The sequence below is a fragment of the Occultella aeris genome (genome assembly GCF_902703175.1).
GTDB classification, from domain to species: Bacteria; Actinomycetota; Actinomycetes; order Actinomycetales; family Beutenbergiaceae; genus Occultella; species Occultella aeris.
The window spans coordinates 1-53,994 of the sequence record NZ_CACRYJ010000070.1 but is presented as its reverse complement, the minus strand read 5'-3'; the positions used below and the strand labels follow the sequence as shown (position 1 = coordinate 53,994).

General features: G+C 70.8%; 45 protein-coding genes. 23 read left to right on the top strand and 22 right to left on the bottom strand.

Annotated features, from left to right (window positions below):
* Positions 1-233: 233 nt before the first annotated feature.
* On the top strand, positions 234-968 hold the full coding sequence (locus tag HALOF300_RS25665) for a chloramphenicol phosphotransferase CPT family protein (RefSeq protein WP_156743726.1): 735 nt from the start codon (positions 234-236) through the stop codon (positions 966-968).
* Positions 969-1,051: 83 nt separating this feature from the next.
* Here the strand turns inward: HALOF300_RS25665 and HALOF300_RS25660 are convergent, their stop codons facing one another.
* From HALOF300_RS25660 to HALOF300_RS25635, 6 genes are all read right to left on the bottom strand, one after another.
* Positions 1,052-2,077 (bottom strand): iron-siderophore ABC transporter substrate-binding protein, encoded by a 1,026-nt coding sequence (locus HALOF300_RS25660; RefSeq protein ID WP_197522847.1) that lies wholly within the window; start codon positions 2,075-2,077, stop codon positions 1,052-1,054.
* 96 nt (positions 2,078-2,173) lie between these two features.
* A complete protein-coding gene (locus tag HALOF300_RS25655; RefSeq protein WP_156743724.1) occupies positions 2,174-3,085 on the bottom strand; it encodes an ABC transporter ATP-binding protein in 912 nt (303 codons plus the stop codon).
* 11 nt (positions 3,086-3,096) lie between these two features.
* A complete protein-coding gene (locus HALOF300_RS25650) occupies positions 3,097-4,158 on the bottom strand; it encodes a FecCD family ABC transporter permease (protein WP_231955777.1) in 1,062 nt (353 codons plus the stop codon).
* Positions 4,155-5,171 (bottom strand): FecCD family ABC transporter permease, encoded by a 1,017-nt coding sequence (locus HALOF300_RS25645; protein ID WP_197522846.1) that lies wholly within the window; start codon positions 5,169-5,171, stop codon positions 4,155-4,157. The genes HALOF300_RS25650 and HALOF300_RS25645 overlap by 4 nt, the downstream gene beginning before the upstream one ends.
* Positions 5,172-5,248: 77 nt before the next feature.
* Complete coding sequence (locus HALOF300_RS25640) at positions 5,249-6,256, bottom strand: siderophore-interacting protein (RefSeq protein ID WP_156743723.1); 1,008 nt, start codon at positions 6,254-6,256, stop codon at positions 5,249-5,251.
* 106 nt (positions 6,257-6,362) lie between these two features.
* Positions 6,363-7,457, bottom strand: a complete 1,095-nt coding sequence (locus tag HALOF300_RS25635) for a DUF6585 family protein (RefSeq protein WP_156743722.1) — start codon at positions 7,455-7,457, stop codon at positions 6,363-6,365.
* Positions 7,458-7,527: 70 nt separating this feature from the next.
* On the opposite strand from HALOF300_RS25635, the gene HALOF300_RS25630 reads away from it, so the two are divergent.
* The 8 genes from HALOF300_RS25630 (at position 7,528) to HALOF300_RS25595 (ending at position 17,643) form a co-directional block, all read left to right on the top strand.
* On the top strand, positions 7,528-7,806 hold the full coding sequence (locus HALOF300_RS25630; RefSeq protein ID WP_156743721.1) for an SHOCT domain-containing protein: 279 nt from the start codon (positions 7,528-7,530) through the stop codon (positions 7,804-7,806).
* Between the two features lie 28 nt (positions 7,807-7,834).
* Entirely contained in the window at positions 7,835-8,740 is a 906-nt protein-coding gene (locus HALOF300_RS25625) for a serine hydrolase domain-containing protein (RefSeq protein WP_197522845.1), read from the top strand.
* Between the two features lie 460 nt (positions 8,741-9,200).
* Entirely contained in the window at positions 9,201-10,301 is a 1,101-nt protein-coding gene (locus HALOF300_RS25620; protein WP_156743719.1) for a LacI family DNA-binding transcriptional regulator, read from the top strand.
* Positions 10,298-11,926 (top strand): FAD-dependent oxidoreductase, encoded by a 1,629-nt coding sequence (locus tag HALOF300_RS25615; RefSeq protein ID WP_156743718.1) that lies wholly within the window; start codon positions 10,298-10,300, stop codon positions 11,924-11,926. Before HALOF300_RS25620 ends, HALOF300_RS25615 begins: the two co-directional genes overlap by 4 nt.
* A 62-nt stretch (positions 11,927-11,988) precedes the next feature.
* On the top strand, positions 11,989-13,287 hold the full coding sequence (locus HALOF300_RS25610; protein WP_156743717.1) for an ABC transporter substrate-binding protein: 1,299 nt from the start codon (positions 11,989-11,991) through the stop codon (positions 13,285-13,287).
* Between the two features lie 25 nt (positions 13,288-13,312).
* Positions 13,313-14,239, top strand: a complete 927-nt coding sequence (locus HALOF300_RS25605) for a carbohydrate ABC transporter permease (protein ID WP_156743716.1) — start codon at positions 13,313-13,315, stop codon at positions 14,237-14,239.
* Positions 14,229-15,173, top strand: a complete 945-nt coding sequence (locus HALOF300_RS25600; protein WP_156743715.1) for a carbohydrate ABC transporter permease — start codon at positions 14,229-14,231, stop codon at positions 15,171-15,173. Before HALOF300_RS25605 ends, HALOF300_RS25600 begins: the two co-directional genes overlap by 11 nt.
* Before the next feature lie 49 nt (positions 15,174-15,222).
* Positions 15,223-17,643: a DUF4127 family protein gene (locus HALOF300_RS25595; RefSeq protein WP_156743714.1), complete on the top strand. Its 2,421-nt coding sequence runs from the start codon at positions 15,223-15,225 to the stop codon at positions 17,641-17,643.
* 33 nt (positions 17,644-17,676) lie between these two features.
* On the opposite strand, the gene HALOF300_RS25590 is transcribed toward HALOF300_RS25595, so the two are convergent.
* Genes HALOF300_RS25590 through HALOF300_RS25560 form a run of 7 tightly spaced genes read right to left on the bottom strand, consistent with a single transcriptional unit; the run spans position 17,677 to position 25,976 of the window.
* Positions 17,677-19,062, bottom strand: a complete 1,386-nt coding sequence (locus HALOF300_RS25590; RefSeq protein WP_156743713.1) for an MFS transporter — start codon at positions 19,060-19,062, stop codon at positions 17,677-17,679.
* Positions 19,062-20,096: an ABC transporter ATP-binding protein gene (locus HALOF300_RS25585; protein ID WP_156743712.1), complete on the bottom strand. Its 1,035-nt coding sequence runs from the start codon at positions 20,094-20,096 to the stop codon at positions 19,062-19,064. Before HALOF300_RS25585 ends, HALOF300_RS25590 begins: the two co-directional genes overlap by 1 nt.
* Positions 20,093-21,124, bottom strand: a complete 1,032-nt coding sequence (locus HALOF300_RS25580; protein ID WP_156743711.1) for an ABC transporter ATP-binding protein — start codon at positions 21,122-21,124, stop codon at positions 20,093-20,095. Before HALOF300_RS25580 ends, HALOF300_RS25585 begins: the two co-directional genes overlap by 4 nt.
* A 7-nt stretch (positions 21,125-21,131) precedes the next feature.
* Positions 21,132-22,004, bottom strand: coding sequence for an ABC transporter permease (locus HALOF300_RS25575; protein WP_156743710.1), 873 nt, complete (start codon positions 22,002-22,004; stop codon positions 21,132-21,134).
* Positions 22,004-23,314, bottom strand: a complete 1,311-nt coding sequence (locus tag HALOF300_RS25570; RefSeq protein ID WP_156743709.1) for a metal-dependent hydrolase family protein — start codon at positions 23,312-23,314, stop codon at positions 22,004-22,006. Before HALOF300_RS25570 ends, HALOF300_RS25575 begins: the two co-directional genes overlap by 1 nt.
* A 12-nt stretch (positions 23,315-23,326) precedes the next feature.
* Entirely contained in the window at positions 23,327-24,262 is a 936-nt protein-coding gene (locus HALOF300_RS25565; protein WP_156743708.1) for an ABC transporter permease, read from the bottom strand.
* Between the two features lie 34 nt (positions 24,263-24,296).
* A complete protein-coding gene (locus HALOF300_RS25560) occupies positions 24,297-25,976 on the bottom strand; it encodes an ABC transporter substrate-binding protein (protein WP_156743707.1) in 1,680 nt (559 codons plus the stop codon).
* Between the two features lie 219 nt (positions 25,977-26,195).
* Here HALOF300_RS25560 and HALOF300_RS25555 point away from each other — a divergent pair, with 219 nt between their 5' ends.
* Both HALOF300_RS25555 and HALOF300_RS25550 read left to right on the top strand, forming a co-directional pair.
* Positions 26,196-27,062: a helix-turn-helix transcriptional regulator gene (locus HALOF300_RS25555; protein WP_156743706.1), complete on the top strand. Its 867-nt coding sequence runs from the start codon at positions 26,196-26,198 to the stop codon at positions 27,060-27,062.
* Between the two features lies 1 nt (position 27,063).
* Positions 27,064-28,230 (top strand): MalY/PatB family protein, encoded by a 1,167-nt coding sequence (locus tag HALOF300_RS25550; RefSeq protein WP_156743705.1) that lies wholly within the window; start codon positions 27,064-27,066, stop codon positions 28,228-28,230.
* A 34-nt stretch (positions 28,231-28,264) separates the two neighbouring features.
* Here HALOF300_RS25550 and HALOF300_RS25545 read toward each other — a convergent pair whose 3' ends face one another.
* Together HALOF300_RS25545 and HALOF300_RS25540 are read right to left on the bottom strand one after the other, a co-directional pair.
* A complete protein-coding gene (locus HALOF300_RS25545) occupies positions 28,265-28,585 on the bottom strand; it encodes an ASCH domain-containing protein (protein WP_156743704.1) in 321 nt (106 codons plus the stop codon).
* A gap of 8 nt (positions 28,586-28,593) precedes the next feature.
* Complete coding sequence (locus HALOF300_RS25540) at positions 28,594-29,706, bottom strand: helix-turn-helix domain-containing protein (RefSeq protein WP_197522844.1); 1,113 nt, start codon at positions 29,704-29,706, stop codon at positions 28,594-28,596.
* Positions 29,707-29,881: 175 nt separating this feature from the next.
* On the opposite strand from HALOF300_RS25540, the gene HALOF300_RS25535 reads away from it, so the two are divergent.
* From HALOF300_RS25535 to HALOF300_RS25515, 5 genes are all read left to right on the top strand, one after another.
* Positions 29,882-31,195: a cytosine permease gene (locus tag HALOF300_RS25535; RefSeq protein ID WP_156743702.1), complete on the top strand. Its 1,314-nt coding sequence runs from the start codon at positions 29,882-29,884 to the stop codon at positions 31,193-31,195.
* The gene (locus tag HALOF300_RS25530; RefSeq protein WP_231955776.1) at positions 31,192-32,742 is read left to right on the top strand and encodes an amidohydrolase family protein; all 1,551 of its coding nucleotides are present in this window, start codon (positions 31,192-31,194) and stop codon (positions 32,740-32,742) included. The genes HALOF300_RS25535 and HALOF300_RS25530 overlap by 4 nt, the downstream gene beginning before the upstream one ends.
* Positions 32,743-32,850: 108 nt before the next feature.
* On the top strand, positions 32,851-33,231 hold the full coding sequence (locus tag HALOF300_RS25525) for a hypothetical protein (protein WP_156743701.1): 381 nt from the start codon (positions 32,851-32,853) through the stop codon (positions 33,229-33,231).
* A complete protein-coding gene (locus HALOF300_RS27480; RefSeq protein WP_156743700.1) occupies positions 33,228-33,764 on the top strand; it encodes a helix-hairpin-helix domain-containing protein in 537 nt (178 codons plus the stop codon). Before HALOF300_RS25525 ends, HALOF300_RS27480 begins: the two co-directional genes overlap by 4 nt.
* A 9-nt stretch (positions 33,765-33,773) precedes the next feature.
* Entirely contained in the window at positions 33,774-34,727 is a 954-nt protein-coding gene (locus tag HALOF300_RS25515) for an aminoglycoside phosphotransferase/kinase family protein (protein ID WP_156743699.1), read from the top strand.
* A gap of 13 nt (positions 34,728-34,740) precedes the next feature.
* Here HALOF300_RS25515 and HALOF300_RS25510 read toward each other — a convergent pair whose 3' ends face one another.
* From HALOF300_RS25510 to HALOF300_RS25495, 4 genes are read right to left on the bottom strand one after another with little or no spacing between them, the layout of a single operon-like run.
* Positions 34,741-37,653, bottom strand: a complete 2,913-nt coding sequence (locus HALOF300_RS25510) for a hypothetical protein (RefSeq protein WP_156743698.1) — start codon at positions 37,651-37,653, stop codon at positions 34,741-34,743.
* Positions 37,653-40,946: a tubulin-like doman-containing protein gene (locus HALOF300_RS25505; RefSeq protein ID WP_156743697.1), complete on the bottom strand. Its 3,294-nt coding sequence runs from the start codon at positions 40,944-40,946 to the stop codon at positions 37,653-37,655. The genes HALOF300_RS25510 and HALOF300_RS25505 overlap by 1 nt, the downstream gene beginning before the upstream one ends.
* Positions 40,947-41,000: 54 nt before the next feature.
* Positions 41,001-43,769 (bottom strand): hypothetical protein, encoded by a 2,769-nt coding sequence (locus HALOF300_RS25500; protein WP_156743696.1) that lies wholly within the window; start codon positions 43,767-43,769, stop codon positions 41,001-41,003.
* Complete coding sequence (locus HALOF300_RS25495; protein ID WP_156743695.1) at positions 43,763-44,083, bottom strand: hypothetical protein; 321 nt, start codon at positions 44,081-44,083, stop codon at positions 43,763-43,765. Before HALOF300_RS25495 ends, HALOF300_RS25500 begins: the two co-directional genes overlap by 7 nt.
* A 308-nt stretch (positions 44,084-44,391) precedes the next feature.
* Here HALOF300_RS25495 and HALOF300_RS25490 point away from each other — a divergent pair, with 308 nt between their 5' ends.
* Positions 44,392-45,174 (top strand): GmrSD restriction endonuclease domain-containing protein, encoded by a 783-nt coding sequence (locus HALOF300_RS25490; protein WP_231955775.1) that lies wholly within the window; start codon positions 44,392-44,394, stop codon positions 45,172-45,174.
* Between the two features lie 25 nt (positions 45,175-45,199).
* Here the strand turns inward: HALOF300_RS25490 and HALOF300_RS25485 are convergent, their stop codons facing one another.
* The 3 genes from HALOF300_RS25485 to melA all read right to left on the bottom strand — a co-directional run bounded on the left by HALOF300_RS25485 (position 45,200) and on the right by melA (position 48,090).
* Entirely contained in the window at positions 45,200-45,922 is a 723-nt protein-coding gene (locus HALOF300_RS25485) for a hypothetical protein (protein WP_156743694.1), read from the bottom strand.
* A 178-nt stretch (positions 45,923-46,100) separates the two neighbouring features.
* Positions 46,101-46,574: a GNAT family N-acetyltransferase gene (locus tag HALOF300_RS25480; protein WP_197522842.1), complete on the bottom strand. Its 474-nt coding sequence runs from the start codon at positions 46,572-46,574 to the stop codon at positions 46,101-46,103.
* A gap of 127 nt (positions 46,575-46,701) precedes the next feature.
* Positions 46,702-48,090 carry an alpha-galactosidase gene (gene melA / locus HALOF300_RS25475; RefSeq protein ID WP_156743692.1) on the bottom strand — a complete coding sequence of 463 codons (1,389 nt, stop codon included), beginning with the start codon at positions 48,088-48,090 and terminating at the stop codon, positions 46,702-46,704.
* Between the two features lie 84 nt (positions 48,091-48,174).
* Between melA and HALOF300_RS25470 the strand changes: the two genes are divergently transcribed.
* The 6 genes from HALOF300_RS25470 to HALOF300_RS25445 all read left to right on the top strand — a co-directional run.
* Positions 48,175-49,008 (top strand): helix-turn-helix domain-containing protein, encoded by an 834-nt coding sequence (locus HALOF300_RS25470; protein WP_156743691.1) that lies wholly within the window; start codon positions 48,175-48,177, stop codon positions 49,006-49,008.
* Positions 49,009-49,133: 125 nt separating this feature from the next.
* Positions 49,134-49,925, top strand: coding sequence for a PIG-L deacetylase family protein (locus HALOF300_RS25465; protein WP_156743690.1), 792 nt, complete (start codon positions 49,134-49,136; stop codon positions 49,923-49,925).
* A gap of 50 nt (positions 49,926-49,975) precedes the next feature.
* Entirely contained in the window at positions 49,976-50,749 is a 774-nt protein-coding gene (locus HALOF300_RS25460; protein WP_156743689.1) for a hypothetical protein, read from the top strand.
* Positions 50,750-50,837: 88 nt separating this feature from the next.
* Positions 50,838-51,824 (top strand): Lrp/AsnC family transcriptional regulator, encoded by a 987-nt coding sequence (locus HALOF300_RS25455; protein ID WP_197522841.1) that lies wholly within the window; start codon positions 50,838-50,840, stop codon positions 51,822-51,824.
* A gap of 164 nt (positions 51,825-51,988) precedes the next feature.
* Positions 51,989-53,620, top strand: coding sequence for an N-acyl-D-amino-acid deacylase family protein (locus HALOF300_RS25450; protein ID WP_269455333.1), 1,632 nt, complete (start codon positions 51,989-51,991; stop codon positions 53,618-53,620).
* Between the two features lie 2 nt (positions 53,621-53,622).
* On the top strand, positions 53,623-53,994 hold a 372-nt coding region (locus tag HALOF300_RS25445; RefSeq protein WP_156743687.1), incomplete at its 3' end, for a RidA family protein.

Here is a 53,994-nt window from a genome sequence, read left to right as displayed (position 1 = left end):
CGAAATGCTGACCGTTTCATACGTGCGTTTGACTGCTTGAGCTCCACTCTAGGACGTCCCACCGACAGCGCAAGAACCCCGATTTCCGTTGTGGATACAGGGACATCAGCCCATCCGACCAACCCAAAACCAAGCCCCGAGACACCCCGATGACACCCCATCCACCGCGTCGCTAGGGAGCCTGCGCGCATGTCGTAGGTTGGGGCTATGGCCTTCAGCGCGGCGAGATTCCGATGAGCACGGTCGTCATCCTCAATGGTGTTCCCAGATCCGGAAAGTCATCGATCGCCCGGGCGATCCAGGAGAACTTCGACGACGTGTGGCTCAATCTCGGCGTCGACGTGTTTCAGACCGCCACGCCCGCGAGTCGCCAGCCCGGCATCGGGTTGCGGCCGGGCGGTGAGCGGCCGGACCTGGAGGACTACGTCGCGACGGCCTACCGCGCGATGTTCGCGTCGATCGCAGCGCATGCCCAACGGGGATTGAACGTCGTCACCGACGTCGGCCTGCACGATGACTACTCCGCGCCCCTCGCGATCCGGCGCGCGGCGGCCGAGATCCTGAACGGCCTCCCCGTGCTGTTCGTGGGTGTGCGCTGCCCTGTGGACGTCGTGCGCCAACGGCGCCGTGATACCTGGGGCGGCACCGGCGTCGCCGGGGTGACCGATGCCGGCGGTCAGGCTGGCGTGAGCGGCACGGGGAACCTGCCCGGAAGCACAGCCGGCACACGCACCGACGACCCGGTGATGCGCTGGGAGCGCGCTGTCCACTCCCCCAGACGCTACGACCTCGAGGTGGACACGTCCCGACTCACACCACAGGAGTGCGCCGAGCGGATCGCTGCGCACCTACGGACCGCGACTTCCCTGTCGTCGGCCGCACCACTCGGGTCGGCCAGACCAACGCCGTCGGCCACACCAACGCCGTCGGCCGCAGCACCGCCGTCGGCCTTCTTCGACCTGTCCTGACCCGCGACCAACTCGCTGGAACGTAGAAGCGGGCCCCGGCCGTTCCCCCGAACAGCCGAGACCCGCTACCACCGCTGCCCGTGCTACTGCACGTTCGCGGCGGCCTCACTGATGGTCGTGGCATAGTCCTCGAGGCCCCAGGTCAGGGACAGCGCGGTCGGCGGGGACATCGCCGCGATCAGGGCGTCCCCGGTGATGTTCGCGATCGCGCCGGCCTGCACGGCCGGGATGGCCTGGGCGTAGGACTGGGCCAGGAACGTCTCGACCTCCGCCTCGGTGGACGCGTAGTTCACGATGAGCTGGGCGTCGAGCTGGTCGGTCTGCTCGTACGACAGCGAGTAGACGAACGTGTCACCGCCGGAATCCAGTGCCTCGACCGACGGCGCACTGACCAGACCGAGGTCGAGCAGGAAATCCACCCGCGAGTCCGCGGGCTTGTACACGTAGAACGTGCCGCCGATGTCCCAGACGGCCGCGACCGTGATCCCCTCGAGCTCCGGGTGCGCCTGCGCCACCGCGGCGACCTCGGCGTCCAGGTCCGAGATGACCGTTGCGGCCTCCTCGTCGAGCCCGAGCGACTGGCCGACGATCGTGATCAGCTCACGCCAAGGGGTCGTCCACGGCGCGTCCGGGTAGGCCACCGTCGGCGCGATCTCGCTGAGCAGGTCGTACTGCTCCTGCGTGATCCCCGAGTACGGCGCGAGGATCAGATCCGGGTTCAGGTCGTCGATGTCCTCGTACGCCGGCTCCTCCACGGTCGCCGGGATGATGGTCGGCGCGGCGCCCTGCTCGTCCAGCGTCTCCGCGACCCAAGGCAGCAGGCCCTCGTCGTTGACGGCGTAGGTCTGCGCCTCGATACCCGCCGGGACCACTCCGAGTGCCAGGGCGGCCTCGGTGGAACCCCAGCCCAGCGTCACGACGTTCTCGGGCGCCTCGGCGATCTCCGTGGTGCCGAGCGCGTGCTCGATGGTGACGGTCTCCCAGTCCCCACCGGCCGAGCTACCGCCGTCGGTCGGGTCGTCGCCGCTCCCGTCGCCGCCGGAGCACGCGGCGAGCGCGAGGGTGGTCAGGGTGGCGGCGGCCACCAGGTAGATCGGGCGTCGAGACACGGGACTCCTCAGGAGGATCAGGGGTGTTTGGGGGGAATGACGATGGCGTCCGAGCAGGCGCCACATCGGACTGGGCAGATATAAGGAGTGCCTATCCTAAGGCGCGTCGCCGGGTGGTGGCAAAACCGGCTCCGGCTCGCTGCCATGGAAACGCCCGATCGGCACCACCATCGGCGAGCCGCACACGGGATCGGGAACGACCTGGGCCCGCAGGTTGAACGCCTCCGCGACGAGCTCGGGAGTCAGGACGTCGGCGGGCGAACCGATCGCCTGCACCTGCCCGCCGTGCATCACGACGAGATGATCGGCGTACCGGGCCGCGAGGTTGAGGTCATGCAGCACCATGACCACCGTGGCGCCACGGGTCCGGTTCAGCTCGTGCAGTAGGTCGAGCACCTCGAGCTGATGGGTCACGTCCAGGAACGTGGTGGGCTCGTCCAGGAGCAGGATGTCCGGGTCCTGGGCCAGCGCCATCGCGATCCAGACGCGCTGCGCCTGTCCACCGGAGAGCTCCTCGACGCGGCGCGCAGCAAGCTCCAGGGTGTCGGTCGCCACCAGCGCGGCGGTCACGACGGCGTCATCGGTCGACGTCCACTGCCGGAACCAGCCCTGATGCGGGTAGCGCCCACGGCCGACGAGATCCGCGACCGTGATGCCCTCAGGCGCGGTGGGGCTCTGCGGCAGGATCCCGATGATCCTGGCCACGTCCTTCGCCGACCGGCCGTGCACGGCCGTGCCGTCGAGCAGCACCTCACCGGCGCTCGGCCGCAGCAGTCGCGCGATCCCCCGCAGCAGGGTGGACTTGCCGCAGCCGTTGCCGCCGACGATCACTGTGATCCTCCCGGGCGGGATCTCCAGGTCGAGGTCGTGCACCACGGGCGCGCCGTCGTACGCCAACGACAGGCCCCGGGCGACCACGGTGTGCTCCGCCTTCGGCTCGCTCCCCTGCTCCCTGCCCGACGGCGGCCCGTGCGTGCCGTTGTCGGCGCCGCCCTGGTCTGTGGTCATGTTGAGAATGCTCACGCTCCGCGTCCTCCACGGTTCGAGGTGGCCAGCAGCCACAGCAGGTAGGGCGCGCCGATGATGCCGGTGACGATGCCGACGGGCACCTCGAGCGCCCCGAGCACGTTCTGCGCGGTGAACTCGGCCGCCAGGACGACCACCGTCCCGACCAGCGCCGACGGGACCAGGGCGAGCCCCGCCGTCGGCAGCAGTCGGCGGGCGATCGGCGCCGAGACGAAGGCGACGAACGCGACCGGGCCGGCGAACGCCGTCGCCACGGCGGCGAGGCCGACGGCCACGGCGAGCACCGCGAGCCGGGCCCGCTCCGGCCCGACTCCGAGCCCGCCGGCGGTCTCGTCGCCGAGCTGCAGGATCCGCAGCCGCCCGACGCTCACCCCCACCAGCGGGACGAGCACGAGCATCCCGACGGCCAGTACCGCGATGTCCCGCCAGGGCGGCGTCCCGATGCTGCCGACCATCCACACCAGCGCAGAGCGCACGTCGTTGACCTCGGACCGGGTGAGCAGGTAGCCGATCCCGGCGTTCACGGCGAACGCGATGCCGACCCCGATCAGGACGAACCGGTATCCGGACACTCCGTCCCGCCAGGCGAGCAGGTAGATCGCGGCCGCCACCACGATGGCACCGGCGAACGCGAAGGCCGAGAGCACGATGCCGCCGACCCCGAGCACGAGCAGCCCGAAGGCCGCGGCAAGGCTCGCTCCCCCGCTGATGCCGATGATGTCCGGGCTGGCCAGCGGGTTGCGCAGCACGGACTGGAACAGCGCACCCGAGAGACCGAATGCGACCCCGACCAGGACGGACAGGACCACCCGGGGCAGGCGCAGCTTGGTGATCGTGAACGCGCCCTCCCCGTTGCCGGCACCGAAGATCCCGAGGAACTGGTTCCACAGGTCCGAGGCGTGACCGTCCCAGACGAGGGTCGCCAGCGCGAGCCCTACCGCAAGGCCGAGCAGGACGAGCGTGACCGTGCGGACCCGGCCGGCGGTCTCCTTCCGGGCAGCGCGCAGCACGCCCGGCGGCGCGGGCATCGTGGCGACCTGCTCGGCGCGGCTCATAGCCCCGCCAGCTTCACGCGGCGAACGATCGCGATCATCACCGGGGCGCCGATCAGCGCGACGACCAGGCCCGCCTCGAGCTCACCCGGACGCGCGATGACGCGGCCCACCACGTCCGCGGCGAGCAGCAACACCGGCCCGACGAACAGGGAGTACACAAGGATCCAGCGATAGTCCCCGCCGATGAGCGGGCGGATGATGTGCGGCACCACGAGACCGACGAACACGATCGGCCCGGCCAACGCCGTCGCCGTCCCCGCGAGCAGCACGATCGAGACCGCCGCGACGCCGCGGGCGAGGCCGAGGTTCGCGCCGAGGCCGCGGGCGAGGTCATCACCCATCGCCAACAGGTTCAGGGCACGTCCGGACAGCAGCGCCAGGGCCAGGCCGAGGGCGAGCAGCACGAGCAGCACCCAGGAGAGGCCCCAGGTCCCGGTCCCCCGGGAGGCGAGCGAACCCACCTGCCAGAACCGGAACGCGTTGGTGGTCTCCGTGCTGGAGATCAGAATCAGGGTGATGATCGACGTGATCCCGGCGGTCAGCGCGGTTCCGGCGAGGGCGAGCTTGACCGGCGTGGCACCTTCTCGCCCGATCGCCCCGATCGCGTACACAACGGCGGCGGCCGCGGCCGCACCGGCGAACGCGAACCAGACGTACCCGGACGGGCTCGTGATGCCGAGGACGCCGATCGCCAGCGCGACGAACAGCGACGCGCCCGCGTTCACGCCGAGCAGGCCCGGGTCGGCGAGCGGGTTGCGGGTGATGCCCTGCATCAGAGTGCCGGCGACGCCGAGCGCGGCACCGACCAGCAGCCCGACGAAGGTCCGCGGCAGCCGCTGGTCCCAGACGATGTTGTGCAGCACGTCCCCGGGCGCCCGGTCGGTGAGCGCGGCGAACACCACGTCGAGCGGGATGTCGCGGTTGCCGAACGCGAGGCTGGCCGCGACGGTCAGTGCGAGGAGCCCGACGGCGGCCGCCAGGCCGAGCAGGCGGGTGCCGCGGGTGCGGCTCATCGCGCTCGGCGGAGCCGGCGTCACCTCGGCGACGTCTGAGGTGTCCGGTCGAGCAGTGGGCTTGGGGTGGGTTGTACTCACTGGCCCTCTGCGCGGCCCTGACGCCAGTACCCCATGAAGGCCACCCGCCGCCGGCAGACGCCGACGTCGGAGACCAGGATCCGGCGCAGGTTCTTGATCACGGAAGCCTCACCCGCGAACCAGGCGTAGAAATCCGAACCGCACCGCTCGCCCCGGCCGCACGCGTCGATGGCCTGGACCTGGAGCACCGGCGAGTCCCAGAGCAGCTCGGAGTCGACGTCCACGTCGTCCATCGCCTGCGGGACCACGGCAAGCGCGTCGTCGACGACCTCGGCGTTCGCCTGCACCCAGGCGCTCACGGCGGGCACGAGCAGGTGACCGTGGTCGTGCTGCTCCCGGGCGAGCCAGGTGATCTTGGCACCCTCGGGCAGATCGACGGCCAGCGCGTCGGCTTGCGTGGGCACCTCGATGAAGGCTCGTGCGTTCCGTCCGGCCGGGAGGGTCTCCAGGATGGAGCAGATCGCGGGTGCGGCGGTCTCGTCGCCGGCGAGCAGGAGTTCGGAGGCGGTGCCCGGCGCCCAGTCGGCGCCGACCGCGGAGTCCTTCGACCGGGAGTCCGGGCCGACGATCACGAGCCGGTCCCCGACCTGCACGCGGCCGAGCCAGCGTGAGGCCGGCCCGGCGTCGCCATGGGCGACCATGTCCACGTCGAACTCGCCCTGCTCGGGGCGGACGTCGCGGACCGTGTAGGTCCGGAACGGCGACCTGCCCTCCTCGGGCAGGGCACGCCAGGTCTCGTACCAGGTGCCGCCGAGGATGGCCTCGGGGTCCTGGGCGCCGACCTCGCTGACATGACCGTTCTCGTCCGGGATCAGAACCTTGATCCGCTGGTCCTGGCGGTCGGTGCCGAACCAGCGCGCGTCCGGCCCGGTGAAGGTCAACCGGAGGAAATGCGGGCTCAACTGGCGGATGCCGGCCACCTGCACCGCGAACGGACGGTAGGCCGGGCGGTCATCCTTGACGACGTCCGGGCGCGCGCCGACATCGGTAAGAGAGGTGAGCATTGCCTAAGTAAAGCACCGCGAGATACGTGCCGTCCATGTTGGCTAATTCACTCCGGGACGGCCGGGGTCCCGGGGTGGACCGTGCCCGCCGATCGCCGGTGCGCGCTCAGTTCTTCAGGAAGGTGATGTTGAGCCGCTTCGCGAGGAGATCGAAGAGCACGTCCGCATTGGCCACCGTCTGCACGCCCACGGACCCCGCCACCTTGACCTGCTGGTCGCGGAACTCGTAGTAGGTGCCGTTCTTGTCCCGAATCAGCGTGATACCGCGGATTGCCGACACCGGGAACTGCTTCTTCTTGAGAACGATGGTGGCGCTGCTGACCTTGACGTCGCCGAAGTCGATCATCTCGCCGGCCTCGAAACGCTGCGGCAGACCGGCGGCGACCGCGCCGTTGATGGTCCGCTGCATGACGGCGAAGAACTCCTTGTCGTCGATGCCGAGGCTGCCCTTGCGGCCCGCCCAGGACAGCCACTCGCTGCGTTCCTTGCCGAGCGTCGACAGGTACTGCATGTCCTGCCAGGGGACGTCATGGACCCGGCTCTCGGTCACCACGCGCACCGCGGACGGGTAGGCCCAGACGAGGGTGCAGCCCTTCGGCCGACCGGCCAACAGGACCCCGAGCGCGGCGACCAGCATGAGCCCACCGAGGACGAGGCCGACCGCGGGACTGCCCTTGCCGCCGGAGGCACTGACGGCCAGGAACGCTCCGAAGCCGCCGAGGAGTCCGGCCACCAGGGTGAGGAAGCCCGTCGCGAGACCGGTCGAGGTGGCGAAGGCGGTCAGCGGGGCCTGCTGGCTCGCGAGCTGGCTGGCGACCGCGACGTCCCGACGCCACCGGACGACCACCGCGGCGATCGCGATCACGGCGATCAGGACGACCACCAGGCCGGCGACGATCGCACCCAGGTTCTGGGCCTGCGCGAACTCCAGCCGCTCCTCGTAGGTCCAGGTGGTGGTGTTGAAACTCCGACGGGACCGGGTCTCGCAGATGTCACCGGCCACCATCACGCCGTCGCTGCCACAGGTCGCCACGACCTCCTTGGCGCTATTGGCGAGGAACAGCGCCACGCCGCCCGCGCCGATGAGGCCGAGGAAGACGACCAGGCCGGTCGGGAATCTGCGGAAGACCGCCAACGGGTCCTTCGGGCGTTCGGGCTGCCCTGCGTCCGCGGCGGTCGGGCTCTGCTCGTTCGTGGTCACGGCGGCATCGTACTGATCCATCGACGCGGCGAAACCCGCCGTCCACGCCCCGCTGGCCTACGGTGGGCAGATGCGCTTGCAGGTCTGGCACCTCTTCGTCCTGATGATGTTCATCGCGGTGGTGGCTGTGGTGGCCGTGATCATCATCGCGGCGGTCCGCTCGTCGCAGCGCGGCACCCCGCCGGCGGTCGGAACTGGTCGTCAGGCAACCGGCCTCTACCCGACCCCATCGCCGGGCCCGATCGATCCGGAGAAGCGCCTGGCAGCCCTGCGCGAACTGGCGCAGATGCGCAAGGACGGCCTGCTCACCGAGGACGAGTACCAGGCGGAGGTCCGCCGCTTGGGCTGAGCGGCATTCCTGCGCCAGGATGGTCGCCGTGACCGCTGACGCGAACCTCCTGACCGGCTTCCGCCTCCGCAACGCCGAGCAGCATCTCGGCGCGTACGGCATCCATGTCCACCGAGAGGGCCACGAGCCGGTCGAGCACCGGTTCCGTGCCGATGACCGGGTGAACGTCTACTCCGGATCCAAGACGTTCACGGCGGTCGCGGTGGGGATCGCCCAGGGTGAGGCGCTACTGGGACTCGACGACGCCGTCGCCGGCTTCTTCGACGGTGTCCCGACGGCAGCCGGCAACGGATCGATCACGGTGCGGGACCTGCTTCAGATGTCCTCCGGCAACCCGTTCAACTGGTTCGAGCCGGCATCTGAGTCGCCCACCGACATCGTCGCCAGGTGGCTCGCCACGGAGCCCGTGCGCATGCCCGGCGAGCGATTCGAGTACTCGAACGCGTCCACGTACCTGCTCGGCCGAATCATCCACGCCGTGAGCGGCCAGGACCTGCGCGAGTTCCTGATCCCCCGGCTCTTCGATCCGCTGCGCATCGCCACGCCGCAGTGGTTCCGCTGCCCGCTGGGTTTCCCCGAGGCGGCCAGAGGGCTGCACCTGACCACCGGCGAGCTCGCCCGACTCGGCCGGTTGCTGCTCCAGCGCGGCGAGTGGGAGGGCACCGCCCTGGTGCCCGCCGGATACGTCGATGCCATGCACACCGACGTCGTCGACACCTCCCATACCGGCGACGAACCGGAGGCGACGGCCGGGTACGGCTACCAGGTCTGGAACAGTACGGTTGACGGCGCCTGGCGCATCGACGGCAAGTACGGCCAGTTCTCGGTGGTGCTGCCTGAGCAACGCGCCGTGGTCACGATCACCGCACACAACGAGAGGGTTCCGTTCGACCTGCTCCGAGCCGTGTGGGACGAGGTGCTGCCGCGGCTGTAGGCACTCACCTGGAGGGCCGGCACGAACACGGGGATCTCGTCGACGGCCGACAGCGGGCGGATCCCCGACATCAGGAAGGTGCCACCGCGGTGCTCACCGCGGGCAGATCCGGGCCGCCTCGGCGAACCTGAAATCGGTTGACCAGCGCCACGGTGGCGTTCTCCAGCGCACCGGAGACCGCCACCGAACCAGAGATCCATACCATCCCGACCGACTGACCACGCTGCCGCCGCGACCGCCGCACCCCACCGTCGGACCGGATGCCACCCGGGCGTCACGCCATCGGCACGATGACCTGATCGAGCAATGCGCAAAATGCCACCACTCGCGAGCGTCTCAGATCGGTCACAATCCGGCGTCGATCCGCCTTCCTTCCGTGACAGGGTTGCAGTTTTGCGCAAAACCCGCTTGCGTCCTCGGCAGTGCCGCATCCGCGGCCGACGTCCGAGGAGGTGCAGGCATGGTGCGACGACGCTCCGGCGGTGGCCGCGTCACCCAGGCCGATGTCGCGCGCCTCGCGGGCGTGAGCCAGACCGTGGTCTCAATGGTCCTCAACGGCACCGGGATCACGCAGCACCGCGTCGGCGACGACACCCGCCGCCGGGTACTCGACGCGATCGAGCGCACCGGCTACGTTGCCAACCCCATCGCCCAGCGCCTGGCCGGTGGCAACAGCGCACTCGTCGGCGTGTACACGTACGAGCCGGTCTTCCCGAGCAGCGCCGGCGACTTCTACCAGCCGTTCCTCGAGGGCGTCGAGCGCGAGGCACAGCAACGGGGCGTCGACCTGGTGCTGTTCACGTCCATGTCCGCCCACCACGGCGGACCACTGGTCGACGGCGGGGCGCTCCACCGGCTCAGGGTCGCCGACGGGTGTGTCCTGCTGGGTCGCCACTCCCACGCGCAGGACCTCGTCGCGCTGGCCAGCCAGGACTTCCCGTACGCGTTCGTCGGCCGGCGCGCGGCACCCGGCGTCACCGTCCCGTTCGCGGGCGCCGACTACGACGAGGCGACCGCCGTGGTCACCCGCCAACTCCTGGAGCTGGGGCACCGGCGGATCGGCATGGTCTCCGTGACCCCGCCGCACGAGTCCATCGAGGACCGCGTCCGTGGCTACCGGCGCGCGATGCGCGCCGCCGGGCAACTGCCGGTGACGTTCGAGGACCCCGACCTGACCTCCGGCGAGTTCTTCGGGACCCTCGCCGAACACGGGATGACCGCGGTGCTCACGGTCTCCGACCTCGCCCACGACGTCTACAGCGCGGCCCTCGCCCGCGGCCTCCGGGTCCCCGAGGACCTGTCGATCGCCCGCCTCGGCGACCCGGAGCAGCGCGAACCGAGCGTCGTCGACTGGGCCGGTTTCACCATCCCCCGCATCGAGATGGGCGCCGAAGCACTGCGCATCGTGCTGCGACAGCTCTCCGCATCCGACCCGCACGGCGACGAGCCGGATCAGGACCTGCAGGCCTTCATCCCGTGCGAGACCTTCACCGGCTCGACCATCGCTGCCCCACCGACCGCGACCACAAGAAGCACCACCAAGGAGACCTCCCACACATGAGCGGCATCTTTCAGGACGAACACACCCAGGTCCTCGTCGTCGGTGGCGGGCTCGGCGGGGTCGCCGCCGCCCTCGCCGCGGCAAGGTCCGGTGCCACCGTCGTCCTCACCGAGGAGTTCGAGTGGATCGGCGGACAGTCCACCTCCCAGGGCGTGCCCCTGGACGAGCACCCCTGGATCGAGGACTTCGGCTGCACCCGGTCCTACCGCCGATACCGCGACGGGATCCGCGACTACTACCGGCGCGCCTACCCGCTCACCGACGAGGCCGCGGCCCGCAGCGATCTCAACCCCGGCGCGGGCTGGGTCAGCAAGCTGTGCCACGAGCCCCGCGTCGCCGTGGCGGTGCTGGAGGAGATGCTCGCCCCGTACCGCTCCAGCCGGCAGTTGCGCCTGTTCACCGGGTACCGCCCGGTCGCCGCGGACGCCGTCGACGGCGTCGTCGCCACGGTGACCCTGGCCCCGGTCGACGGCGGCACGCACCTTCGTATCAGTGCGGACTACGTCATCGACGCCACCGAGCTCGGCGACCTGCTGCCCCTGGCCGGCATCGACTACGTGACCGGGTTCGAGTCCCGGGCCGAGACCGGCGAGCCGAGCGCCCCTGAGCAGGCGCAGCCGGACAACATCCAGGCGCTGAGCATCTGCTTCGCCGTGGAGCACCAGGCCGGGGCCGACCACACGATCCCCAGGCCCGCGCAGTACGAGAAGTGGCGCGCCGTGCAGCCGGAGTTCTGGGGCGCACCGCTGGTCAGCTGGACCGCGCCGCACCCGCGCACCCTGGAGATCACGTCCCGGCACTTCGAGCCCAACACCGGTGACGACGTGCTGGCGGTCGTCGCCGATCAGAGCGCCAACCCCGGGGACACGAACCTGTGGACCTTCCGCCGGATCATCGCTGCCGACATGTTCGCCAAGGGCACGTTCGACAGCGACCTCACCCTGGTGAACTGGCCGTCCATCGACTACTTCGAGGCACCCGTCATCGACGTGCCCGAGGACGTCGCCGCCGCGCGGCTGGAGGACGCCCGCCAGCTCAGCCTCTCGATGCTGTACTGGATGCAGACCGAGGCACCGCGGCCCGACGGCGGCGCCGGCTGGCCCGGCCTGCGCCTGCGCCCGGACGTCATGGGCACCGAGGACGGTCTCGCGATGGCCCCGTACCACCGGGAGAGCCGCCGCATCCGCGCCCTGACCACGGTCACAGAGCAGGATGTCTCCCCCGCCGCCCGCGGAGAGGACACGGCCCGCACCTACCCCGACAGTGTCGGCGTCGGCATGTACCGGATCGACCTGCACCCCTCCACCGGCGGTGACAACTACATCGACGTGCCCGCGGCGCCGTTCCAGATCCCGCTCGGCGCGCTGATCCCGCGCGGCGGCGGGAACCTGCTCGCCGGCGCGAAGAACCTCGGCGTCACCCACATCACGAACGGCTGTTACCGGCTGCACCCCGTGGAGTGGAACGTGGGCGAGGCCGCCGGCATGCTCGCCGCGCACTGCCTGCGCCAGGGCCGCACACCCGCCGACATGCACACCGACCCTGAAGCCGTCGAGGCCTTCCAGCATCTCCTCGAGACCGATGGCTTCGAGCTGAGCTGGCCCGACGGCGTCTACGCCTACTGAGGCCACCGAGAGCGCCTGAGAGTCCTGACAACGAAGTCCCCCACCCCAAGGAGCAGCAATCCATGAATCCACAACTCCGCCGTCGTCACTTCCTGTCCATGGTGGGCATTGGCGCCCTGGGCACCACCGCGCTCGCCGCGTGCTCCGATGGCGATGCCGGCGACGAGCCCGCCGACGGTCCCGTCGACCTGCGCATGACGGTCTGGACCGCGTCCGAGGACCACCTCGCCCTGTTCCAGGAGATCGCCGACGCCTACATCGCCGACCACCCGGACGAGGTCTCCTCCGTCACGTTCGAGACCATCCCGTTCGAGGACTACACCACCAATCTGACCACCCAGCTCGCCGGTGGGAACGCGCCGGACCTCGCGTGGATCTTCGAGTCCAACGCCCCCGAGTTCGTCTCCTCCGGAGCGCTCGTCGACGTGCGCGAGACGCTCTCCGGCACCGAGGGCTACGACTTCGAGGACGTCGGCGAGAGCGCCCTCGAGCTCTGGGAGGACGGTGACGCCCTGTACGCCTACCCGTTCTCCAACTCACCGTTCGTGATGTTCGTGAACACGGACCGGATCGCGGCCGCGAGCCAACCGAACCCGGCCGACCTGGTCGCCTCCGACGGGTGGACCTACGACGCAGCCCGCGATGTCTCCGCTGCATCCGTGGCCGCGCTCGGCGGCGCCGGACTCGTGGTCCGCGACTTCGACTACATGAACTGGACCAACCTCGCCACCGTCTGGGGTGGCTGGGACGCGCAGCCTTGGAGCGCAGACGGCACCACCTGCGAGTTCGACTCCCCCGAGATGGTCGCGGCGCTCGAGTGGTACCAGGATGCGGTGTTCGCCAAGAACGCCATCCCGGGCCCGGGCACGAGCGCGGACTTCTTCGCCGGTGACACGACGATGACGATCACGCAGATCTCGCGAGCGTCCTCCCTCGACGGCTCCTTCAACTGGGACATCGTCCCGCTGCCGGCCGGACCCACCCAGCAGGAGAACATCGTCGGACAGGCGGGCGTGGGGGTGCTGGCCGCAGGCCCGAACACGCAGGCGGCGGCGAACTTCCTGGCGTTCTTCACGAACCCGGAGAACTCCGCGTCGCTGTCCCTGTACTTCCCGCCGCCACGCGAGTCGCTGTTGAACCCGCAGACCCTCGCGGCCGGCAACCCGCTGTTCAGCGAGGCCCAGCTCGACATCGTCGTGGACTCGATCAGCGGCGCCACCACGAAGCCCTCGCATGCGAACTTCGCCCAGGTGGACACCACCGCGCGCGGCGCGCTGGATGCCATGTGGAGCGCGGACGCGGATGTCGCCGCGGTTGCGGCTGACGTGTGCGAGGCGATCCAGCCCCTGCTCGAGGGCTGAGGCGGGACCGGAACACAGGAGCGAGATGACCTCGATCACCACCACTGGTCGGGCGGCCCGGCCCCAGCGCCGGTCCGCCTGGCGGCGGCGTGATGCCGCCACCGGATACGCCTTCGTGGCGCCCGCCGTCATCGGCGCGATCGCGTTCGTGATCGTGCCCCTCGGCGCGGTCATCTGGTACTCCCTGCACGAGTGGAACGTGCTGGCGAACACGTTCACGTTCGTCGGCCCGCAGAACTACCAGGACATGCTCACCGACGGCGCCCTGCACGACTCATTGCTCGCGAGCCTGTGGTTCTCGCTCGGCGTCGTGGTCCTGAACATCACGCTCTCGCTGTTCCTCGCGGTCCTGCTCAATCAGCACCTGCCCGGCACCACGCTGTTCCGGGTCCTGTTCTTCACGCCGGTCGTCGTCTCGCTGGTGGCGTGGACGATCGTCTGGGGGTTCCTGCTGCAGGCGGACAACGGCATCAACGGGTTCCTGGCGGAGTTCGGCATCACCGGCCCGAACTGGCTGCGCAACAACGTCACGGCCATGATCTCGGTCATCGTGGTGCAGGTCTTCAAGAACGTCGGCCTGAACATGGTGCTGTTCCTGTCCGCCCTGCAGTCCGTCCCCGAGGAGATCCAGGAGGCCGCCCGTCTCGACGGCGCCGGTGCGTGGCGCAGGTTCTTCTCGATCACCCTGCCGATGATCAGCCCGACCATGCTGCTCGTCGCGATCCTCACCGTGGTCGGCTCACTCGAGACGTTCGCCCTCATCGACGTCCTCACCGACGGCGGCCCCGGCACCTCGACGACCGTCCTGGTGTTCTACCTGTACCGGCAGGCCTTCGAGTTCAACCAGTTCGGGTACGCCAGTGCCATCTCCGTGCTGCTGTTCGTGATCGTGCTGGCCCTGACCCTGCTCCAGTGGCAGACCCGGAAGCGGTGGGTGTTCCATGAGTCCTGATCAACTGACGCCCGAGCGCCCGACGGCGGCGCCCGCCTCGGCCGCGTCCGTCGCCGACACTCCCGGCTCGTCGCCGGCGCGCCGCACGCGGCGCGCGTTCGGCAGCCAGCAGCTCGGACGGGCGGCGCTGGTGTTCCTGATGGTCGTCGTCGCGGTGCCGTTCGTGTTCCCGATCTGGTGGATGGTCACGTCGAGCATGAAGACCACGAGCGAGATCCTGAGCCTGCCGCCCAGCCTCTGGCCAGAGTCACCATCGATCGAGTCCTACCGTCAGGTCTTCGAGCTGCAGCCGTTCGCCCAGCAGTACATGAACAGCCTGTACATCGCGGTGCTGGTCACCGTCGGCACGATGGCCGTGGCGGCCTTCGCCGGGTACGCATTCGCGCGGATCCGGTTCCGCGGCTCCAACGCCCTGTTCGTGCTGGTGCTGGTCGGGCTGCTGGTTCCGTCCGAGGTCACGATCGTGCCGCTGTTCCGGATGGTCAACTCGGCCGGGCTGATCGACACCCACTGGCCGCTGATCGTGATCCCGATCCTCGGGGCCCCCAGCGTGCTGGCCACGTTCATCATGCGCCAGTTCTTCGTCACCCTCCCGGGCGAGCTCGAGGAGGCCGGCCGGATGGACGGCCTGAGCCGGCTCGGCATCTTCGCCCGGATCGCGCTGCCGCTGTCCCGCTCGGCCCTCGCGGCGGTCGCGATCTTCACGTTCCTGAAGTCCTGGAACCTGTACCTCGAGCCGCTCGTCTACCTGTCCACGAAATCCAACTTCACCCTCCCGCAGGCACTCACGCAGTACGTGGACGCCTACGGCGGTCCGATCTGGAACGTCCAGCTCGCGGCCACCACCCTGACCGTGATCCCCGTGCTGATCGTGTTCATCGCCGCTCAGCGACAGTTCATCGAAGGGCTGGCCAACTCCGGCCTGAAGGGCTGACCGGCCGGGCGCCAATGCCCGGCGATGCACACGACCAAAGAAGGTTCAGATGCGCTCGCTCACCGCTCTCCTCGGGGCCGCCGCCCTCGTCGCCACGTCGTTCGTCGCGGCACCCGCCGCGCAGGCGGCACCACCGGGACCGGCGGGCGCGCCCGTCTCCCTCGGCGAGATCGCCCTGGTGCCGCTGGATGACAGGCCCTTCCCCGCCGTCACCCCGCTGGAGATCGCCGCGGCGGGTGGCCACACCGCGATCGCCCCGCCCACCGAGGACCTGGGTGAGTTCCTCACCCACGGGGACCCGGACGCCGTCGGGCAGTGGTGGCGCGAGAACGCCGGCTCGGCGGACGCCTCCGTGGTCGCCCTGCCGATGCTCGCCTACGGCGGGCTGGTCGCCTCCCGGACCTGCGCCACGGACCTCGCCACGGCGCAGGACCGGCTCGGTGTGCTCGAGGAGGTCAAGGACGAGGACCCGGACCAGGCGATCTACGCCTTCGACGTGATCCAGCGGCTCACGATCGAGCCCACGAGTGGCTATCCCGGCATGTACTCCGGCCCGGTCCGCCGGTGGGCCGAGCTGATGGACCAGGTCGAGACCCTCGGCATGGAGGAGCTGCGCGCGGAGTACGAGGAGGTGGCCGCGTCGATCCCCGAAGACATCCGGGCCGACTACCTGTGCGCCCGGGCCCGAAACCACGAGATCAACCGGGAGATGATCCAGGCTGCCGCGGCCGGCACGATCGACTTCCTGGTCCTCGGGCAGGACGACGCGAGCGCGTTCGGTCCGCACCGCGCGGAGAAGGAACAGCTCGCCGCCCTGATCGCCGAGCTCGGCGTCGGCGACCGCGTCAAGATCTACCCCGGCGCGGACGTGCTCGGCGCACTGCTCACGGCGAAGCTCGTGGTCGAGCGCCTCGGCGTGGACCCGTCCGTGGCCGTCGAGTGGTCCCGCACGCCCGGCACCGAGTGGACCGCCCCGTACCAGGACATCCCGTACGGCGATCTCGTGGACGAGTACATCGCCACGCTCGGGGCGCACCGCACCGACGCCCCTGACGCGGACGTCCTGCTGATGGCGAACACTTCCGGGCCGGGCTTCCTCGACCCGTTCGTGGACCGGATCGCCGCCGAGGTGGCCCGTGGACGGCTCGTCGCGGTCGGTGACGACGCGGTCGCCGGGGTCGTCGACCCCGAGTTGTACTCGTTGCTGACCCCCCGTCTCGACGTCGCCGAACTCGGCGGCTGGTCCGGCTGGAACGTGGGGATCGCCCTATCCCAGTCCGTGGTCCGGGCCGCCCTGCTGCAGGCCGGCGGAACCCTCGCCGCCGGTGCCGGTCCACGGGACGCCCTCGTGCCGCGCCAGCGGCAGCAGGTGCTCACCGACGCCGCGAACGCCCACCTGCGCCTGTTGCTCGAGGAGCAGATCCACACCGGCCTGTACCGCAACAACGTGCGGGACTCGGTGCGCCAGTACGCGGTGAGCCACGGGGACGACCCGCAGTACATGACAGTGGTCTTCGACGAGGCGAACACGCTCGCCGTGGAGCGCACAGACCCCCTGGCCCAGGCGTTCTTCGCCGAGGAGTTCGCCGGCGTGCCGATCCGGATCGGCAGCGACGGTCGCCGGGAGCACACCGTGACCGTGTCCGAGCTGACGTCGCTGGAGCTGCGGCTCGGCTGGCCCCGCTACCAGGAGCTCGACGTGTTCCCCGAGGTGGCGCTGACCGACGCCCCACCGGTCCAGCCGGTCAACCTGGCCCTGCTGCCGGCACACGTCTCGGTGCTGCCGGGTGCTGGTGTCCCGCTCGAGCTGACCGCGGTGCTGCGCAACGACACCGTGCGCCAGGTGTTCGCCACGGTCAGCGTGAGCGCACCGGACGGCTGGACCGTGCCCGGGCCGACCCGGGTGGTGCTGCAGCCGTTCCAGGTCCTCGAGGTACCGGTGCCGGTGACGACGGCGGAGCTCGCCCCGGACTCGTCCGCCGTGGTCGAGGTGCTCCTCACCCCGCGTAACTCCTCGGCCGCCTCGGCGACCACGGCCGTCGGCGCCGCCTGGCGCAATGTCGCCCTCGCCTCCTCGGGCGCGAGCGCGCAGGCCTCCGGGCAGTGGAACCAGTACGCCGCGGACCGAGCGATCGACGGCAACACCGCGAGTACCGCGAGCCGCTGGATCTCGCCGGCCGGCCTGCCGCAGTGGCTCGAGGTGACGTTCGCCGGTCCGGAGCCGGTCGACACGGTCAGCCTGTACCAGTACGCCGGGTACCTGCTGTCCGACTACACGATCTCGGCCTTGGTGGACGGCACCTGGGTCGAGGTCGCGTCCGCCACGGCCAACACGGACGTCACTCCCGTGCACGACTTCGAGACCGTCGTGGCCACGGCCCTGCGCCTCGAGGTCACCGGCAGCCGGGACGGACAGGTGCGCCTGTACGAGCTCGAAGCGACCTGCCGCGCCGTCGGCGCCTGCGAATGAGGTAGCGGGAGGGCCACGACCAGCCCTCGCCGGTCAGGGTCGCGGGCGGGCGCTGTCGGCGAGCGGGGCACTCGCACTACCCGACGGCGGTGCCTCGTCCGCGCCTGGGTCGGGGGCGTCGCCGGCAACGTGCCGGCGCAGCGCCGGCAGCACCAGTGCGAAGGCCGGAACCAGGATGATCACCGCGGCGACGTTCACGCCCCGGAAGTCCCCGAACGCGAGGATCGGTCCGGCGAGGGCGGCGGCGAGGGCGCCGGCGTAGTTCATCCCGGCGTCGGTGGCGCCCTGGAGCGGGATCCGCACCTCGTCGGAGGAGACGCCGGCCAACAACGACGACGCCGAGATGATGCAGGCGGACCAGCCGATCCCGAGAATGGTCAGCGCGACAGCGGTGAGGGTGCTGCCGCCGCCGTCCCCGCCGTGCTCTGCGTGCTCGGAGCCACCGGCGGCCAGCGCGGCAGCAAGGAACCCGAGTGCCACTGCCACGACGAGGATGACCATGCCGCCGATGGCGGTGTGCACGGCGCCCCACCGGTCGGCCAGCCACCCGAACACCGGACTGAGCGCGTACATGCCCAGCACGTGCAGGCTGATCACGATCCCGACGAGCTCCAGGGACATGCCGTGGTGCTGCATGTGCAGCGGGGTCATCACCATCACCATCACCATCACCGAGTGCGCGCACGCGGTCAGCACCACCGCGAACCGCGCGACCGGGTGGCGTCCGGCCCAGCGCAGCGCGGCGATCGCCCCGACCGGGCGAGCCGTCACCGCGGAGCCGACGGCCGCCGTCGGGCCCGGCGCGGCGGGAGCCGCTGTCTGGCCCGGCGCGGCCGGGGCCGCCACCGGCCGGAAGAAGAGCGCGAGCACCGTCGCAGCGGACGCGAACGAGACCACCGAGAACAGGTAGGCGCCGACGAGCCCGGGCAGCCCGAGCGAGAGCCCGAGCCGGTCCCCCACGGCCGTCAGATTGGGGCCCGCCACGGATCCGACCGTGGTCGCCCAGATCACGATCGACATCGTCCGGGCCCGGCTCGCGAGCGGGGCGTTGTCCGCGGCGGCGTATCGGGACTGCAGGTTCACGGCCTGCGCCACACCGAACAGGCCGAGGCCCACCAGCATGATGATCAGCTGGGAGAGCACGGCGGAGGCGATGATCAGCAGCGCCCCGACGACGGCGAACGCGTAGCCGAGCGAGAGGGCCCAGCGCCGGCCGCGCCTCGTGGCCATCGCCGCGAGCGGCACCGCGGCGACGGCGGCACCGAGCACGCTCGCGGCCTGGGCCAGCCCCGCTACCGACGTGCCGCCGAGCCGCTCCGCGAGCAGCCCGCCGACGGCCACCCCAGAGGCCACGCCCACGCCACCGAGCAGGTTGGAGACGATCAGGACCCCGATGCTCCGCCCATCGATCCGCGCCATCAGGCGGCCGCCTCGAGCTGACCGGCGAAGTGGCACTCGGCGGCATGACCGTTGCCGAGCTGCACCAGCGGCGGGGCCACGTCGGCGCACACATCCTGTGCCATCGGGCACCGGGTCCGGAACCGACAGCCGCTCGGCAGGTCCAACGGGCTCGGCGGTTCACCGTGCAGCACGATCCGCTCGCGCCGGACGGTGGGGTCCGGGATCGGGGAGGCCGCCATCAGTGCGCGGGTGTAGGGGTGCTGCGGGTTCTCGAACACGTCATCGATCGTGCCGTACTCCATCATTCTGCCCAAGTACATCACGCCGACACGTTGGCAGACCTGGCGCACGATCGGCAGTCCATGGGCGATGAACAGGTACGTCAGGCCGAGGCGCTCGCGCAGGTCCACGAGCAGGTTGCTGATCTGGGCCTGCACCGACACGTCGAGCGCGGAGACCGCCTCGTCCGCAAGGATCAGCTTGGGGTTGAGCGAGATCGCCCGGGCGATCCCGACGCGCTGGCGCTGTCCGCCGGAGAGGGCGCGCGGACGTGCGCCGGCCCGGGACGGGTCCAGCCCGACGGCGCGCATCAGGTCGGCCACCCGGTCGTCGAGCTCGGACCCGCGCACCTTGTCGAAGACCCGCAGCGGCTCACCGATGATGTCCCCGACGTCCATCCGCGGGTTCAGGGAGCCGAGCGGGTCCTGGAACACCACCTGCATGTGCCGCCGGACCCGCCGCAGGTTCGTCCCGCCCAGGTGGGAGATGTCGAGGCCGTCGAACTCGACCCTGCCGGACGTCGGTGTGCTGAGCCGCACCGCGACCCGGCCGAGGGTCGACTTCCCGGACCCGGACTCCCCCACCAGCCCGAACGTCTCGCCGCGGCCGATGGTGAGCGAGACGTCGTCGACGGCGCGCAGGAGGTCCGGTCGCACGAAGGGGTTCGAACTGCTGCGGACCTCGTAATGCTTGGAGACGTGGTCGAGGGTGAGGATCGGGTCGGCGACGCCGACGTCCTCCTGGTCGCTCGTGCGGGTCTGCGTGACGCTCATGATGCCTGTCCTCTCACCGTGACCAGCTCGTCCTCGCCGATCACCACCTCGCCCGGGCGCCAGCACGCGACAGCCGTACCGGCCACCATCGCCAGTGGCGGGTCCTCGACCGTGCACCGCTCGGAGGCCCGTGGGCACCGAGGATGGTACGAACAGCCGCTCGGCAGGTTCGACGGGTCCGGGACCGTGCCCGGAATGGCCGGCAACTGTCCGGGCCGCGTACCGATCATCGGTGGGATGCACGCGAGCAGACCCTTCGTGTACGGGTGTGCGGAGCGCGCGAACGCGTCCCGGGGCGAGGCATCCTCCACGACGCGGCCGGCGTACATCACCACCACCCGGTCGGCGAGGTCCGCGGCGACGCCCATGTCGTGGGTGACCAGGAGAACGGACATGTCCTCGTCCCGGCGCAGCTTGTCGATCAGCTCGAGGATCTGCGCCTGGATCGTGACGTCCAGGGCCGTGGTCGGCTCGTCCGCGATGAGCAGCTTCGGGCGGGCGAGCAGCGCCATCGCGATCATCACGCGCTGGCACATGCCACCGGAAAGCTGGTGCGGGTAGCTGCGCAACACCCGGGCACCGTCGTGGATGCCGACCTCGGCCAACGCCTCGAGCAGGCGCGCGGTCTCCGCCTTCTGGGACACCCGCTCGCGCCGGCGCAGCCCTTCCCGCAGCTGGGAGTCGATGTTCCAGACCGGGTCGAGGGAACTCAGCGGTTCCTGGAACACCATCGCGAGCTCACGCCCACGGAGCCTTCGCATCCGCTCCGCGCCGAGGTCGAACAGTTCGTCGCCGTCGAAGACGGCGCTGCCGCCCACGCTCATCCGCGGGTTCAACTGGGTCAGGCCCATGATGGTCCTTGCGGTGACGGACTTGCCACTGCCGGACTCGCCGACGAGGCAGACGATCTCACCGGCCCGCACCTGCAGGGTCGCGTCCCGGACCAGCGGGATGGCGGTGCCGTGGCGGTCCACGTCGACCCGGAGGCCGGTCAGGGCGAGCATCGTTCGTGCGGTGGTGGTGGTCATGGTTCTCCTACTCGACGTCGAGACGGTCGCGCAACCAGTCGCCGAGGAGGCTGACGGCGATGACGGTCAGGGTCAGGGTGATACCCGGGAAGGTGGAGATCCACCAGGAGTTCGCCAGGTAGGGCTGCCCGAGGGAGAGCAGCTGACCCCAGTCAGGCACCTCGGTGCGGGGACCGAGGCCGAGGAAGCTCAGTGAGGCGGCCACCACGATCGCGACCCCGATGGAGACGGTCGCCATCACCACGGACGGCGCTAGTGCGTTCGGCAGGATGTGCCGGAACACGGTGCGGGTCGGGCTGAACCCGTTCGAGCGGGCCGCCTCCACGTACAGGTGCCCGCGCACTGTCAGTACCTGACCGCGCATCACCCTGGCGAAGCCTGGCACGGTGGCGATCCCGACGGCGAGGATCAGGTTCGTGGTCGTGGAGCCGAGCGCGGCGGCGATGATCAGCGCCAGCAGCACTCCGGGGAAGCACATCAGCATGTCGATGAACCGGCCGATGACCATGTCCACCCAGCCGCCGACGTATCCCGCGATCAGGCCGAGGACACTGCCGACCATCATCCCGAACGCGGTGGCGCACAGGCCGATGATCATGGCGCTGCGGGCGCCGTGCACCAGGAGGGTGGCGACCGAGCGGCCGTACTGCTCGGTCCCGAGCGGCGTCCCCGCTCCTGGCGGCTGCAGTGCCCGCGCGGGGTCCAGGACGGTGGGGTCGTCGGTGGCGAGCACACCCGGGATGAGCGCGGCGAGGACCACCACGGCCATCCAGGCCAGCGAGGCGTACAGCAACGCCGAGTTCACCGAGACGCCGGTACGGCGCAGTTGCCGCCGCAGGCCCTTGACCTCGGTGAACGCCGCGGCATCGACGGCCGCCATCAGCGCACCAGCGCCGCGGGCTCGGCCATGGCGGCAGCGGCGTCCCGATCGGACGAGGTCCCGCCGTGGTCGTGCTCGAGCATGCTGCGCATGGACATCGGGAGGAAGTCCTCGGGCAGCGGCTCGATCGCCGGCAGGGCGTCGGGGGTGAACTCCTGCCCGCGGGCGAGGACCAGGCGGAGCTCGTCCAGTGCCCGCAGATCCGTGCGCGGATCCCCCGCGACGGCGATCAGATCCGCCTCATAGCCGGCGGCCAACTGTCCCGTCCGGTCCGCGAGGCCGAGGGCGTGCGCGGATCGGGACGTGGCCGAGAGCAGGACCTGCGCGATGGGGATGTCGAACTCGGACATCGCCACCAGTCCGCCGACGAACCCGTGATGCGGGGTGTTGTCGATCCCGGCGTCGGTGCTGGCGATGATCTTCGCACCGCGCCGGTACAGCTCGCCGAGCGCGAAGTCACGACCCTTCATCAGGACCCGGAACTCGCGCATCCGGAAGTTGCAGGTCGGCGACACGTAGATGTCCGACGCCGCGATCCGGTCGGCGAGTTCCGGGTCGGCGCCACCCATGCCGTCCTCGGTCTGGAACGAGCAGTGCTCCATGGTGTCCACGCCGGCATCGAGCGCCCGCCGGATCCCCTCGGTGCCGTGCGCGTGTGCGGCGACCCGCTTGCCGAGCCGGTGGGCCTCGTCGACGGCTGCCCGCAGTTCGTCGGTGGTGAACTGCGCGTGCCACGGCGCCGACCCCGGTGTCATGTTGCCACCGGTGGACATGAGCTTGATGACGTCCACGCCGGCCTTGTGGTGACGTCGCACCATCTTGCGGACCTCGTCGATCCCATCCGCCTCGGCGCCCATGAACCAGCAGTGCCCACCCGTGGTGGTGATGGCGCCACCGGCGGTGAGCAGGCGCGGTCCGCGAGCAGTGCCGTTCGCGATGGCGTCCCGGACCACCACATCGGTATAGCCCCGCGCGCCCAGGTCCCGCGCGGTGGTGACGCCCACGCTGAGCAGTTCCCTCGCGCTGCGCAGCATGAGCGCCACCTGCTGTTCGTCGGACTCGGCCATCATCCGGGCCACCGGGTGCGGCGAGCCGTCGAACGCGAGGTGCACGTGCGCGTCGATGAGTCCCGGCATGAGCGTGACATCGCCGAGCCATCGGACGTCGGCGTCCGGTGGGTACTGGTCGGCCGACAGGTCGGCCTCCCGCCCCACCCAGACGATCCGGTCCTCCGCGATGATCACGGCGCCACCGTTGATGACCTCCAGGTCCGGTCCGGCCAGAACTCGATCCGCGATGAGTACGAACATGGTGCGATCCCTTCAGCCCTTACCCAGCGCGGTACGAACGCGGGGGTCGATGAACGAGTACGAGATGTCGACGGCGATGTTCACCGCGATGTAGATGACCGCGATGACCAGCACCACGCCCTGCACCACCGGGTAGTCCTGCCCGCCGATCGCCTGCACGAGCATCTGCCCGATGCCCTGACGCGTGAACACCGTCTCCACGATCACCGAGCCGGCCACCAGCCCTCCGAGCTGCAGGCCGACCACGGTGACGGTGGGGATCACGGCGTTGCGCAGCACGTGCTTCATCACGATCAGGTGGGACCTCAGGCCCTTGGCGTGCAGCGCCGTCACGAAGTTCTCGCCGAGCACCTCGATCACGCTGTTGCGGACCAGCCTGGTCACCGTGCCGGCGGCGGACAGGCCGAGCGTGATCGCCGGGAGCACCAGGGTGCTCAGGCTGCCCGACCCGGTGGCCGGGAACCAGCCGAGGGTGAACGAGAAGAACATGATCAGCAGCAGGCCCACCCAGAAGGACGGCATCGAGGTGTTGATCAGGCTGGTCACCCGGACGAAGCCGTCGACGATGCCGTTGCGCCTGATCGCCGAGAGGGAGCCGAGCACGATCCCGGTGACGGCGGAGACCGTGGCTGCGGCGAAGGCCAGGATCAGGGTCTGGTCCACCTGTTGGCCGATCATCTCCGAGACCGGCTGGCGCGTGCTGTAGGAGGTGCCCAGGTTCAGGGTGAGCGCGTTGGTCAGGAACTCCCAGTACTGAGCGGGGATCGACCGGTCCAGCCCGAACTGCTCGCGCAGCGCCTCGACCACCTCCGGGGTGGCCGGGGACCCGGCCAGGATCGCCGAGATCGGGTCTCCCGGCAGCAGCCGCAACGTGATGAACAGGATGACGGTGACGCCGAGCAACGTGGGGATGCCGGCCAGGACGCGTCTGGCGATGACGAAGCCCATGAATCCTCCCTTGGTGTCGGTGGTTGGCCCTGGGTCACTGGGTCAGCGATGCGTCGTAGAGGATCGGGTATCCCTCCGCGTCGAAGCGGATGCCCTGGAGTCCGTTGACGGCGAGGGTGTACGTCGGCACGTAGATGGCGACCGATCGGACCTGGTCGATGACGTCGGCCTGGGCGTCCACGTAGATCGCCGCACGGGCGTCGGGGTCCAGTTCCTGTTGTCCGGCGTTGACGAGACCGGTCAGGGTGTCGTCGTCGGTGTGGCTCAGGTTGAACCCGGACCGACCCGGGCTCGGGATGAACCGCGGGTCGTACATCTGGTAGAGCACGTTCGGGTCCACCGCCACCAGGGAAAGGCCCATGATGTCGTAGTCGCCCGCCTGGCTCTGGGCCTGCAGCGGCGCGACCTGCTGGAACTGCGTCTCGACCTCGAAGCCGACCGCCTCGAGGTTCGCGGCAAGGAACGTGGCCACGTCCTGGCGCTTCTCCCGGTTCGGGCTGCCCTCCAGGTAGGTGATGCTCAGTCGCTCACCGTCCCGGGTGCGGACGCCGTCCGAGCCCAGGACCCACCCGGCCTCGTCCAGCAGCCGGCCCGCCTCGTCGGCGTCGAAGGCGAAGGAGCCCTCCACGGCCGGGTCGTAGGCGAGCGTCGTCGGCGCGAGCGGACCCCAGGCCCGGTCGAACACGCCGAGATAGAGGGCGTCGACGGCGGCATCGATGTCCATCGCCGCACGAGCCGCCTCGCGGACGGCCATCTCGTCGAACGGGGCCCGGGAGGCGTTGAAGTGCAGCTGGTACGGCGCCCCGGACTGTTGCTGGGACAGGAGCGCGAGGTTCGGGTCACCCTCGATCGCGGCCACGTCCGTCTCAGGGACGTTGCTGCCGACGTTGACGGTGCCGTTGCGCACCGATCCGATCCGCACGGTGGGGTCCGGGATGATCTGGAACGTCAGGTTCTCGAGGTAGGCAGCACCCGTGTGGGTCGCGTTACCCGGTGCCCAGTCGTAGTCGTCGTTGCGGACGAGCTCGACGCGGTCGTTGGGAGTGAAGCTGGTGATCGCGAACGGCCCACTGCCCACGGGAGCGAGGGTGTAGTCCGCGGGCTCGGCCGCGGCGGCCGCCGTCGGGGAGTTGATGCCCATGAACGGCGAGGTGAGGTTGTTCAGGAACGGCGCGTACGGCGTCGCCATCGTCACGACGGCAGTGGTCGGGTCGGTGGCGGCGCAGGAATCGTACGGCCCGATCAGCCCGATGGCGTAGATCGAGGCGGTGGCGGGATCCTTGATGCGGTCGAGGTTGTAGCAGACGGCGGTCGCGTCGAAGGCCGTGCCATCCGTGAACGTCACGTCGTCGCGGACCGTGAAGGTGTACTCGAGACCGTCGTCGCTGACGGTCCACTCGCTGGCCAGCCAGGGCTGCAACGTGCCCTCCTCGTCGAGGAAGAGCAGCGAGTCGAACACCTGCCGCAGCACACGGGCGTCCTGGGCCGCCGGGGTCACGTTCGGGTCGAAGCCGATGAACGGCGAGTCGACCGCGAAGACCGCGGATCCCCCGGCGACGGCCTCGCCTGCTTCGGTGGCCTCGGATCCGGGGTCCCCGGAGCCACCGGTCCCGCCCGAGTCGTCGCTCTCGGCGGAGCCGCAGGCTCCGAGGATCATCGAGCCGGCCGCCAGCATGGCCGCGCTGCGCCAGTAGTGCGATCGCTTGGTAGTCATCTGAACTCCCTGGTTGGGTCACGGACGAACGGGGTGTTCCTAGGGAGGGCTCGTCGTCGAACCCTGACTGTGTGTTGGAGACTACAAACACCCGTTGAAGTCCGCAAGGGTTTGTTGCAGGCTTTAACACGCTGTTGACATTCGGGCGAGTGAGGTACACGGTTGGCGCCAGAGCGCCGAGACTGGAGGCACCACATCGGCGGACAAAGGGGAATCGACATGACCGAGAAGAAGCCGCAGCCGGCGGCACGCAGCGCCACGCCAGGACGTGCACGGGCCACGAAGGTGACCGCGCTGCCCGCGAAGACGCGCGCAACCCGCCCGGCTCGGGAGCAGGCAACGGACGAGCTTCCCCCCTGCGACCGGGACTGGCTGATCGCCCTGTTCAAGGGCCTCGTGGAGCCGTTGGGCCGGGCGCTGCCGATCTCGGCCGAGGTGGTGCTGCACGACCTGGCCCTGCTGCCGAACTCCATCGTGGCCGTACATGGTGACGTGACCGGGCGGCAGGTTGGCGATCCGGCCACGGACCTGCTGCTGGAACGAGCGACCACGGGGGAGCTCGATCACATGATGGGCTACGCCTCGAAGCTGCCGGACGGGCGGCAGTTGCGCTCCACCACGATGATCATCCGAGACGCCGCGAACCTGCCCGTGGCGGCGCTCTGCATCAACTCGGACCTGTCCATGTGGCACTCGGTGGAGCGGATTGCCGCCGCGATGGTGGGCGGGGTGGTGCCCGCGGCGGAATCTCCCGTGTCGGTCCCGCAGCCCCCGCAGGTGCCCGTCCCCGAGGACACGCCGTCGGAGGTGTTCGCCCGGGACGTGGACGAGCTGGCGTCCCATCTCGTGCACCAGGCGGTGACCGAGCAGGGCATCCCGGTCGAACTCATGAAGAAGGAGCACAAGATCGCCGTGGTGCGCGCTCTGAAGGCCCGCGGCATGTTCCTGCTCCGGGACGCCGTCGAGATGATCGCGGCCACCCTCATGGTCACGCGATTCACGATCTACAACTACCTGAACGAGATCGAGGACGAAGACAAGGACGGTCCGCCGTCCAAACAGGGCACCACCAAACGAAAGGGCTGACATGACGCAGACCATGGAGTTCGACGACGTCCGGATCGAGCGCTTGCGCGAGATCGGTGGGGTGAAGTGGTCGATGTTCCCGGACAAGATCGGGGCGTTCGTCGCCGAGATGGACTTCGGCACGGCGCCGGCGATCACCCAGGCGATACACGCCGCCGTCGACCTCGGCGTGTTCGGATACCTGCCGAAGGACCTGGGGGACCAGATGTCGCGTGCGTACGCCGCGTGGTCGCGCACGGTCTACGGCTGGGACGTTCCGGCCGAGAACGTGCGGCCGCTGCCGGACGTGATCGCCGGGCTCCAGGCCACCATCGAACACTTCTGCGCGCCCGGCACCCCGGTGATCCTGCCGACGCCCGCGTACATGCCGTTCCTGACGGTTCCGCCCGCGATGGGGCGCGAGGTCATCCAGGTGCCGATGCTGGTCCAGAACGGCCGGTACGTCTACGACCTCGACGGCCTCGACGCCGCCTACCGCGCCGGTGGGAACCTGCTGATCCTGTGCAACCCGCACAACCCGGTCGGCCGGGTCCTGGAGCGCGCCGAGATGCTGGCGATCGCCGAGGTCGTGGAGCGTCACGGTGGGCGGGTGTTCTCCGATGAGATCCACGCTCCCCTCGTCTTCTCCGAGCACACCCACGTGCCCTACGCCTCGATCAGTCAGGCGGCGGCGGCGCACACGGTGACAGCGGCATCGGCGTCCAAGGCCTGGAACCTGCCCGGGATGAAGTGCGCCCAGCTGATCCTGTCCAACGACGCCGACCTGGCGAAGTGGAGCGAGGTCGGCATGATGCCGGAGCACGGCGCCGCGAACCTCGGCGTGATCGCGAACACCGCGGCCTACACGGCGGGCGGACAGTGGCTGGCGGACGTGCTGCACTACCTCGAGGGCAACCGGAACGTTCTCGCAGACCTCGTCGCCGAGCACCTGCCCGGCGCACACCTCACCCGACCCGAGGGCACCTACCTCGCCTGGTTCGACTGCCGCGAGCTCGACCTCGGCCCCGAGCCCGGTGAGTTCTTCGCCGAACGCGCGGACATCGCCCTCGTGGACGGCAGCCGGTGTGGGGACGCCGGCACGGGGTTCGTGCGCTACAACTTCGCGACGCCACGGCCGATCATGGTGCAGTCGCTGGAGCAGATGGGCGCGGCGCTGACGGGGCGGTGACAGTTCCGTTCGGGCAGCGCGGGGCCAAGTCGAACTACGCTGGCCCGTCGGCCCGGAAGTACACCACCGTGACGTCCGCGTCGTCGGGCAGGTCCGGGTAGTGCACCGTGCGGAGCCGTTCGATCAGGGCGTCGCGATCGGCGAACCCATCGGCACGGGCGTCGGCGTCGGTCAGCTCGTCGAGGCGGGTCCGGCGCACCCCAGTGACCTCGCCGGTCAGCGCGATCGTCGGCTGGGTGTCGAAGACCAGTTCGGCCGGGCCGACGACCATGTCCTCGCGGTACCGCACGGTGGTCACCTTCGTACCGGCGCGCACCGGCTCGAGGTAGTCGGGGTGGAAGCCGATGGTCTGCATGGTGGTCCTCAGTGGTTCGGGGAGTCGGCGCGCAGCGGGTCAGGGCGGGTGCTCAGCGCGATCGTGATCGCCAGCCGCCCGGAGACGGTGAGCGGGTTCGTGCCCGTGATCTCGGTGATCCGGGCCAGGCGGTTGCGCAGTGAGTTCGGATGCAGGAACAGCTGCTTCGCGGACGCGGCCAGCGCGCCGTCCTGCGCGAGGAACACGTCGAGCGTGTGCAGCAGATCGGTGCCGTGCAGTCGGTCGCTCTCCAGCAGTGGCCGGTAGATGTGGTCATGGAACGGTCCGACCTGGTCGGCGGAGAGCCGCTGCACCAGGGCGTCAAGGGTAGCCAGGTCCTTCGGTCCGGCCGGGCTCCCCCGACGGAGCGCCACGATGTGGGCGGAAAGGCACTCGCTCAGGATCCGCGGCAGTTGCCGGACCGCGCCGGGCCCGCCGATCCCGTAGACCTCGTCGGGACCGGCCGTGCGCGCGAACGTCGCGACCACCTCGGCGGTGGCCACCAGCACGGTGCGTCCGAGCAGGCTCGCCACGATTCGCCCGCCGATCAGCCGGTCCTCGAGGTGGGTCGCGGGGTCGATGGCGATCGCACCGACGCGTGTACCGACCCGGCTCAGCTCGGGCAGGTACTCCAGCACGATCGTCGGATCGGCGAGGCCGCGGCGTACGTAGTCCAGCAGGGTGCCCAGTGCCGTGCGCTGCTCCGCTTGCGAACGCGCCTGCGCCCGAACCTCGGCGAGCCGCTCGGTGAAGGTGAGGAACGGTGTGGTCGGTGGCACGGACACGATCGGAAGCCCCGCGGCGGACGCGGCGGCGACCAACGCCGTCGGGACCTCGTCGGTCACCACGCCGACGCCGTAACCGAGCCCGACGGCGTTCGCGGCGACCAGGTTGTCGACGAAGGTTCGGCAGGCGGCGTCGTCCAAGAGCACGGCGCCGGTGGTGAGCACGAACTCCTCACCGCGCAGGTACGGCCCGGGGTCGAGCAGGTCGGTGGCCTGCGCCCAACGCACGTCGCGGTCGAGACCGTCGGCGCCACCGAGGAGTTTGACGTCGAAGCCCGGCCAGGTGAGCAGGTCCCGCAATGCCAGGCCCGGCTCGAACAGCACCTCCTCCGTCATGTTTCGACGATAGGCGGCCGTTGTTTCCGCGTCGTAACACCGTTCTGGAGGATTGCACAGTCTCGCCGTGGCGCGGGTGTGGGGCGCTCCAGGATGGCGGCTGTGCCCTTCAGAATCGGCACGACGGCTTCCTAGGTTGGGCCCCGCTCCTGTCCCCGCATCGAAGGACACCACCATGACCACCGTCTCCAGCCGGACGACCGAGGACCCGCGCCCGGTCGATCCCGACTACCCACTCACCAGGGTTCCGCTCGGTGCCCGGCAGGGCCGCCTGGCCCTCGCCATCGTGATCGCCGGCTTCTTCTTCTACACCCCCACGATGGTCACCGGCGGGTTGGTCGCCGAAGCGTTCGACTTCCGGACGTTCATCGGCCTCGCGGCTGCGGCGACGGCCATCCTCGGCCTGTACATCGCCCTGATGGGGGTCGTCAGCGAACGCACCGGCCTGACGACGGCGCTGGTCTCCCGGCTCGTGCTCGGCCGGATCGGGGGCAAGTGGGGTTCGTTCATCCTCGGCGCCACCCAGCTCGGCTGGTACGGCGTGTCACTGGGGATCCTCGCGAACCTGGTCACCAGCGCCACCGGCTTCCGCGCCGGCTGGCTCGTGGTGATCCTCGGCGGGATCCTCATGGCGTCGACGGCGTACTTCGGCTTCAAGGGCATCGAACTGCTGTCCTGGGTCGCGGTGCCGCTGATGTCCGCGCTGTGCGTGTGGATGCTGGTGCTCTCCGTGCGCGAGACCGACGGATGGGGAAACCTGCTGGCCGTCGAGGGCGCCGGTGACCTGGGTGCGGGTGCCGCGATCACGATGATGATCGGCACATTCATCTCCGGCGGCACCCAGATCGGGAACTGGACCCGGTTCGCCAAGGGCGCCGTCGCCGTCTTCGGCCTCACGTTCGGTGCGGTCCTGATCGTGCAGTTCGCGATGCTGTTCTTCGGCGGCGTCGGGAGCGCGGCGTTCGGCGAGTCCGACTTCGTCACGCTGTTGCTCGGCATGGGCATCGCCGGTGGCGCCCTGTTCCTGCTGGTCACGAACATCTGGACGACGAACGACAACGGCGCCTACGCATTCGGCGTGGCCGGCTCCGAGCTGTTCGGCAGGGCCAACAAGCGGCCGTTCATCGTGGGTGGCGTGATCATCTCGATCGCGCTGGCACTGACCGGCATCGCGGACCAGATCACCTCGTTCCTCGTCATCCTCGGGGTGGTCATCCCGCCGCTCGGCGGCGCGATCATCGGAACGTTCTTCCTCGTCTGGAGAGGCCACGACCCGGGCACCGACGTCGAGGACGTCCCCCTCGTACGGATCAGCGGGGTGGCCGCGTACCTGGCCGGCGTCGCCGCCGCGCTAGTCGGCACGCTCGGCGGTCTCGGCAGCCCGGCCGTGCAGGGCATCATCGTGGCGATCGTGGCCGCCCCGGTGGCCTCCGCGCTCGAGAACGCGTACCTGGGCCGCAGGCTCGCCGCGCTGGAGGCCCGCCCGTGAGCACCTTCATCCGCGACGCCCAGGTGATCACCATGGACCCCGTGACCGGCTCGGAACCGGTCACCCGCAGCATTCGCATCGATGACCGGGGCGTGATCACCGCCGTCGGGACGGGTCTGGTGCCGGAGCCCGGCGAGGAGGTGATCGCGGGCACCGACCGGCTCGTCACGCCGGGCTTCGTCAACGCCCACACGCACTCCTGGGAGACACTGTACAAGGGCCGCTACGACAACCTGCCGCTCGAACTGTGGATGCTGTTCACCTACCCGATCCTCGGCGCGGACCCCTTGCCGGCGGAACTGGTGCGTCTGCGCTCCCTGGTCTTCGCCCTGGAGTCGATGAAGTCGGGGGTGACCACCCTCGTCGACGACGTCCTCGAGACCCCGTCGCAGGATCTCGACCAGCTCGCCGCGGTGTTCTCCGCCTACGCCGACATCGGGGTGCGGGCGAACGTGTCCGGGCACGTGATCAACCGCCCCTTCGTGGACACGATCCCCTACGTCGCCGATCTGCTGCCCCGGGACCTGGTGGCCCAGGTCCGCGGCCAGAGCCTGTGGACCGGTGCCGAGTACCTCGACTACTCGCGGCAGGCGTTCGGCCGCTTCCACGCATCCGCCGACGGCCGCCTGCGGTACATGCTCGCGCCATCCGGGCCGCAGCGTTGCACCGAGGACCTGCTCGTCGGGGCCACCGCGCTCGCCCGCGAGTACGACGCGGAGTGCCACATCCACGTGCTCGAGACGAAGACGCAGGCCGTCACCGGCGAGCAGTTCTACGGCAGGACCCTCGTCCAGTACCTCGCGGAGCTCGGTGCGCTGTCTCGGAACACGACGTTCGCGCACGGCATCTGGCTCACCGAGGCCGACATCGAGGTGGTCGCCGACGCCGGGGTCAGCGTCTCCCACAACGCGATCTCCAATCTGAAGCTGGGCTCCGGGATCGCGCCCTGGCGCGCCTACCTCGACGCCGGCGTGACGCTCGGCCTCGGCACGGACGGGTGGTCCAGCTCGGACACGCCGCGGTTGCACGAGGTGATGAAGGTGGCAGCCCTGCTGCACAAGGTCACCGAGCCGGACCACCGACGCTGGCCAACCGTGGACGAGGTGCTCAGGGCCGCCACCATCGGCGGCGCACGCACGGCGGTGCTCGACGGCGTGACCGGCTCGGTCGAGGTCGGCAAGCAGGCGGACCTCCTGGTGTGGGACCTCGCGACACTGAACTTCACCCCGCGCCAGCGACTGGATCACCAGCTCGTCTACTCCGAGAACGGGTCGTCGCTGGAGTACGTGATGGTCGCGGGCCGAGTGACCGTGGACCACGGCCGGCTGATGACCATGGACGAGGACGCGATCCTCGCGGAGTTCAACGCGATGCTGCCCTCGGTCAGGGCGTGGCAGAACCGCACGGACGCCCTGGCCGGCACGTTCCTGCCGGCGTTCACGCAGGCCTACGAGATGTGCGCGCATGCGGATGTGGGGCTGAACCGCTGGTCGGCACCGGTGCGCGGCCGCGTGCCCGATGACCGCGGCCTGCAACCGGCGCGCTGACGGTGCCGGGCATCGGTCCCGGCCGGGACCGCCGACGCGACCCGATCGGCCGAGTCGATGCGGCGCGTTCACCGGACGCTTCCGCGACCGGTCGGCCATGCTCGGACCATGAACCCGGTGCGGTCCCCCAGGCCCCGCGGCGCCAGGCGTGCCTGGGCGCTGCTGTTCATCCTCGCCCTCGGCCTGGAGATCGTCGTGGACGGCTACGTCATCGTCCAGGGCTCGTCCGACGAGCGTGCCCTCGCTCTCGGCGTGATCGGCGCGATCGCGTTCGGGATCTACTACACGATGCGGTGGCTGTTCGGGGACGACTCGGTGTTGCTGTCGCTGGCCACGACCGTGCTGTTCTCGCTCGCGGGGATCCTCGTCAGCACCGCGGTCGGTGCCACTGTCATCCTGCTCGGCACCGGCGTGACCCTGCTCGCGATCGACGTGCTGCTCAAGCGACGGGCTGCGCTGGCGACCGCGTCCGGCAGTATGGGGCGATGACGACCCTCGCCCAGCTCCGCAAGGCCGCGCTCGCGCTGCCCGAGGTCGAGGAGACCGCGCACTTCGGGATGGTCGCGTTCACGGTCCGGGGCACCGGGTTCGCATCCGTCACGAAGGACCGCGCCGTCCAGCTGAACCTCGCCGAGCCGGACCTCGACGCCGCCCTGGCGGACCTGCCCGCCGGCGAGCAGATCCTGCGCGGCGGACGCCCGATCGGCTTGCGGATCCCCCTGGCCGACATCAACGGCATGGCACTGAACCATCTCGTCCGGCGCGCCTGGTTCGCCCGTGCCCCGAAACGGCTCGCGGCCTCGGTGGCGGCCGCCGATGCGGCCGCGCCCGGCGCCGGCGGAGATCTACCGACCGCGATCGGCGCCCCGGCCACGCGCGCGCTCGCCGGCGCCGGAATCACCACCCTCGTGCAGGTCGCCGAGTTCTCCGAGACCGAACTCCTGGCACTGCACGGCGTCGGCCCGAGGGCGCTACGGATCCTCGCCGACGAGCTGCAGCGTCGTGGGCTCACGCTCGGCTGATGGCACGCCATGCGTGAAGCCCCACCCGATCTGGGCGACGCGGACGTCGTCACGCTCCTGCGCGACGCCTGGGGGCTTCCGGCAATCTCGGCGGAACACCTGCCCTGGGGCTTCGGCGCCTGGCACTGGCGGGCCACCGAGGCCGGCGGTCGGCGCTGGTTCGTCACCGCCGACCGCCTCTGGAGACCGGGGCGACAGGACCAGCTCGAAGCGACCTACGGTGCGGCCCGCGAACTGTTCGACCGGGGCCTCGCGTTCGTGGTGCCTACGGTCCCGACCACTGCCGGGGCCCTCACGCGGCACCTCGGTGGCTACGCGCTGAGCGTCACCGAGTGGCTCGAGGGTGACCGCCCCACGGGTGCACTGACCGGGCTCGCCGCGGAGCAGACCATGACCGCGCTCGCCGCGCTGCACAGCGAGCAGCCGCCGTCGGGCATCGGAGTCTGGGACCACGCACTCCCCGATCGGGCCGACCTCGAGGGCCTCGCTGTGACGAGCGAGCAGGAGTGGTCCGGCGGGCCACTGGGCGCTGAGGCCCGCGCGCAGGTGCGGGCGCACCTGCCTGAGATCCCGGTGTGGATCGCGCGCTACGACACGCGCGTCACAGTTGCGCTCGGAACGCGGGCGGGCTGGGTCGCCACCCACGGCGAACCGGGTCTGCACAACCAGATCGTCACGGCGCAGGGCCGCCGCTGGGTGGACTGGGAGTCCCTGCGGGTAGCCCCGCGCGAGCGCGACCTGACCGACCTGGCCCGCACGGCCGGGCAGATCCCGGGCGACGTGGTCGCCGATCCGGAGCTGCTTGAGATGTTCGACCTGCGCTGGCGCCTGGACGAGATCGCCGCCTTCTCGGCGTGGCTGCGCGGTCCGCACACCGGCACCGAGTCCGACCGCGTGGCGCTCGCCGGCCTGCTCGAGGAACTGACCCGACCGGACTGGCTCCAGTTCGCCGGCGACCCGTAGGCGCCGGTCGCTCTCACAGGAACTCGCGGTCCGCCGTGGCGCCGTCGACGGCGTGCAGGCCCGGTGGCCGGTCGGACCGGTCCACGGCCGCGCGACGACCCTGCGGCTCCTTCGCCGTGAAGAGCGCGACCTCGCGCCGCAGCAGTCGTGGCGAGAGGTCGACGCGCAGTGCGGTGTCCGCGTCGGCGGGCTCGAGCCGAACGGTCGGGCCGTCCTTGTCGTTGAGCGACGCCCGTTCGGCCGCGGGGTAGGCGACCTGCGGGAGCCAGAGGCGGGCGGTCTGCACGTAGTGCTGGTTGGCCGCCCGGGCCGGCGAGGTGAACATCTCGTGGGCGAACGTCGTCTCGCTGATCGTCGTGGGCAGGAAGAACGCCGGCTCCTCCTGCCAGACGTCATCGGAGTACTTCCCGACCCGGCCCACTCTGCGGTGCGGGAGGTCGAGCTCGCCGTCATTGCTGAGCTGCCGCAGGCGCTTGGTCCGCTCCTCACCGAGGAACGCGCGGGCCTCCCCCGATCCCCAGAACTCCATCAGTTGCCCGCGCGCACCCAGGTCGCTCCCGGAGACGTCCGTGTCCACGTCGAGGTGACCCTGCTGCTGGCTGCCCGGGACACTCTCCGCGAAGCGCTCGTAGGCTTCCGCGAACGCCTGCTGGGCCCACCCCTCGGTGTAGACCGCGCGGTAGGCAGCGACGAGCAGGCGGGTGCTGATGTCGACCTGCTCCTCCTCCTGGCGCGCCACCGCCATCGCCGCCGGGAACCGCTCGATCACGTCATCGGTGAGGTCCTCGTACACGGCTTCGGTGGGTTCCCACGGGCGGTGGACCACCTCGCTGATGACCGTGGCCCAGGCGTGCCATCCGGCGAAGAGCAGACGCAGCCGGGCGAGCTGCTTGCCCTCCCACAGGAACAGGGCGGCGTCCCGTCGCTGCCTGGCCAGCACGTTCGCGACCTCCCACTCGTAGTGCCGGAATGCCTTGTAGAACGCGTGGTTGAAGCCGACCAGCACCACGAGCGTCAGCACCACGACCCCGACGGTGATCCACGCGTAGGCGGACCAGTCGGGCGCCTCGTCGACCTGCGTTGCCCAGATCCAGGTGCCGGCGACGACCAGCGCGGCGATCACGAGGGTCCACCGCCACTGCCGCAGCAGTCGACGCTTGGCCCGGTCGAGTGCCTCGGTCGCCGGCGCCGTCACGTCATCGCGCCGGTCGAGGAACCGCTGGCGGCTCACCTCGAGCTCGTCGAGGCGCCTGGCGACGTCCTCGCCGACCCGTGACATCACACTGCGGTCGTTCTGAGCGCGCCAGCGGGCGAAGTCCGCCTCGACGACGCGGGTCTCGCGGACGGCCCTCTCGGCGCCGGCGAGTGCCTCGGCCAGTCGGGCGTCCTCGTGCTCGGCCGACGCCTCGGGAGCCTGATCGGGCGACGGCGTCGGGCCGGGCTGTGCTGGCGACGGCGCAGCGCCGGGCCGCCCGGTTGGCGCCGCCGGGGCGTGGGCTCGCTCGGCGGCCCGGATCGCCCGGACCTCCTGCAGTCGGATCAGCTCGGCCTCCCGGGCCTGCCGTTCCCTGGCCAGGTCGAGCCGGTGGGCTCGCAGGTCATGGACGTCCAGGGCGCCTATCAGTGCCCCGTCCCGGGTGCGGAACGCAGCGCCGGGCGCGGGCACGACGTCACCGGGCCGAAGGACCTCGCGCACGCCGGTCTGTGTCGGGGACTCCATGCCGGGGATCGGGCCACCGTCCGCCAGGCCGAACGCGAGGTTCCGCAAGGTGACCCACGTGCTGGCGGGAGGCGGGGTGCCACGGGTCGCCTCGTAGGCGATCTCGTCGTCCATCGTCCGTCGAGCGGAATCGATGGCGTCCCGCGCGACGGCCTCGGCGTTGTCGACGGCCCGAGGTCCGACCGTGACCAGCACCCCGGATCCGCGGCCGACCAGATGCTCGGTGGCCGACCTTTCGAGGCTGGTCCGGCTGCTGTTCGCCGTCCACGCGGCAACCGCACCGACGGTGCGCAGGTTGAACCGGGCGGCGCGGCCGACCGCGCTGCGGAACCCCTCCCTGGTGCGCTCGGGGGCATCGCCCTGGGGTGGCGGCTGCGCCGCCCACTCCGGCGCGGCCAGCACCGACTGCGCCGCACGACGCGCGATGAGGTCGGGTTCGCTCGCCGGCGCCGCCCAGGTGACCACGCGTCCGGGTCCGTCGGGGCCGAGAGTCACGGGCTCGAGCGCCTTGCGGGCCAGGACGTCCACGACGCCCTCCCCCACGACCGAGCGGATCGAGAGCCTCGCCACCACGACGTCGTCCGGGTTCGACGACGAGTCCGTGGTGACCTTGTCGAACGCCCCGCCGGGAATCCCGCGCAGGATGCCGGCGGCCACCGACACCGCCGCGGCGGCGTGGCCCGCGTAGTTCTCCGAGGCTCGGACGTAGATGGACATCCGGTCCAGATCGGGCCGGTCCTCGGGCGAGATCACCACGTTCGCCTCCCACCTGGGTGCGAGGATCTCGCTGGGAAGGCCGGTCACGCCGGAGGCCGGGATCACCACGACCGTGCGGTGCAGCCGGGTCATGATGCGCCCGGAGGGGTCCCGCGGGAGCGCCCGCTCGATGGTGGCGCCGACCTCCTGGCCGAGGTCCGTCACCTCGGCCGAGACCGCATCCTCGGTCACCGCGAACTGCGCGACGGCAACCCGCACCAGGTCGAGCCGGAACCGGCCGAGGTGGGCGAACAGATCGACCCGGTGCTCACCGTCGCGATCGACGAGCACCGCCGTCACGTGCACCGGTTCCGGCGGCGCCTCGATCACATCGGCGGGGTCCACCCACAGCGACGCACCCGTGATCCCTTGCTTCGTCCAGACGGCGACGAGGGAACGGACGTCCTGCGCGGGCCGGCCGCCGGCGATGATGACCGAGGCGCTCTCCATCAGAGGAACTCGCGTTCGTCGTCCACGAAGGAGTCGATCGCCCGGTACAGGTCACGCAGCGCCGACCTGATCAGGTGCCGCAGGTCGAACGACCCCGGATAGCCGAGCAGTTCGTTCGCCTGCTCGAGTTCGTCGAAGTGGCGGCTGAAACCCTTCGCGATCCGCTCCACGTCCGCCTTGGCCGCGGCACGGCGCTCCTCCGGCGTCGACGCATCGACCTCCGCGTCCTGACCGCGGCGGCCCTCCTGGATCCAGTCCCGCAGGTCTGCCGGGAGATCGTTCGTCGCACCCTCGCCGAGATCGAGGAGCCGGAAGTACGGGCGCATCGGCGCCAGGGACTCCTCGTCGTTCACCCGCAGCAGCGTCAGCGAGAGCGACTCGAGGATCTGCGGCAGCGCCTCGGCGCCGCGCCCGTCACCGACCAACAGCGGTTCCTCGAAGGACAACCAACCTGCCGCCCCCATGGAGCCGGCCGGCACGTACAACCGCACCGGGGACGGTTGCACCTGCTTGAGCAGGGCAGCCACGAAGTAGCCGCGCACCATCGCCGCGAGCGTGATCGGGTGCATCGGCACGGCCTCGCCGAGCGGACGCGCCCGACGCCATCGCCAGAACTCCTCGCGGTCGGCGAACGTGGCCTTCTTGCTTCCCCAGTCGCTGGCGATCGGGCGCATCAGGCTGTCGAAGACCACGGGCTCGTAGGGCTCGGCCAGCACGGTGAAGATGTCGATGAAGGCGGCCTCGGTGTCCGAGAACGCCTGCTCGACCGCGGGTCCGAACTGTTTACGCGCCTCGAGGACGTTGATGAGCCGTTGCCGTGCGGGGGACTTCTCGGGCAGTGGGATCTCACTGAACTGCCGCGAGTACTGGATCTCCCGGTTGTGCACCCGGGTGAGGACGGCGGTGTTGACCCGGACCAGCGGTGACCCGGCGTTCAGGGCAGCGACGAACTGCCCCTCGAAGCGCGCCAGCCGGTCCGCGTGCTCCTTGGGTGAGACAGCGCCCTCGGACAGGTAGGACCGCAGCCCTTCCTGCATGTAGCCACCGATCGGGGTCCCCGGCTCCCGGATCCATCCGGTAGCCCGGCGGAGGACGTCCTCGGCAGAGACCGCCATGGACACTGCCGCCCGGGCCGGTGCCGCGGACGAGCCGCGCTGGAACTGGGCGTCCGACGGGACCCACCGCTGCGTCAGCCGGAGCAGGCTCTGCCGGGCGCCCTCCTTGCGCCCGGTGAGGATCTGCCGCTCGGCCACGCCCCGCGCCTCGCGCTCGAACTCCAGACCGACGGTCCGGGTGATCAGCGCACGTAGCGTCGTGGGGAACGTCTCGACGTCCTCGAGGAGGAACTCGTTCGGCCCCGGCTTGAGCCGCGACGGGATCACGTCCCCGGAGGGCCAGGTGGAGACCACCGACCCGCGACCGTCCAAGCCGCTCGCCACGTCGGTGCCCAGCGACTCCACGCCGTGGTCGACGGCCTCGGTGAGCGGCTGGAGCAGACCCTTCGAGAGGTCTGCCACGAGCCCCACCGCCATCTCGCGGACCTCGGCCTCCTGTTCCCACTCCAGGGTCTGCACGGCGCGGTCCACCGCCGATTCGACCTCCTGCTCGGTCACGTTGCGGTTCGACCCGAGAACCCGGCTGATCTCCGAGTCCAGGTCTGCCGCCCACCGGCGCCGGTGGTCGGCCTCGCTGCGCAGCTCGCGTCCGACCTCCTCCAGCTCGGCGACGAGCCGCTTCAGCATCGCCGCGGCCACCGGTCCCCCGTGCTTGGCCACGGCGTCCGCGGTGACGTCGACGACGCGGACCTGGATGGCGTCGACCCATTCGCGGGAGCGCTGGGTGCGCACGCCGCGCATCTGCGCCGCGAACTGCCCGCGCCGGTCCACCACCGCCTGCCGGATCCGGATCCGTACGTCGTCGGTCGCGAAGCCCTTGCCCCCGGCGGCGACCCGGAGCACGTCCATGACCTCGGCGGTGAGCTGGTTGCCGGCGGCCTTGACGTCATCGCCGCGCTGCAGCGCCTCGATGATGTCGTTGCGCTCCTCCCCGCGTTCGTCGAGCCCGGACTCGGCGAGGAACGCGCCGAACGCGTTCGTGGCCTGCTCCTGGATCAGTTGCCGCGGGGGCCGCTCGTCCTCGCGGCTGCGCAGCACCTCGTGCCGGTTGAGCACGAGTTCGACGACGGAGCGTGCCAGATGCTCGGAGGCGTAGTCCCGGAACCGGTCGCGTCCCAGGCCCACCCGGGCCGACCCGAGGGCCGTGAACGGCGTCTCGGTGCCGCCCGGGTGCAGCCGCAGGTGATCGGTGACGGCCTGGGCCGTGGAGGCCCACTGGGCCTGCGTGTAGGCGGAGAGCCGGTCCTGCAGGCTGGAACTGGCCACCCAGGACGCGATCGACCGGCCCATCGCCCGGTACACGTCGTTCTGGGTCTTGTACGTGACGTGCTCGTTCCGGGCACCGACCAGGAACGGGAACCGTGGCCCGAGCCGCCGGCTCGACCCGGTGGAGATCCCGGCGGCCTGGAACATCTCGCTCGTGCTCTCGCTGGGTCCTTCGACGCTCCAGTAGCCACTCATCAGCTCGGCCAACGCGCCGAGCGAGTTCGGCCGCACGCCGCGGCGCAGGCCCTCGTCGAGGTCGTCGAACACGTCCGGGCAGTACAGGATGCCCACGGACTCGTTCGCCCACTTGTCACCGAGCGAGCGGATCACGTCGCACACGTCCAGGACGGCACCGGAGCCACTGCCACCTGCGATCGAGGCGATGACGATGACCTGCGGGTCGTCCGCGACCGTGCGCGAGGGTGAACCGAGCGCCTCGCTGAGTCGCTGCAGCTCGCTGGTGACCTCCGCCCCGGTGAGCTGACGGCGGGCCTCCCGGACCGCCGTCGCGATGCGCTTGAGCTGGGACAGCGCGATGGTGCGCCCGAGCGCGCGATACTGCCCGGCGCCCTTGCTGGCGGGCACGTGGACCTTGTCCGGATCCGGCCGCCAACCTCCGAGCGCGTCTCGGGCGTGGGTGCCCGCGGACTGGATCAGCGAGTCGTCCAGGGTCCGGTAGTCGATGCCCGAGCCGACCAGGCCCTGGTAGGACCGCTCCGGCAGCTGCTCCGGGAGGTCACGCTCGTTCCCGTCCGCCGTGGTCGGGACGTCGATGTGCAGGAACTGCCAGGCGCTGGGGATGCCCTCGGTCCAGCCGGCCTGAAACAACCGCCGGCTGAGGTCCTCACGGATGACGCGCAGGGTCTTGCCACCTGAGCCGCCGACGCCGACGAGCAGAAAGGGACGAAGCATGTGAGTTCCTCGGTGAGAGTGGGTGGGCGTGTGGTCTGCGGAGCTACCGGCCGGCTACCGGCGTGGCGGTGGTGGCGGTGGCATCCCGCCGTCGGTCCGGCCGGGTGGTGGTGCCGGGGTGGGCGACGGCGGATGGCCCGTTCTGCTCGGGGGTGGCCCATCGCGGCGCGGCGGTGGGGGCCCCGACGGCTGGGTGGCTGTCCCGCGGCGCGGTGGCGGTGGTCCGCCGACGCTGCCGGGGTCGGCGCCCGGCCCGGCTCCGGAGCCGGCCGGAGGTGAGCCGCCGGGGACACCCGGCGCGCCGGGTGGGCCACCCACCGCTCCGAGGCCCGCCGGGGCGTTCGGGGCCAGCGCCGACAGCGCCGACCACGCCTTGTGCGCGCGCTCGATCTCCTTGCTCCAGGTGACGCGGCCGAGCTCGGCCAGCCGGTCGGGCAGGATCTGCGCGACGCTCGCGGTCTTGCCCGGGTCGATCACCATGACCAGCGTGCCGCGGATCGTGTCCACCGGGGCGCCGGGCTCGGGCCGGTCGGTGAGGATCACGAACCCGGTGGAGCCCGGGAAGTCGGTGAACCGGACCGTCGGATCACGGTGCCCGGTGGGCCGCTGCGTGATCGGCACCTCAGCCCCGGTCCCGGCCACGAGGGCCTGGGCCTCGGCGAACGGGTTCCGCGGGCGGTGCACCCAGTGGCGCGCCGTCCCGGCCGTGAAGCCGGTCGGCCTGCCGCTGGCGCCGAGGCCGCGGAACTCCTCCGGCCCGAGGATCCTGGTGGCACCGTCCCGACGCTCCGGCCCGCGTGCGGTCAGCGTGATCGGCGCGGCGACGTAGCGCGCGAACGGGCTCAGGTCGAACCGGCCGGCGATGCGCCTGGTCACGACCAGTGCCGTGTACGCGAACAGGAGGGCCGCGAGCACGAGGACGGCGACGAGCCAGTTCCGGGTGGCCGCGTCAACCGGGCGCACCATCGTGGCGGTGACCGGCACCTCGAGCGTGATCGGGTCGCCGGGGTCCACGCCGCGCAGCTCGACCGGCAGGAGCCCGTCGACCCGGCCGTCTGCCTGGTCGGCCGTGGTGAGGGTCACGGGCACGTCGAGGGTGGCCCCGGCCTCCAGGTCGATGCACTCCTCGCCCGCGACGAGCGACGCGGACCCCGCCCGCTCGGGCACGGTCACTGTGCCGTTGCCGAAACAGACCTGGGTCGGACCGCGGTCGGCACCGGTCAGGGTCAGGACCGCCTCGGCTGAGGTGGCACCGTCGAGCCTGCCCAGATCCAGTCGCGCCGGGCTGAGGGTCGGGAACGACGGCGGGTACGCCGTGTCGAGTGCGCGTTCGACGGCGACCGGCCCCAACGCGATCGCGTTCGGGGTGGTCTGGGCCGTGGCCCGGGCGGCCACGACGAGCGATGAGACGGCGGCATCGGCCGGCACCGTGACCTCGGCGGCCCATCCGTCGGCGACCTGCGAGAACGTTGTCGCCACGCCGTCGACACTGGCCTGCAGGTCCACGGAGCCGTACACGTCGGGGGCGACCGCCTGGCCCGCGGCGTCGCGGGCGCTGATCCGCACGTCACTGGGCTCGCCGATCACGATGCCCTCCGGGGCCTCGACCGTGAGGGTCACGCCCCAGAAGTAGTACAGGTCCACGACCGTGACGGTGCTCGGGTCGGTGACCAGGGTCCAGGTGCCGACGCCCGCCGCCGCGTCCGTGATGGCGACGTCGACCGTGCTCAGCGTCCCGCCCTTGAGCAGGCTCACCGTCGCGCCCGGCGCCTCGGTGACGGGTGCGTCGAGGGTCACGACGGTGCCGTCCGGCGCCGCCAGCTGGAGCGCGGGAGCACCGGCGGCGGACTCGACCACGAGCCGGAACCCGCCCACACCGGGGTCCACCGGCACCGGCAGCCGACCGTCGACGCAGTCGGGTCCGGGGCACTCCTGCGACTGCGCGGGCGTGCCACCCTCGAGGAGCGCGCCCATCTGCGCGAACAGCCGGTTCAGCAGGCTCGCGTCGTCGGCCGTCATGAACGCGCCGTTGGTCACGTTCGCCGGCACCGGGTTGGTGCCGCAGACCTCGGACCCGGCGCTGCCCTCGGCGAGGGCCTGGAAACGGTCCCGGTCGATCTGGTCGACGGCACCCTGGCCCTGCGCGGTCATCAGGCCCATCGCGACGACCGCGACGCCGTCGGCTCGTACCCCATCGATGATCCCGCCCGGTGCGCAGATCTGTTCGCGAGCCGCGTCGGTGGCCGGCCGATCACCCCGGCCGTCCACATCGAGGCGGCCGTCGGTGAGCCACAGCATCATCTTGCAGGTGGCCCCACCGACCTCGGCACTGCGCGCGGCGAGCGACGACTGGGCTCCCGAGAGTGCCTCGCGATAGTCCGTGAGGTTCGCGCCGTCCCGCTCCGGAAGCTGGTCCTGGGCGGCCGTGCGCAGCTGTGCGACGTGGGCGCCACCGGGCTCGAGGCTGCCCCAGCCGACGAGTTCGGTGTACTCGCTGCCGAAGACAGCCAGGTTCGCCTCGACCGCCAGTTCCGTATCACCGCCGAGACGTTCGAGCGAGTCCAGTGCCGTGAGCACAGCACCGACCCGCTGGTCCTCGGGGTCGGTCCACTGCAGGCTCTGCGACTCGTCCACGACGATCGACACCAGGAGCGTGCCGGCCTGTGCGGTACAGGCGGCGATGTCCGAGAAGCTCTCCGAGCCGGTGGCGCTGAGATCCCCCGCGGCGTCGGCGTGCGCGGCCGTGCCCGCGGCCAGCCCGAGCGCGACGGCCAGCACGGTCAGCACAGTCACGATGCCGGCGCGGCGCCCGCGCCTCACCACTTGGCGACCTCCGTCGCGAGCAGGTACGCGCAGGCGATCCCGGCGAGCACGCCGACGACCATCGTGACCGTGACGATACGATCCAGGCCAGGGCTGGGACGGAAGACCTTGCTCCGCCGCGCCGCCCGGATGCTCCGGTACACGGCGGCGAAGACGACCGCGGTCACGGTGCCGAGCAGGTACCCGATCAGGCACAACCACCAGGTGGCCTCGGTGAGGTTCAGGGCGACTACGGCGATCGCACCGAGCACGGCGAGGACCTCGAGCGCGACGGGCCAGCGGGCCGCCCGTACCGAGAGTCCTGTCGTCGTCACGTGCCCTCCCGTTCGGGTCTGCGCTGATGCACCGGCTGCCCGACCCGCGCTCCCGTGGGTCCTGCCTGAACTTCGGTCATCGTAACTTCGGCTCCTGACATACCGGACCCAGATTCGCCTGAGACGCAGCGCACAGGCTCACTCGCCCGATCGAGGTGGATCCGCCTCGCCCCCGTGACAACATGGGTGCCGCCATGCCAGTCCCCGCTTCGACCGCGGCGCCACCGCCCCCGCCGCCGCGCCGCCCGGTCCCCCACGGTCCCCACGGTCCCATCGAGCGCCCGCGTCGGCGACCCGGCCGGCTGCGCGTGACCGTCACCGCGGCCTTCGTCCTCGTCCTCGCGGCGGCGCTGTTCCTGCTCTGGCGACCGGCGCCCGAGGCGACGTCCGCGCCGGCCGCGCCCACGCCGTCGGCAATCACACCAGCGGCACCCGCGACCGAGGTGACCACCGGCCCGGGCGAAGGCGCGGAAACGACGGCGCAGGCACCGCTACCAGGGACCGCGCTCGCCGCCGTGGAACTGCTCCTGGTCACGGCGAACGACGCGTCCGAGGGCTACGACCGGGACGCGTTCGGATACCGGTCGGTGGACCTGGACCGCAACGGCTGCGACGTCCGCAACGACGTGCTGCGCCGTGACCTGGTGGACGTGACGATCCGTCCGGGGACGAACGGTTGCGTGGTCGAGACCGGCACCCTGCAGGACCCGTACACAGGCGTGGTCATGTCGTTCCAGCGCGGTTCGGACACCTCTGGCCAGGTGCAGATCGACCACGTCGTCGCGTTGGCGAACGCGTGGGTCACCGGCGCGCAGGACTGGGACTTGGCCACGTTCGAACGGTTCGGGAACGACCCGCTGAACCTGCTTGCGGTCGACGGCCCGGCGAACCAGGGCAAGGGCGCCGACGACGCCGCCGAGTGGCTGCCACCGAACACAGGGTTCCGGTGCGAGTACGTGGCGATCCAGGTGGCCGTGAAGCTCGCCTACGAACTGGCCGTGACCGCGGCCGAGCAGGACGCGATGCTCGACGTGCTCACCACCTGCCCGGCGCAGCCGTTGCCGACGGCGGCGGGTACGGCCACGCCCTAGCTCCGTTCGGCGCTTGCCTGCCGGCTCAGATGTAGGCCTCGCCGGCAACATCCCGGGCCCAGTCCGCGCAGTTCTTCTCCTTGGCCTGGTCGCCAATCACACCCATGTTGAACAGGTCGTAGTCGAAGGACTTGCCGATCTCACCCAACAGGAGATTGCGTTTGATCTCCTTGGCCGCCTCATCCAGCCTGACCGTTCGTCTGAGGTCGGGACCCGTCCGACTCGCCCGGTAGTTCGGGTCCCAGGAACCGTCATGCCTGCTGACGACGCTCTTCATCTTCTCGGTCCCGGGCAGGAAGGACCAGATCTGCTTGCCGATGTTGGACATCGTGTCCCGCGTCGCGAGATCAGGAGTCGTCAGGTGTGCCGCAAGATGCGCTCCCCCACCGGCGACCCCGTCGAACCACTCGAGGCAGACCTCTCGGTGCCAGAAGGGGGACGATCCGGTCAGGTACACGGTGAGCGCGCCGCCGTCACCGGTGGTCCTGGCGTCATCGCTCAGACGGATGCTGGGGTCGAACGAACTCACGATCGCCCCGGACTCGCTCTGCGCGCAGCGTTGAACGACCTGACTTGGGTCCAGCCCGCCTTTCAGCAGACCGGTCACCGACCGGTTGCCGACCAGGCGCTGCAACCGAACGAGGGAGTCGGTGGTCAGCGGCCGCGTGAGGAGGGGCAGATCGGCCCCACGGGCGGACGCCGCCCGCCGGTCCGATCGAGCATCCGCCCAGACTCTGGCCCTTGGCATCGGCCGTCCCCTCGGTTGCGCACAGACCAACGCGATGGGTCCACCGCGCCGCCGAGCTTCGCTCGGCTCCGTCGACCATGCCTGATGGACATCGTCGGCGTCAGGGGCGCAGGTGCCGGCGAAGAGGACGGCGACGGTACCCGTTCGGGCACCCGGGGCGCCGTCGGGACCACGGTCCTCAACGTTGAGCGCCGAGGACCCGGCGCATCCGGAAGTTCGTCATCCGCACTCCCCCGCGCACCGGGAACTGCTGGGCCTCCACAGTGAACTGGTGCTTGGCGAAGAACGGCTTCGCGGTCAGGCTCGCGTGCACGGTCAGTTCGGTCAGTCCACGCCCGACGGCGGTGCTCACCACATGGTCGAGCAGCGCGGTCGCGATGCCTCGGCGCGCGTGGGTCGAGTCGACGAACATCATGTCGATGTAGCCGTCCTCGCCGAGGTCGGTGAAGCCGGCGACGGCGTCGTCCACGACGGCCACGACCGTCCCCGCGCCCGCGCGACGAGCCGCCCAGCGTTCGGTGTCGACCTCCTCAGGCGCCCAGACCGCGATCTGCTCGGGCGTGTAGTCGCGGCTGGCCGTCTCACGGATCGCCCGCTGGAACACGCCGAGCGTGGCCGCGGCATCATCGTCGGTGTAGGCGCGTAGTTCCACGCCCGCCACAGTAGACGTTGTGGTGTGATTGCGACGCGCCGGGTGCCTCGGAGTCACACCGTTGGCGCGGAGGTGCGCAGCGCGGAGTCGGTGCGGGCTGCGGGACCTCGACGCTGCGAGCCGTCCGTTAGTTCGCCGGCCGCAGTTCCGGCTGCAGGCTCGCCGCGTGTGCCTCGAGGAGTTCGTCCGTCATCGCCCGGATCTGGGTCAGGGTGCACTGCGCGCTGGTCAGCGGGTCGAGTGCGACCGCGTGGTGCACGTGTTCGACGTCGCCGGTCAGCGCGGCCTTCACTGCGAGGGTCTGGGTGTTGATGTTGGTGCGGTTCAGGGCGGCGAGCTGGGGCGGTAGCTCGCCCTGCGCCGTCGGCTGCACGCCGCCCGCATCCACGAGGCAGGGCACCTCCACGCACGCGTCGGCGGGCAGGTTCGCGATCAGGGCGCCGGCGTTGGGCACATTCCCGTAGACCACGCTCGGCACGCCGGTGACCATCGAGTTCACGATGGACGCGCCGTACTCGACCGACGGCGCCAGGTCATCCTTGAGCCTGGCCAACTGTTCGTCGATGTCGCCGGGCTCGTCGTGGGCGGCGCAGATCTCGTAGTAGTCCCAGCGCTGCGGGATGTAGGAGAGCACCAGGTCCGGATTCTTCCGGAAGTAGGGCAGGTACTCGGAGGCGTGGTGGCTCGACTCGGTCTGGAAGTAGCCGAAGGAGTCCATGATCGTCGTCCGCACCTGCTCGTTGCCACCCTCGTAGGTGCTCGCCTCCTCGGCGGCGCCGGAGTGGTCGCCGTCGTCGACGGCCAGGCCCTCGGCGGCCCGGCCGGGCAGGTGCTTGGCCAGCATGGTCTCGCGCAGCCGGGGGTAGAGGTCCTCGGCACCGCGTCGGTACTCCAGGATCCAGGCCTGGTGGTTGATCCCGGCGCACCGGTAGGTGACCTCCTCGTACGGGACGCCGAGGGTGCGGGCGAGCATCCGGGTGGTGCCCTGCACGCTGTGGCACAGCCCGACGGTGCGCAGACCCTGCGCGTTCAGGTACGCCGTCGCCATCGCCATCGGGTTCGCGTAGTTGATGAACTGCGCGTCCGGGCAGAGTTCTCGGGCATCGGCAGCGATCGCGGCATAGGCCGGGACCGAGCGCAGGAACCGGAACACGCCGCCGGGGCCGACGGTGTCCCCCACGGTCTGGTCGACCCCGTACCGGCGTGGGATCTCGACGTCGTGCCGATACGCCTCCACCCCGCCCACCTGGAACGTGATGATCACGAAGTCGGCGCCGTCGAGCGCCTCGCGCCGGTCGGTCGTGCGCGCGACGTCCACGTCGAAGCCGTGGTGGGCGACCAGATCGCGGGCGGCGCCGGCCACTCGGTCGAGCCGGTCCGCGTCGATGTCCATCAGGCACAGCCGGGCACCGCGCAGGGCCGGGAAGCTGAGCAGGTCCCCGATGAGCCGGAACGGGAACACGAAGCCCCCGGCGCCGATGATGGTGATCCTGGGGGTCGCCGTCGAAGTCGTCATGATCATCACCGTAGGCCCGAGCCATCCGGCAGTACCTCCGCCAAAGGTGGCAGTCCTTCCGGGATCCTTCGCTAACCTGCTCGGATGGAGAACTCCGCCGTCGAGACGATGCAGCCCGGCATCTGGACCCATCTGGGGCCCGCCCCGGTGATGGCACGCCCGCACCGCCACGACGACGTGGAACTGAACCTCGTGGTGTCCGGGCGGCTCGACTACCTCTTCGGCGGCGCCCCGGTCAGCGTGAGCGCCGGGCAGATCGCCCTGTTCTGGGCCGCGACGCCGCACCACCTGACCCCCGCGGGTACCGAGACGCTCGGCGGCTGGGTCCATCTGCCGCTAGGTACCGCGCTCGGCTGGTCGCTGCCGGCCCAGGACCTCGCCACGCTGCTGCGCCCACGTCCAGTGATCGTGGACGCCGCAACGGTCTCCGGCGACGCCGGTGCACGCTTCGCCTCCTGGCACGCGGAGCTGCTCGAGGCGGACGCCGCCATCGCGCTGCTCGAGGTGCAGGCCCTGGTGCGCCGCCTGCTGCGTGCCGGGCGCGCCGCACCGGAAGCCCCCGACGGCGGCGCTCACCCTGGGCGGGCGCGTGCCGCCGTCGAGATGGCGCGGTTCATCGCCGCGCACTTCCGTGAGCCGATCGCGCCCGCCGACGTCGCGCGCGCCGCGCACCTGAACCCGACCTACGCGATGACACTGTTCCGGCGGTCCGTGGGCACCACCATCGGCACCTACCTGAGCCGGTGCCGGGTCGCCGAGGCGCAGCGGTTGCTGATCAGCACCACTATGACGACGGCGGACGTCGCCCACGCATCCGGTTTCAGTTCGCAGAGCGCGTTCTACGAACAGTTCACCCGCCTCTGCGGGCGCGCGCCGGGCGGCTACCGGCAGGCGGTCCGGGCCGGGGCACCCGGATAGGCCCGGCACGGGTATCAAAATTCCGTGGACCGCCTCCTCCACGAGCACGTACAACTGACTGTCCCCAATCTCTCAAGGACGACCGGCGATCGGGGGATCACCGCACGGACCGGAAGGGTTCCCCGATGCACGACGCAGGCTCCCTCGGCACGATCCTCGGTGTCTGGGCACACCCGGACGACGAGGTGTTCCTGTCCGCCGGCCTGATGGCGGCGGCCCGGGATGCGGGTCAGCGGGTCGTGGTGGTCACCGCGACACTCGGGGAGCGCGGCACCACGGACTCCACCCGCTGGCCGCCCGAACGGCTCGGCCGGCTCCGTGGACTCGAGCTGGCCGCCTCACTCGCCGCGATCGGGGTGACCGAGCACAGGCACCTGGGTCACCCCGACGGCAGCCTGGCTCGCCAGCACCAGCTGCAGGCGATCGATGAGCTCGCCGGGATCGTCGAGCAGGTGCAACCGGACACCATCGTCACGTTCGGGCCGGACGGCCTCACCGGGCACGAGGACCATCAGACCGTTTCCGCGTGGGCAAGCACGGCGCGCGCGGCGTCGGCCCCGCGGGCCCGGCTCCTGTTCGCGACCACCACGGAATCGTTCGTGCGCCGCTGGGCGCACGTGCATGACCGGCTCGACGTGTTCCTTGCCGACGGGCTGCCGCTGCGCACTCCCGACGCAGACGTCGCGCTGGCCCTGAACCTCAGCGGCGCGGACGCCGACCGCAAGCTCGTCGCCCTGCGGGCACACGCCTCCCAGACGGCCGGCATGCTCGCCACGATCGGCGAGGACACGTTGCGCGAATGGTGGTCGGTCGAGACGTTCCTGGACGCCGACCGCACCCCGCTCCCCCAGCGCCGTGGCGCGGATGCGGGCGCTGCCGCAGGTCCGGCCTGGGGCACCTGGCAACTCGTCGGCTGAACCGCTTCCCCGAGCCACACTGGACGAGTGCTTCGGTAGCATCCCGAGACATGCTGCGCGACGCCCGCGATTCCCTGACCGAAGCCGAGCAGCTGCGGATCGACGCTGTCCTGACCGGTGCCGAAGGCACCGACGAGAGGATCATCGGCGTCTACGGCCAGGGCTCCCGCTTCACGGACCTCTCCGTCGGTGCATACCTCGACCTCGTGCTCGTCTGGGACGCCGCACTTCCGACCGAACCGCTGCTGACCGACGCCACGCGGCACGTCGTCGACCCGGAGCACCACCTGGAGGTCCGGCGTGACGCCCCGGACGACATCGACATCGATCTCGTGCACACCACCCTGGGTCGGCTTGAGCGGACGGTCGCCCGGGTCGAGTCCGGGGCGGGCTGGAACGCCTCGGAGTGGCCCGATCCGCTCTACACGGTCGCCGGACTCGCACAGTCCACCCTGCTCCACGACCCATCGGGAACCGTCGCGGACCTACGTCGCCGTGTCCGGGTGCCGACCGTCACGTTCCGCAGCGCGGTCGACACGACGTTCCGCAGCGCCGCGCCCGCCTTCCTCGCGGAGCTCGAGAACGCGGACCGGAACGGCCATCACTGGCTCTCGCACAAGCTTCAGACCGACCTCATGCGGCTCGCCTACATTCAGATCTTCGCGCGTTCGGGCCACTACGCACCCTTCCCGAAGCACCTGCCCGCCTGGTTCCGACGCCTCGAGATCGACCGGGAGGTTCGGGATGCGGAGCGAGCCGTCTGGGAGAGCGGCGAACGACTGACCGCCATGACAAGACTCGTCGAGCTCCTCAGCGCCCCGTGACGGCGGTTGTGCCGCGCGCCTTGGTCGCGGCGCGCCGGTATGAGACTCTCCACTGTGATGAACACAATCGCCTCCATTGTGTGCTCGCGTGACTGATCCGGTCGACATCCAGGACGTCGACGTGCGGATCGTCGCGGCGCTGCTCGCGCATCCGCGCGCTCGCGTGGGCGCCCTCGCCGAGGCCGCGGGCACCAGCGCGCCCACCGTCTCCCGACGCCTGGCGTCCCTGCTCGGACCGGTGGTACGGGTGGTCGGCGTCATCGATCAGCAACGGGCGGACGCCGGGTTCGCGGTGTTCCTGCGGCTGCGTTGCGTACCTGGCGCGAGCGCCGACGTGGCCCGCGCCGTCTCCGAGTGGCCCGAGTCCGGCTACGTCTCCGTGATCGGTGGCGAGCTCGACTGCGCGGCGCAGTTGCATGTGCGCTCGACCCGGCACCTGCTCGAGATCACCAGCGACCGGCTCAGGGGCGTCCGGGGCGTGATCGGGAGTTCGACGTCGAAGATCATCCGCCGGTTCTCCACTCCGCACGGCTGGACCGGCGCGGTGCTGCCCGAGCGCTCGATCGCGGCCCTTCGTTCGGGGCGACTGGATCACTGGTCGGAGGACCGCCCTCGGGAGAACTATCGGATGGACGAGCTCGACCACGCCGTGGCTGCCGAGCTCGCCGAGCACGGCCGCCGCAGCTGGCGCGAGGTGGCGAGCCCGCTCGGGATCCAGCCGGCGACGGCGCGGCGGCGCGCCGAGGCGATGATGACGGCGGGGCTGCTCCGGTTGCGCACCGTGGTCCAGCCCGAGGTGCTCGGTCAGCCGGTGGTCGCGTTCATCTGGCTGCGGGTGGCGCCATCGCGGCTGGAGTCGGTGGGGCGTGCCGTGGCCGCGCACCCGAACGTGCTCAACATCGCGGCGACCACCGGTCACACGAACCTGTGCGGTGAGGTCGCCCTCGCTTCGGACGAGGCCCTCTACCGCTTCATCACCGAGGACGTCGGTCAGTTCCCAGGCGTGGCGGCGGTTGACGTCTCCGACGGCCTCGACGTGATCAAACGGGCCTCGCACGTGTTCGAGCCGGTCTAGCCGCAACCGACCGGAACCGGGCCCGCCGACGCCACCCTCCGGCGACGATTTCGTTCACACAAGCCAGTCCCAACGACTTGTTCGCTCATCTGGCTGTCGATTCATGCCTCTCCGCGTCCACGTGGGTATGTTCTCGCGAAACCCACGCACCGAACGGAGACCCAGTGACGCCCACCCGGATTCGCGGCGGTCTCGTCATCGACGGCACCGGTGCGCCGGCCCGCCCCGCCGACGTCCACCTCCGCGGCGGCCGCATCACGGCGATCGAAGAAGCGCCCGCCGATCGCGGCGACGCAAGTCCCGGCGACGCAGGTCGCGCCGACAGGTCCGGAGTCGGCCAGCGGACCATCGATGCCACCGGCCTCGTGGTCTGCCCGGGCTTCATCGACATGCATGCGCACGCCGACCTCGCCCTGATCCGCGAACCCGACCGGCTCAGCGCCGTCAGCCAGGGCGTCACCACCGAGGTCATCGGCCAGGACGGTCTCTCCTACGCCCCGATCACCCCGGCGGCAGCCGCGGACCTGCACGGACGGATCCGCGGCTGGAACGGGGACCTGCCCGACGGCGGCATCGCCTGGGCCAGCGTCCCGGAGTTCCTGGAGCGGGTCAGCGGCGCCGCCGTGAACGTCGCCTACCTGGCCCCGCACGGGACGCTGCGGCTGCTCGTCATGGGCACCGAACGGCGTCCCACGACGCCCACCGAGCTGGACCGGATGGCCGGGCTGCTCGCCGACGCCCTGGCGGGTGGCGCCGTCGGGATGTCCACGGGCCTCACCTATGTGCCGGCCATGTTCGCCGACGACGCCGAGCTGACGCGGTTGTGCGAGGTCCTCGCCGCGCATGGGGGCTACTACGCGCCGCACCATCGGAGCTACGGCGCCGGCGCGATCGAGGCCTATGCCGAGTGCCTGGACCTCGGCCGGCGCACCGGGGTCGCCGTGCACCTGACCCACGCGCACCTGAGCTACGCCGTGAACCGGGGCCGCGCCCCCGAGCTCCTCGCCCTGGTCGACGCCGCTCTCGCCGACGGCGTGGACGTCACGCTCGACTCCTACCCCTACATCGTCGGCTCCAGCTACCTGCACTCCGCGCTCCCCAGCTTCCTCCAGCAGGGCAGCGTGGACGAGATCGTCGAGCTCCTGGCCCGGCCGGACGTGCGCGACGACCTCGCCGAGCGCCTCGAGCGTCGCGGCACCACCGGGTCCCACCGGGTGCCCGTGGACTGGTCCCGGGTGGTCATCGGATCTGCCACCGACACCTCGCTGCCGGGACTCTCCATCGCCGAACTCGCGCAGCGGCGCGGCGCCCGAGCGATCGACGCGTACTGCGACGTGCTGATCTCCGAGCGCCTCGGCGCCATGTGCCTGGTCCACGAGGGTGACGAGGCCAACCTGCGCGCGGTCCTGTCCCACCCGCGCCAGTGCGCCGGCAGCGACGGCCTGCTCGCCGGGCAGCGGCCCCACCCGCGGGCGTTCGGAACCTTCGCGCGATACCTCGGCGAGTACTCCCGGGGCCTCGCCCTGGTGCCGCTGGAGCTGATGATCCACAAGATGACGGCACTGCCGGCGGGGCGGATCGGGCTCGCCGACCGCGGCGTGCTGGCCGTGGGCGCGGCGGCCGACGTCGTCTGCTTCGACCCGGCCACCGTGGCCGACCGCGCCACCTTCGACCAGCCCCGCCTGACCGCCGTCGGGATCCACCACGTCCTCGTCAACGGCGAGCCGGTCCTGACCGATACCGAACCCACCGGCGCCCGCCCCGGCCGCGCCGTCACGAACCGAGAGGCCGCCTGAACATGGGCAACCACGAGCCGACGACGATCACCAAGCGGACCCTCACCGAGGGTCTGCCGCAACCGGCCGGGCCGTACAGCCACGTCGCCACCATCGGCGATCTCGTCATCACCGCCGGCTTCGGCCCGCAGGACCCGGTCACCGGCGAGATCCCCGAGAGCGTCGCCGCCCAGACCGACGCCGTGCTGAGGAACGTCGCCACCGCGCTCGGAGCCGTGGGCGCCGACCTCGACGACGTGCTGAAGGCGACCGTGCACCTGGCCGACGTGCACCGCGACTTCGCCGAGTTCAACGCCGCCTACGCCGCCCACTTCGAGGCGCCCTACCCGGTGCGCACCACCGTCGGCAGCGTCCTGCCCGGCATCCTCGTGGAG

What these genes read in the sequence shown, in the direction of transcription:
- HALOF300_RS25665 (WP_156743726.1), top strand. Translation starts at nt 234, where the DNA reads ATGAGCACGGTCGTCATCCTCAATGGTGTTCCCAGATCCGGAAAGTCA.
- HALOF300_RS25655 (WP_156743724.1), bottom strand. Translation starts at nt 3,085, where the DNA reads ATGACCACAGACCAGGGCGGCGCCGACAACGGCACGCACGGGCCGCCG.
- HALOF300_RS25650 (WP_231955777.1), bottom strand. Translation starts at nt 4,158, where the DNA reads ATGAGCCGCGCCGAGCAGGTCGCCACGATGCCCGCGCCGCCGGGCGTG.
- HALOF300_RS25645 (WP_197522846.1), bottom strand. Translation starts at nt 5,171, where the DNA reads ATGAGCCGCACCCGCGGCACCCGCCTGCTCGGCCTGGCGGCCGCCGTC.
- HALOF300_RS25640 (WP_156743723.1), bottom strand. Translation starts at nt 6,256, where the DNA reads ATGCTCACCTCTCTTACCGATGTCGGCGCGCGCCCGGACGTCGTCAAG.
- HALOF300_RS25630 (WP_156743721.1), top strand. Translation starts at nt 7,528, where the DNA reads ATGCGCTTGCAGGTCTGGCACCTCTTCGTCCTGATGATGTTCATCGCG.
- HALOF300_RS25620 (WP_156743719.1), top strand. Translation starts at nt 9,201, where the DNA reads ATGGTGCGACGACGCTCCGGCGGTGGCCGCGTCACCCAGGCCGATGTC.
- HALOF300_RS25615 (WP_156743718.1), top strand. Translation starts at nt 10,298, where the DNA reads ATGAGCGGCATCTTTCAGGACGAACACACCCAGGTCCTCGTCGTCGGT.
- HALOF300_RS25610 (WP_156743717.1), top strand. Translation starts at nt 11,989, where the DNA reads ATGAATCCACAACTCCGCCGTCGTCACTTCCTGTCCATGGTGGGCATT.
- HALOF300_RS25605 (WP_156743716.1), top strand. Translation starts at nt 13,313, where the DNA reads ATGACCTCGATCACCACCACTGGTCGGGCGGCCCGGCCCCAGCGCCGG.
- HALOF300_RS25600 (WP_156743715.1), top strand. Translation starts at nt 14,229, where the DNA reads ATGAGTCCTGATCAACTGACGCCCGAGCGCCCGACGGCGGCGCCCGCC.
- HALOF300_RS25595 (WP_156743714.1), top strand. Translation starts at nt 15,223, where the DNA reads ATGCGCTCGCTCACCGCTCTCCTCGGGGCCGCCGCCCTCGTCGCCACG.
- HALOF300_RS25590 (WP_156743713.1), bottom strand. Translation starts at nt 19,062, where the DNA reads ATGGCGCGGATCGATGGGCGGAGCATCGGGGTCCTGATCGTCTCCAAC.
- HALOF300_RS25585 (WP_156743712.1), bottom strand. Translation starts at nt 20,096, where the DNA reads ATGAGCGTCACGCAGACCCGCACGAGCGACCAGGAGGACGTCGGCGTC.
- HALOF300_RS25580 (WP_156743711.1), bottom strand. Translation starts at nt 21,124, where the DNA reads ATGACCACCACCACCGCACGAACGATGCTCGCCCTGACCGGCCTCCGG.
- HALOF300_RS25575 (WP_156743710.1), bottom strand. Translation starts at nt 22,004, where the DNA reads ATGGCGGCCGTCGATGCCGCGGCGTTCACCGAGGTCAAGGGCCTGCGG.
- HALOF300_RS25570 (WP_156743709.1), bottom strand. Translation starts at nt 23,314, where the DNA reads ATGTTCGTACTCATCGCGGATCGAGTTCTGGCCGGACCGGACCTGGAG.
- HALOF300_RS25565 (WP_156743708.1), bottom strand. Translation starts at nt 24,262, where the DNA reads ATGGGCTTCGTCATCGCCAGACGCGTCCTGGCCGGCATCCCCACGTTG.
- HALOF300_RS25560 (WP_156743707.1), bottom strand. Translation starts at nt 25,976, where the DNA reads ATGACTACCAAGCGATCGCACTACTGGCGCAGCGCGGCCATGCTGGCG.
- HALOF300_RS25555 (WP_156743706.1), top strand. Translation starts at nt 26,196, where the DNA reads ATGACCGAGAAGAAGCCGCAGCCGGCGGCACGCAGCGCCACGCCAGGA.
- HALOF300_RS25550 (WP_156743705.1), top strand. Translation starts at nt 27,064, where the DNA reads ATGACGCAGACCATGGAGTTCGACGACGTCCGGATCGAGCGCTTGCGC.
- HALOF300_RS25545 (WP_156743704.1), bottom strand. Translation starts at nt 28,585, where the DNA reads ATGCAGACCATCGGCTTCCACCCCGACTACCTCGAGCCGGTGCGCGCC.
- HALOF300_RS25540 (WP_197522844.1), bottom strand. Translation starts at nt 29,706, where the DNA reads ATGACGGAGGAGGTGCTGTTCGAGCCGGGCCTGGCATTGCGGGACCTG.
- HALOF300_RS25535 (WP_156743702.1), top strand. Translation starts at nt 29,882, where the DNA reads ATGACCACCGTCTCCAGCCGGACGACCGAGGACCCGCGCCCGGTCGAT.
- HALOF300_RS25525 (WP_156743701.1), top strand. Translation starts at nt 32,851, where the DNA reads ATGAACCCGGTGCGGTCCCCCAGGCCCCGCGGCGCCAGGCGTGCCTGG.
- HALOF300_RS27480 (WP_156743700.1), top strand. Translation starts at nt 33,228, where the DNA reads ATGACGACCCTCGCCCAGCTCCGCAAGGCCGCGCTCGCGCTGCCCGAG.
- HALOF300_RS25515 (WP_156743699.1), top strand. Translation starts at nt 33,774, where the DNA reads ATGCGTGAAGCCCCACCCGATCTGGGCGACGCGGACGTCGTCACGCTC.
- HALOF300_RS25510 (WP_156743698.1), bottom strand. Translation starts at nt 37,653, where the DNA reads ATGGAGAGCGCCTCGGTCATCATCGCCGGCGGCCGGCCCGCGCAGGAC.
- HALOF300_RS25505 (WP_156743697.1), bottom strand. Translation starts at nt 40,946, where the DNA reads ATGCTTCGTCCCTTTCTGCTCGTCGGCGTCGGCGGCTCAGGTGGCAAG.
- HALOF300_RS25485 (WP_156743694.1), bottom strand. Translation starts at nt 45,922, where the DNA reads ATGCCAAGGGCCAGAGTCTGGGCGGATGCTCGATCGGACCGGCGGGCG.
- melA (WP_156743692.1), bottom strand. Translation starts at nt 48,090, where the DNA reads ATGACGACTTCGACGGCGACCCCCAGGATCACCATCATCGGCGCCGGG.
- HALOF300_RS25470 (WP_156743691.1), top strand. Translation starts at nt 48,175, where the DNA reads ATGGAGAACTCCGCCGTCGAGACGATGCAGCCCGGCATCTGGACCCAT.
- HALOF300_RS25465 (WP_156743690.1), top strand. Translation starts at nt 49,134, where the DNA reads ATGCACGACGCAGGCTCCCTCGGCACGATCCTCGGTGTCTGGGCACAC.
- HALOF300_RS25460 (WP_156743689.1), top strand. Translation starts at nt 49,976, where the DNA reads ATGCTGCGCGACGCCCGCGATTCCCTGACCGAAGCCGAGCAGCTGCGG.